This is a genomic window from Alteromonas sp. CNT1-28 (assembly GCF_022348345.1).
Taxonomy (GTDB): Bacteria; Pseudomonadota; Gammaproteobacteria; order Enterobacterales; family Alteromonadaceae; genus Alteromonas; species Alteromonas macleodii.
The window spans coordinates 1-54,843 of record NZ_JAKREZ010000033.1 but is presented as its reverse complement, the minus strand read 5'-3'; the positions used below and the strand labels follow the sequence as shown (position 1 = coordinate 54,843).

Annotated in this window: 44 protein-coding genes and 8 tRNA genes; 41 read left to right on the top strand and 11 right to left on the bottom strand. The window is 44.8% G+C overall.

Annotated features, from left to right (window positions below; all coding sequences use genetic code 11):
• Positions 1 to 146 precede the first annotated feature (146 nt).
• Positions 147 to 1,043, bottom strand: coding sequence for a LytTR family DNA-binding domain-containing protein (locus tag MHN02_RS21830; protein ID WP_239247516.1), 897 nt, complete (start codon positions 1,041 to 1,043; stop codon positions 147 to 149).
• Positions 1,044 to 1,152: 109 nt separating this feature from the next.
• On the opposite strand from MHN02_RS21830, the gene MHN02_RS17485 reads away from it, so the two are divergent.
• A complete protein-coding gene (locus MHN02_RS17485; RefSeq protein ID WP_239247514.1) occupies positions 1,153 to 2,466 on the top strand; it encodes an acyltransferase family protein in 1,314 nt (437 codons plus the stop codon).
• A 172-nt stretch (positions 2,467 to 2,638) separates the two neighbouring features.
• Here MHN02_RS17485 and suhB read toward each other — a convergent pair whose 3' ends face one another.
• Positions 2,639 to 3,415 (bottom strand): inositol-1-monophosphatase, encoded by a 777-nt coding sequence (suhB, locus tag MHN02_RS17480; protein WP_239247512.1) that lies wholly within the window; start codon positions 3,413 to 3,415, stop codon positions 2,639 to 2,641.
• Positions 3,416 to 3,670: 255 nt separating this feature from the next.
• Here suhB and trmJ point away from each other — a divergent pair, with 255 nt between their 5' ends.
• The 23 genes from trmJ to MHN02_RS17365 all read left to right on the top strand — a co-directional run bounded on the left by trmJ (position 3,671) and on the right by MHN02_RS17365 (position 27,460).
• The gene (gene trmJ, locus MHN02_RS17475; protein ID WP_239247510.1) at positions 3,671 to 4,426 is read left to right on the top strand and encodes a tRNA (cytosine(32)/uridine(32)-2'-O)-methyltransferase TrmJ; all 756 of its coding nucleotides are present in this window, start codon (positions 3,671 to 3,673) and stop codon (positions 4,424 to 4,426) included.
• A gap of 9 nt (positions 4,427 to 4,435) precedes the next feature.
• Positions 4,436 to 5,260: a serine O-acetyltransferase gene (gene cysE / locus MHN02_RS17470; RefSeq protein WP_239247508.1), complete on the top strand. Its 825-nt coding sequence runs from the start codon at positions 4,436 to 4,438 to the stop codon at positions 5,258 to 5,260.
• Between the two features lie 168 nt (positions 5,261 to 5,428).
• Positions 5,429 to 6,883, top strand: a complete 1,455-nt coding sequence (locus tag MHN02_RS17465; protein ID WP_239247506.1) for an NAD(P)/FAD-dependent oxidoreductase — start codon at positions 5,429 to 5,431, stop codon at positions 6,881 to 6,883.
• A gap of 49 nt (positions 6,884 to 6,932) precedes the next feature.
• Positions 6,933 to 7,844 carry an alpha/beta hydrolase gene (locus tag MHN02_RS17460; RefSeq protein WP_239247504.1) on the top strand — a complete coding sequence of 304 codons (912 nt, stop codon included), beginning with the start codon at positions 6,933 to 6,935 and terminating at the stop codon, positions 7,842 to 7,844.
• Between the two features lie 256 nt (positions 7,845 to 8,100).
• On the top strand, positions 8,101 to 8,586 hold the full coding sequence (iscR, locus tag MHN02_RS17455; protein WP_014950178.1) for a Fe-S cluster assembly transcriptional regulator IscR: 486 nt from the start codon (positions 8,101 to 8,103) through the stop codon (positions 8,584 to 8,586).
• A gap of 18 nt (positions 8,587 to 8,604) precedes the next feature.
• Positions 8,605 to 9,771: an IscS subfamily cysteine desulfurase gene (locus MHN02_RS17450; protein ID WP_014979833.1), complete on the top strand. Its 1,167-nt coding sequence runs from the start codon at positions 8,605 to 8,607 to the stop codon at positions 9,769 to 9,771.
• A 394-nt stretch (positions 9,772 to 10,165) separates the two neighbouring features.
• Positions 10,166 to 11,602, top strand: coding sequence for a Fe-S cluster assembly protein SufB (gene sufB / locus MHN02_RS17445; RefSeq protein ID WP_014979832.1), 1,437 nt, complete (start codon positions 10,166 to 10,168; stop codon positions 11,600 to 11,602).
• Between the two features lie 3 nt (positions 11,603 to 11,605).
• Positions 11,606 to 12,367, top strand: coding sequence for a Fe-S cluster assembly ATPase SufC (gene sufC / locus MHN02_RS17440; RefSeq protein WP_014979831.1), 762 nt, complete (start codon positions 11,606 to 11,608; stop codon positions 12,365 to 12,367).
• Positions 12,364 to 13,620 (top strand): Fe-S cluster assembly protein SufD, encoded by a 1,257-nt coding sequence (sufD, locus tag MHN02_RS17435; protein ID WP_239247502.1) that lies wholly within the window; start codon positions 12,364 to 12,366, stop codon positions 13,618 to 13,620. The genes sufC and sufD overlap by 4 nt, the downstream gene beginning before the upstream one ends.
• The gene (locus MHN02_RS17430; protein ID WP_239247500.1) at positions 13,617 to 14,834 is read left to right on the top strand and encodes a cysteine desulfurase; all 1,218 of its coding nucleotides are present in this window, start codon (positions 13,617 to 13,619) and stop codon (positions 14,832 to 14,834) included. The genes sufD and MHN02_RS17430 overlap by 4 nt, the downstream gene beginning before the upstream one ends.
• 9 nt (positions 14,835 to 14,843) lie before the next feature.
• Positions 14,844 to 15,200: an iron-sulfur cluster assembly accessory protein gene (locus MHN02_RS17425; RefSeq protein ID WP_014979828.1), complete on the top strand. Its 357-nt coding sequence runs from the start codon at positions 14,844 to 14,846 to the stop codon at positions 15,198 to 15,200.
• A gap of 50 nt (positions 15,201 to 15,250) precedes the next feature.
• A complete protein-coding gene (gene sufT / locus MHN02_RS17420) occupies positions 15,251 to 15,784 on the top strand; it encodes a putative Fe-S cluster assembly protein SufT (protein ID WP_239247498.1) in 534 nt (177 codons plus the stop codon).
• A gap of 59 nt (positions 15,785 to 15,843) precedes the next feature.
• The gene (locus MHN02_RS17415) at positions 15,844 to 16,254 is read left to right on the top strand and encodes a SufE family protein (protein ID WP_014950170.1); all 411 of its coding nucleotides are present in this window, start codon (positions 15,844 to 15,846) and stop codon (positions 16,252 to 16,254) included.
• Positions 16,255 to 16,525: 271 nt separating this feature from the next.
• Positions 16,526 to 16,957, top strand: a complete 432-nt coding sequence (gene ndk / locus MHN02_RS17410) for a nucleoside-diphosphate kinase (protein WP_012519000.1) — start codon at positions 16,526 to 16,528, stop codon at positions 16,955 to 16,957.
• Between the two features lie 422 nt (positions 16,958 to 17,379).
• Complete coding sequence (locus MHN02_RS17405; RefSeq protein ID WP_014977032.1) at positions 17,380 to 18,498, top strand: bifunctional tRNA (adenosine(37)-C2)-methyltransferase TrmG/ribosomal RNA large subunit methyltransferase RlmN; 1,119 nt, start codon at positions 17,380 to 17,382, stop codon at positions 18,496 to 18,498.
• Positions 18,499 to 18,522: 24 nt separating this feature from the next.
• Positions 18,523 to 19,713 carry a type IV pilus biogenesis/stability protein PilW gene (pilW, locus tag MHN02_RS17400; RefSeq protein WP_239247497.1) on the top strand — a complete coding sequence of 397 codons (1,191 nt, stop codon included), beginning with the start codon at positions 18,523 to 18,525 and terminating at the stop codon, positions 19,711 to 19,713.
• Between the two features lie 6 nt (positions 19,714 to 19,719).
• Complete coding sequence (locus tag MHN02_RS17395) at positions 19,720 to 20,757, top strand: RodZ domain-containing protein (RefSeq protein ID WP_239247496.1); 1,038 nt, start codon at positions 19,720 to 19,722, stop codon at positions 20,755 to 20,757.
• 8 nt (positions 20,758 to 20,765) lie between these two features.
• Positions 20,766 to 21,884: a flavodoxin-dependent (E)-4-hydroxy-3-methylbut-2-enyl-diphosphate synthase gene (gene ispG, locus MHN02_RS17390; RefSeq protein WP_014950167.1), complete on the top strand. Its 1,119-nt coding sequence runs from the start codon at positions 20,766 to 20,768 to the stop codon at positions 21,882 to 21,884.
• 82 nt (positions 21,885 to 21,966) lie between these two features.
• On the top strand, positions 21,967 to 23,250 hold the full coding sequence (gene hisS, locus MHN02_RS17385; RefSeq protein WP_014979825.1) for a histidine--tRNA ligase: 1,284 nt from the start codon (positions 21,967 to 21,969) through the stop codon (positions 23,248 to 23,250).
• 12 nt (positions 23,251 to 23,262) lie between these two features.
• Positions 23,263 to 23,883, top strand: coding sequence for a tetratricopeptide repeat protein (locus MHN02_RS17380; protein WP_014950165.1), 621 nt, complete (start codon positions 23,263 to 23,265; stop codon positions 23,881 to 23,883).
• 44 nt (positions 23,884 to 23,927) lie between these two features.
• On the top strand, positions 23,928 to 25,187 hold the full coding sequence (gene bamB, locus MHN02_RS17375) for an outer membrane protein assembly factor BamB (protein WP_239247495.1): 1,260 nt from the start codon (positions 23,928 to 23,930) through the stop codon (positions 25,185 to 25,187).
• A gap of 289 nt (positions 25,188 to 25,476) precedes the next feature.
• Complete coding sequence (gene der, locus MHN02_RS17370; RefSeq protein ID WP_014979823.1) at positions 25,477 to 26,922, top strand: ribosome biogenesis GTPase Der; 1,446 nt, start codon at positions 25,477 to 25,479, stop codon at positions 26,920 to 26,922.
• A 358-nt stretch (positions 26,923 to 27,280) separates the two neighbouring features.
• On the top strand, positions 27,281 to 27,460 hold the full coding sequence (locus tag MHN02_RS17365; protein ID WP_039218122.1) for a hypothetical protein: 180 nt from the start codon (positions 27,281 to 27,283) through the stop codon (positions 27,458 to 27,460).
• Here the strand turns inward: MHN02_RS17365 and MHN02_RS17360 are convergent.
• Both MHN02_RS17360 and xseA read right to left on the bottom strand, forming a co-directional pair.
• A complete protein-coding gene (locus MHN02_RS17360) occupies positions 27,457 to 28,614 on the bottom strand; it encodes a hypothetical protein (RefSeq protein WP_239247494.1) in 1,158 nt (385 codons plus the stop codon). The genes MHN02_RS17365 and MHN02_RS17360 overlap by 4 nt on opposite strands.
• A 15-nt stretch (positions 28,615 to 28,629) precedes the next feature.
• The gene (gene xseA, locus MHN02_RS17355) at positions 28,630 to 29,982 is read right to left on the bottom strand and encodes an exodeoxyribonuclease VII large subunit (RefSeq protein ID WP_014979819.1); all 1,353 of its coding nucleotides are present in this window, start codon (positions 29,980 to 29,982) and stop codon (positions 28,630 to 28,632) included.
• 100 nt (positions 29,983 to 30,082) lie between these two features.
• Here xseA and guaB point away from each other — a divergent pair, with 100 nt between their 5' ends.
• Positions 30,083 to 31,552, top strand: a complete 1,470-nt coding sequence (gene guaB / locus MHN02_RS17350) for an IMP dehydrogenase (RefSeq protein WP_014950158.1) — start codon at positions 30,083 to 30,085, stop codon at positions 31,550 to 31,552.
• A 70-nt stretch (positions 31,553 to 31,622) separates the two neighbouring features.
• Positions 31,623 to 33,200 carry a glutamine-hydrolyzing GMP synthase gene (gene guaA, locus MHN02_RS17345; protein ID WP_014950157.1) on the top strand — a complete coding sequence of 526 codons (1,578 nt, stop codon included), beginning with the start codon at positions 31,623 to 31,625 and terminating at the stop codon, positions 33,198 to 33,200.
• 311 nt (positions 33,201 to 33,511) lie between these two features.
• Here the strand turns inward: guaA and MHN02_RS17340 are convergent, their stop codons facing one another.
• Positions 33,512 to 35,527 carry an acyltransferase family protein gene (locus MHN02_RS17340; RefSeq protein ID WP_239247493.1) on the bottom strand — a complete coding sequence of 672 codons (2,016 nt, stop codon included), beginning with the start codon at positions 35,525 to 35,527 and terminating at the stop codon, positions 33,512 to 33,514.
• A 1,734-nt stretch (positions 35,528 to 37,261) separates the two neighbouring features.
• Between MHN02_RS17340 and MHN02_RS17335 the strand changes: the two genes are divergently transcribed.
• Positions 37,262 to 38,884, top strand: coding sequence for a methyl-accepting chemotaxis protein (locus MHN02_RS17335; protein ID WP_014950156.1), 1,623 nt, complete (start codon positions 37,262 to 37,264; stop codon positions 38,882 to 38,884).
• A 109-nt stretch (positions 38,885 to 38,993) separates the two neighbouring features.
• On the top strand, positions 38,994 to 39,896 hold the full coding sequence (locus MHN02_RS17330; RefSeq protein ID WP_061486174.1) for a histone deacetylase: 903 nt from the start codon (positions 38,994 to 38,996) through the stop codon (positions 39,894 to 39,896).
• 81 nt (positions 39,897 to 39,977) lie between these two features.
• Here MHN02_RS17330 and MHN02_RS17325 read toward each other — a convergent pair whose 3' ends face one another.
• From MHN02_RS17325 to folD, 6 genes are all read right to left on the bottom strand, one after another.
• On the bottom strand, positions 39,978 to 40,994 hold the full coding sequence (locus tag MHN02_RS17325) for a phospholipase A (protein ID WP_239247492.1): 1,017 nt from the start codon (positions 40,992 to 40,994) through the stop codon (positions 39,978 to 39,980).
• A 35-nt stretch (positions 40,995 to 41,029) separates the two neighbouring features.
• Complete coding sequence (locus MHN02_RS17320) at positions 41,030 to 41,872, bottom strand: MBL fold metallo-hydrolase (protein WP_014950153.1); 843 nt, start codon at positions 41,870 to 41,872, stop codon at positions 41,030 to 41,032.
• A gap of 37 nt (positions 41,873 to 41,909) precedes the next feature.
• Entirely contained in the window at positions 41,910 to 43,628 is a 1,719-nt protein-coding gene (locus MHN02_RS17315) for a proline--tRNA ligase (RefSeq protein ID WP_239247491.1), read from the bottom strand.
• Between the two features lie 182 nt (positions 43,629 to 43,810).
• Positions 43,811 to 44,530 carry a tRNA (N6-threonylcarbamoyladenosine(37)-N6)-methyltransferase TrmO gene (tsaA, locus tag MHN02_RS17310; RefSeq protein WP_239247490.1) on the bottom strand — a complete coding sequence of 240 codons (720 nt, stop codon included), beginning with the start codon at positions 44,528 to 44,530 and terminating at the stop codon, positions 43,811 to 43,813.
• A gap of 237 nt (positions 44,531 to 44,767) precedes the next feature.
• On the bottom strand, positions 44,768 to 45,346 hold the full coding sequence (locus MHN02_RS17305) for a DUF1415 domain-containing protein (protein WP_039231571.1): 579 nt from the start codon (positions 45,344 to 45,346) through the stop codon (positions 44,768 to 44,770).
• A gap of 105 nt (positions 45,347 to 45,451) precedes the next feature.
• On the bottom strand, positions 45,452 to 46,306 hold the full coding sequence (gene folD, locus MHN02_RS17300) for a bifunctional methylenetetrahydrofolate dehydrogenase/methenyltetrahydrofolate cyclohydrolase FolD (protein ID WP_061486168.1): 855 nt from the start codon (positions 46,304 to 46,306) through the stop codon (positions 45,452 to 45,454).
• A gap of 346 nt (positions 46,307 to 46,652) precedes the next feature.
• Between folD and MHN02_RS17295 the strand changes: the two genes are divergently transcribed.
• From MHN02_RS17295 to hupB, 13 genes are all read left to right on the top strand, one after another.
• Positions 46,653 to 46,729: transfer RNA gene (locus tag MHN02_RS17295), tRNA-Pro, on the top strand.
• Positions 46,730 to 46,753: 24 nt separating this feature from the next.
• Positions 46,754 to 46,830, top strand: a tRNA-Arg gene (locus tag MHN02_RS17290).
• Between the two features lie 88 nt (positions 46,831 to 46,918).
• A tRNA-His gene (locus tag MHN02_RS17285) sits at positions 46,919 to 46,994 on the top strand.
• Positions 46,995 to 47,001: 7 nt separating this feature from the next.
• A tRNA-Leu gene (locus MHN02_RS17280) sits at positions 47,002 to 47,086 on the top strand.
• Between the two features lie 42 nt (positions 47,087 to 47,128).
• A tRNA-Pro gene (locus MHN02_RS17275) sits at positions 47,129 to 47,205 on the top strand.
• Between the two features lie 169 nt (positions 47,206 to 47,374).
• Positions 47,375 to 47,450 (top strand) — tRNA-His (locus MHN02_RS17270).
• A 7-nt stretch (positions 47,451 to 47,457) separates the two neighbouring features.
• A tRNA-Leu gene (locus MHN02_RS17265) sits at positions 47,458 to 47,542 on the top strand.
• 42 nt (positions 47,543 to 47,584) lie between these two features.
• Positions 47,585 to 47,661 (top strand) — tRNA-Pro (locus tag MHN02_RS17260).
• 346 nt (positions 47,662 to 48,007) lie between these two features.
• Entirely contained in the window at positions 48,008 to 49,312 is a 1,305-nt protein-coding gene (gene tig, locus MHN02_RS17255) for a trigger factor (protein WP_014950148.1), read from the top strand.
• Positions 49,313 to 49,410: 98 nt separating this feature from the next.
• Positions 49,411 to 50,040 (top strand): ATP-dependent Clp endopeptidase proteolytic subunit ClpP, encoded by a 630-nt coding sequence (clpP, locus tag MHN02_RS17250; RefSeq protein WP_014950147.1) that lies wholly within the window; start codon positions 49,411 to 49,413, stop codon positions 50,038 to 50,040.
• A 74-nt stretch (positions 50,041 to 50,114) separates the two neighbouring features.
• On the top strand, positions 50,115 to 51,389 hold the full coding sequence (clpX, locus tag MHN02_RS17245) for an ATP-dependent protease ATP-binding subunit ClpX (protein ID WP_014950146.1): 1,275 nt from the start codon (positions 50,115 to 50,117) through the stop codon (positions 51,387 to 51,389).
• Positions 51,390 to 51,730: 341 nt separating this feature from the next.
• Positions 51,731 to 54,082 carry an endopeptidase La gene (gene lon, locus MHN02_RS17240; RefSeq protein ID WP_039228334.1) on the top strand — a complete coding sequence of 784 codons (2,352 nt, stop codon included), beginning with the start codon at positions 51,731 to 51,733 and terminating at the stop codon, positions 54,080 to 54,082.
• 322 nt (positions 54,083 to 54,404) lie between these two features.
• On the top strand, positions 54,405 to 54,677 hold the full coding sequence (gene hupB, locus MHN02_RS17235) for a nucleoid-associated protein HU-beta (protein ID WP_012518978.1): 273 nt from the start codon (positions 54,405 to 54,407) through the stop codon (positions 54,675 to 54,677).
• The last annotated feature ends 166 nt before the right edge of the window (positions 54,678 to 54,843 follow it).

Below are 54,843 nucleotides of genomic sequence, written 5' to 3'. Positions count from 1 at the left end.
GTGGGGACTTTGGGGTTAGCATGGTGAACACTCCGAATTTCACTATGCCTATTAGATCAAAGCCCCAGACTTTCGTCTAGGGCTTTTTCAACAGTCTGCCGCATCTACGATGCGGTTTTTTTATGCTTTATCAAAAGTGGAATTTACTACTGATTGGGGGCTAATGCTTGTTTCAGATCATCTTTATATCGCCTAGAAAGTGCTACTGATTGACCGTTATTGAGCATTATTGTTCCATCCCCTGTTTCTTCATAACTTATAGACACAATGGCAGGTATTCGCACTGCGTGCGACCGGTGCACTCGCATAAAGCCTTGATGCGCTCCTTCTTCACAAAACCGGCCAAGGGTATAACGCAAGGGGTAAACGCCCACGTGAGTATGAAGGTTAATGTAGTTTCCTGAGGCTTCTACTCGCTGTATGTCAGTGACTTGAACTAAAAACTCCTTATTGAGCTTTTTCACCAATAAATAGTCGGGTAAGGTGCTGGCCACGTTGTCATTCGATATCTGTGTTGTGTCGCGTGCAATAGGCGATGCTTCACCAATTAAGCGTTGATAGCCAAACCGTGCAATATAGTAAAAAGTAATCAGAGTAATATAGCCCCATACATCCTTTCGATATTCGTAGATGAACTCATTGAGCCATATCCCAAAGTCATAATTGCGTTCAGAGAATAAATAGACGAGCTTTCGAAACGCTACCATTAATGATACATGGGCTACAGAAAATACACTGGCGAAGGCAAAATGCCACCCAAGCCATGTCGCTCCCACTTTTACCTTCTGATCGAGTATACTTATAGCGATAATTAATGGGATGACGAGCAGAGCGGTGCTCAAAGCACTCGAGTATTCCCAAACGTACGGCTCCCAAATTGCTACGCTGTTATTGTCGCTTCGAGAAAATTCAGTCCAACTAGACGCAGCATTGATTGAATTGTTTATAAACAAATAGGCTGTAAGCAAAACAAATGCAGCGTATTTATGTTTTGATTCAGAATCCCTAAGAAACTGACTCCATTTTTCATCCCAGTTATTCACCGCTTAACCCTTTTTCCCTTAATTCTCGTCACTTAGGCGTTTGCTGTCGGACGTCTATCACATTAGATGCAACACGTTAGTTAAACACTATTGAATAGGAGTGAGTACATTGACGCAAGCATATGTTGGTCAGGAAGCAACGTTTGTTAATAGAACTTCAAAGGGGGAGGCGAGAGAAACGGCCGTGGTCGAGAGTCCTGTCACTCAGCGTTATTTCGAGTTGGATGCGCTGCGTGTCATCGCGTTTGGTGTACTCATTTTTTATCACATCGGAATGTATTACGTTTTAGAGTGGGGCTGGCATATAAAAAGCGACGTGCAATTTCCACTACTACAAGATGTGATGATATTGACCAACCAATGGCGTATGTCTTTATTATTTTTGATCTCTGCCATGGTATTTACTGTCGTGCTGCGCCGCGCTTATGACCGAACGACCTCTCGCTGGCGTGTATCCCTCTTTTTACTGGGGAAGAGGACGTTGCGGATATTAATTCCTCTTGTTTTCGGTATGTTCGTTATCGTCGCGCCACAAGTTTACATAGAGTGGACAGTAATCGGAGCACTAGCCATGCCGTTTAGCGAGTTCTACGTTGTTTACATCAATCCAAATACTGACTTGTTTATCGACAAACAATCGGTAATTGGCTTACTGACGTGGAATCACCTTTGGTTTTTACCTTACCTTTTTGTGTATAGCGCTTTCATATTGCTGTTTTTCCCGCTTATCAGATTTGTGGAAGTAAGGGCGTTGAGAGTACTCGATAGCATGGCGCTTTTTAGCGTGTTAGTGGTTACGATTATGACTGCCATATGGCTGGAGCTACGAGCAGCATATCCCACGTCTCACGACTTGCTTAATGATTGGTATAGTCATGCAAAGTACTTTTTTGTGATGCTGGTAGGTATTGTGGTTGTGCTTAGACCCGTATTGTATGCTGCAATTATGAGGTCCCGTCACGTAAGCTTAACCATTGCGATAGTGCTTTACAGCGTCATAATTTTAGACCGGCACGACTTGCTAGGCCCTACAGGGCAGTTAATGGAGTCGTCGCCTGGGTTTCGTGTTTTGGTTGGTGTAATCGTTGTACTTAATCACTGGGCATGGTTGGCAGCAATATTGGGGTTCGGTCGAAAATATTTGTCTAGCCCGAGTAAAGTGGTGAGCTATTTGAACAAAGGCGTGTTGCCTTACTATATGGTGCATCAAACGATAATTGTGGTGGCGGCATTCTTTTTGAGTTCCCGTGTATCGTCGACACCTGGAGAATTTATTTTAATAACGCTAATAACCGTTGTGGGGTGCGCACTGACATACGAAGTCGCCAAGCGCTTTTTAATACTTAGATTTTTGTTTGGCCTAAAGTTAAATACCCGTCCACATAGCTCATTACCCACTCAGCGAAATTTAAAATTTTCGTAATCGCGGCGTGTTACCGCAGGTATAACGAAACCAATAAGTGAGAAAAAGAAAAAGGCGCTATGTCACGTCATTCGTGTCATAGCGCCTTTACTGTTCAACTGTGCTTGGTTTATCGGCTCAGTTTATGTGCTTACGAGCGATTTATTTAAGCTGCTCTTACTTAAGATGCTTCTTATTTAAGGTGCTTAACTAGACCTTGAACAACCTTCACGCTACCAGCAACAATTTCGCCTTTGTGAAGCGGGTCGTTTCCGCCTTTAAAGTCTGTTACCAAACCGCCTGCTTCACGAACAATAAGCTCACCTGCTGCAATATCCCAAGATTTAATGCCTCGCTCCCAGTAACCGTCGTGGCGGCCAGCTGCGACGTAAGCAAGGTCTAGCGCTGCACTACCTGCGCGGCGAATGTCGCCCACTTCGTGGAAAATTTTGTTTAGGCTTAGTGCATACTCGCCAAACTGAGATTTGTTTTTGAAAGGCAGGCCAGTAGCAATAATGGTTTCAGTAAGATCACGTGGTTTAGAAGCACGAATACGATAACCGTTAAGCTGTGCGCCTTGACCACGGCTCGCGGTGAATAGTTCGCTGCGAATTGGGTCGAAAACAACTGCTTGATCTAAGCGACCTTTGTGAAGAAGTGCAATTGAAACGGCAAAGTGAGGAATGCCTTTTACAAAGTTAGTGGTGCCATCCAGTGGATCGATGATCCACTGATAATCAGTTTCTGTGCCCAAAACTTCACCCGATTCTTCACCTAGGAAGCAATGGTTCGGGTAAGACTGCTGAATTTTGGCAATAATTGCTTGTTCTGCTTCTTTATCAACTTGAGTAACGAAGTCGTTTAAGCCTTTTGACTCTGTTGCTACTTCATTATGTTTTTCAAAACCACGAACAATAACTGTTCCAGCCGCACGCGCAGCGCGCACCGCAATATTCAGCATAGGATGCATAGATAAACCACCAATTGTAAAAGACCAATGAAACAAACTAACTGTACAAAAAATAGCTAGTTGTTTTCGAAAACGGGCGGAGTCTACCAGAATCTATGCGCGATGCAAATGAAATCCCAGCACAATAGCGTGAATAGCCATCTATACTGCCACTGTGTTAAACTTCACGCTATTAAGGTCTGTAAGATAGTACGCCAATGACGCGTAATATCGAATTAAAGACGCTATCCAAATAAGTACGTAGGTATTACACGCATGCTCGAGAATATTCGCATTATTTTAGTTAACACGTCTCACACGGGAAACATCGGCTCGACAGCAAGAGCTATGAAAACCATGGGGCTGAGCAGCTTATATCTTGTCGACCCAGTAAATGAGCCAGACGGCCAAGCCAGTGCATTGGCGGCAGGGGCAGGTGATGTGCTTGCTAACGCGAAAATTGTAAGCACGCTGGAAGAGGCAGTTAAAGACTGTGGCTTGGTAGTAGGGACGTCTGCACGCTCTCGCACTCATTCATGGCCTATGTTAGGCCCGCGCGACTGCGGCGAGAAGCTGGTCCAAGAAGTAGAAAAGTATTCGGTAGCTTTGGTGTTTGGGCGTGAGAACAGTGGTTTAACTAATGAAGAGCTGCAGCAGTGTCACTTCCATATGTGTATTCCAGCCAACCCTGAATACAGCTCACTTAATTTAGCAGCAGCAGTGCAAACCCTTTGTTATGAAATTCGCATGGCCTATCTAAATCGCGAAACCTATCCAAGTGTTGAGGAAGAATATCCACTGAATGACGATTTAGAGCGTTTTTATACGCATTTGGAAACCACGCTGGAAGGTACGTCATTCATTCGCAAAAGTCACCCGGGTGTGGTTATGACTAAGCTGCGCCGCTTGTTTAACCGAGCACGCCCTGAGTCTCAAGAGCTTAATATATTGCGCGGTATATTGGCGTCTATCGATAAATCGGTGAAGAATGCTAACTCAGCCGACACACCTGAAAATAAAGACGAGAAATAGTAGGCCGTTATGTTTGCCCGTATAAAAGATGATATTCAAGGTGTTTTTCATCGCGACCCCGCGGCCAGAAACACCTTTGAAGTGCTAACTAACTATCCTGGCCTTCACGCTGTCTGGCTTCATCGCATCAGCCATAAATTATGGAAGGCTGAATGGAAATGGTTGGCACGCAGTTTATCAACCTTTAGCCGTTGGCTTACGGGGATTGAAATTCATCCTGGTGCCACGTTAGGACGACGGGTATTTATCGACCACGGTATGGGTGTGGTCATTGGTGAAACAGCAGAAATTGGCGATGATGTCACCCTTTACCATGGCGTTACTCTTGGAGGCACTAGCTGGAGAGCCGGTAAGCGCCACCCAACCCTTAAAAAAGGCGCTGTAGTTGGGGCTGGTGCCAAAGTGTTGGGGCCTATTATTATAGGTGAAAACGCTAAAGTAGGGTCTAACTCTGTGGTCGTAAAAGATATTCCTGATGGCGCTACGGCAGTGGGGATCCCGGGTCGTATCATTATCTCGAAGCAAAAAGAGATGAATGCGTCGGTAAACCCCGAGCGAGATAAAATTGCCCAGAAATATGGTTTTGATGCCTATGCTGTCGCGCCAGACAACCCTGACCCAGTGGCCAATGCTATGGGAATAATGCTAGAGCACATGCATCAAATGGATACGAAAGTGGAAGAGATGTGCAAGGTCATTCAGTCATTGGGTGGCGATGTGTGTACCGATAATTTACACAATATTAGCGCTGAAGATTTCGCAGATACGGGCTTTGATTTAGCAGAAACCCAAGAGCGAGAGAAGGCTCATTCTTCTTTCGATCCCGCTATTTAACTCTAATTCCGCATACTATTTTCGGGTGCTAAGGCCGAGAACCTTCACCCTTATATAGTAAAAATTCACAAAAGCTTGTTTTTACAAAACATTAACATGCACATTGACTCATGCATAACTCCAACATACATTGAGATGAAAGGTTGATCATCACTTTTCAGGGACGTTATGCAAGAAACAGCGCCATTACTCGACGTACTAATTGTTGGAGCCGGAATTTCGGGTATCGGCTGCGCCTACCACATTCAAAAAAAATGTCCTGACCTTTCATATTCTATTATAGAAGCCCGCAGTGATTTGGGCGGCACATGGGACTTATTCAAATACCCGGGAATACGCTCAGATTCTGATTTATTCACCTTTGGCTACGAATTCAAACCTTGGAAAGAGAAAAAGGCCATTGCTGATGGTCGTTCAATAAAGACTTACGTAGAAGAAACCGCGGCTGAAAACGGTATTAAAGAGCGCATACGTTTTTTAACTCGTGTGGTAGATATAGACTGGCAAAGCGATAAGAAATATTGGCGAGTAACGTTAAAATCAGAAGAAAGCGGACAGCATGAGCACATTGCCGCCAGATGGATATTTAACGCTTCGGGTTATTATCGATACGATAAAGGTTATGCACCACATTTCAAAGGGCAATCACAATTTAACGGTCAGATTGTACATCCACAGCATTGGCCTGAAGATCTGGAATACGAAAACAAACGCGTAGTGGTAATCGGAAGCGGTGCAACGGCGGTAACGCTGGTTCCCGCACTAGCGAAAAGCGCATCGCACGTGACTATGCTGCAAAGAACGCCATCCTACGTATTGCCTGTGCCCGTAGATGACCCAATCGCAAAACATTTACGCGCGTGGTTTAGCGAGGATACAGCGTTTAAAGCTGCGCGTTGGTTTAACATAGCGAAACAGCGTTGGGTGTACGCATTTTGTCAGCGCTTTCCGCATCGTGCGCGCAAAATAATACGCAGTCTTAATGCAAAAATGTTACCCGAAGGGTATCCAGTAGATATACACTTTAACCCACCTTACAATCCTTGGGAGCAGCGACTGTGTGCAGTTCCAGGTGGAGATTTATTTGAGTCAATTTCGAAAGGTAAGGCGTCGGTTGCAACAGATACTATAGATACGTTTACTGAAACGGGCATTAAACTTGATTCGGGCCAGCATATTGAAGCAGATATTATAGTAACAGCCACTGGATTAAACCTTCTGCCTTTAGGAGGGATAGTGCCAAAAATTGATGGTGAAGCTGTTTCGCTGCCAGAATGTGTTACGTATAAAGGTATGTTACTCAGTGGCGTGCCTAATTTTGCTATCGCGGTGGGTTATACAGCTTCATCGTGGACACTAAAAATTGGCCTTCTATGTGAACATTTCACGCGATTGCTCAATCATATGGAAGAGCACGGCTTTACACAGTGTACACCTGTAGCAGACCCAAATATGGAAACACAACCGTTGCTAAACTTTGGCGCTGGCTACATCCAACGCTCTTTAGAACAATTGCCACGTCAAGGGGGGCAGTTTCCTTGGTCTATGTCGTTCAATTATGCACAAGACGTGAAAATTTTTCGGAAAGGTCGTGTAGACGATCCAGCGCTTAAGTTTGAATAGAAATTTCAATAAATGCACACTTACTTTTATTAAATCACGAGAGCTTTAAATGAGTTTAGCCCAGCATCATGAGCAATACGTAACGCTTAAATGCGGTGATAGGTTTTGCTATGCCGAACATGGTGTCGGAAATACCGATACCATTGTACTTATTGTGGGTTTAGGTCTTCAGTTAATTTATTGGCCAAACGCGCTTATTGAGCGTTTAGTTGCCAATGGATTTCGCGTTATTTGCTTTGACAATCGTGATGCAGGAAGGTCAGTACGCAGCGACACGCCGCATCCCAGCCTATTACAGCAGTTAAGAGGAAGGTCGCCGAAAGGTGCATATGGACTTGAGCGGATGGCTGAAGATACTGCACAGTTGTTAGAGGCGCTAAATATAACAAGTGCACATATCGCAGGAATGTCTATGGGAGGGATGATTGCACAGACCCTTGCAAGTATGCATCCTGAAAAAGTGATATCTATGACGTCTATTTTCTCGACGACAGGAAATCGCCGCGTAGGGCAACCCTCTTATTCAACGCTATGGCGAATGGCAAGAGCTAAAGCGCCAATGAACGAAAAAGACGCAGTTAAAAACTACCAAGCAATGATGACGCATATTGGCGATGTAGCTGCAAACGGAGCGGTAAATCAATGGCATCAGTACGCGCGTTTGGCATGGAGGCGCAATGGTGGCAAAAGTGATGCAAAAGCGATGTTCCGGCAAATCGGTGCTATTATGAAATCCGGGGACCGAACGCCAATGCTTCAAAATGTCAAAGCTCCAACATTAGTGATACACGGAGATGTTGATCACATGGTGCATCCCAGTGGCGGTGTTGCAACAGCCAGAGCTATATCAGGTGCTAAACATCAAGTATTGCGCGGGTTGCGCCATCAAATAGACACCGTTCAATCACATCGGATAGCAGACAGTATTCTTGCTCATATCCACTTAAATGCGAACAAATAGCGCTTATAGTCGACGTTATCATTCATCTGCAGAATAAGCGATTTCTTAGCATATAGCGTAGTAGTAACCACGCAAATTTGGCACCTATTAGCGTCTATTAGTGCTTATTTGGATCGGGCTAAAATGAAACGAAAGTCTTGATGTACAAAAGCGATTACTCGAATCAATAATACCTGACTAATTTACTGGGTCTTATACTTGACCATTTTAGTCGGGTATGTGAAAATTCCCGTACTACAAACGGCGGGAGAATCCAATGAAACTCACTTCTAAAGGGCGCTATGCGGTTACCGCAATGCTTGATGTCGCTTTGCATTCAAAGCGTGGTCCAGTGCCTCTTGCCGACATTTCAGAACGACAAGAAATTTCTTTATCTTACCTTGAACAGCTTTTTTCTCGATTGCGTAAAGAGCAATTGGTAGACAGCGTCCGCGGGCCTGGCGGCGGCTATTTGTTAGGCCGTGAAGCAAGCAAAATTGCGATAGGCGAAGTCATTCGCGCCGTCGACGAGTCTATTGATGCGACACGCTGTCAAGGACAAGCAGACTGCCAAGGTGGTGATCGCTGTCTCACGCACAGCTTGTGGCAAGATTTAAGTGACCGTATTGCGGCGTTTCTAAATTCAATCACGCTTGGCGAATTAATGGCAAAGCGTGATGTGCAAGAAGTAGCCGACCGCCAAGATGGTAATGCATCACTTCGTCATATCACCAAAGATATCGAAGTTAGTATTCAACTTTAAATTGGTATTGAGTAACGCATGGCTTTATCAACACCCATTTATTTAGATTACGCAGCAACTACACCGGTAGACCCAAGTGTGGCCGAGGCAATGGCAAAATGCCTAACGCTGGATGGCAACTTTGGTAACCCAGCTTCTCGTAGCTATCGCTTCGGCTGGATGGCAGAAGAAGCGGTTGATGTTGCTAGAAATCAAATCAGCGACGCGCTTAATTGCGACCCTAGAGAAATTGTTTTTACTTCGGGGGCCACTGAATCGAACAACCTTGCAATAAAAGGCGTTGCCCAAGGTTATGCCGATAAAGGCAAACATATCATTACCGTTAATACCGAACACAAAGCGGTGTTAGATACCTGTGAGTACTTACAAAGCCAAGGCTTTGAGGTTACGTATCTTGAAGTACAGCCGAACGGGTTAATTGATTTATATGCGCTTGAAAATGCGTTGCGCGACGACACTATTTTGGTGTCGGTGATGCACGTTAACAATGAACTTGGGGTTATCCAAGACATTCAAGCTATTGGCCAGCTTTGTCGTGACAAAGGCATTCTTTTTCATGTGGATGGTGCGCAAAGTGTGGGCAAAATTGCCATTGATTTAGCTGAGCTTCCTATAGATTTGCTGTCTATATCGGCGCATAAGCTATACGGCCCGAAAGGTATGGGGGCACTATATGTGCGCCGCCGTCCCAGAATCAATCTGGTGGCACAAATTCATGGCGGTGGCCACGAGCGCGGCATGCGGTCGGGTACATTAGCCACCCACCAAATTGTTGGAATGGGTGAAGCCATCGCGCTAGCCTCCTCAAAAATGGAAGAGGACAGTGCGCGCATTTTAGCGTTGCGTGAATCGCTGTGGCAGGGCCTTCAACAGCTCGACGATGTCTATTTAAACGGCCACGCCACACAGCGAATCCCAGGCATTCTAAATGTGAGTTTTGCGGGTGTAGACGGTGAAAGCTTGATGATGGGCTTAAATGATATTGCCGTATCTTCAGGGTCGGCATGTACGTCAGCGAGTTTAGAGCCTTCGTATGTGTTAAAAGCGATTGGCCGCAGCAACGAATTGGCGCATGCGGGGATTAGATTCAGCGTAGGGCGTTTTACGACCCAAGAAGACATCGATTACGTAATACAAAAAGTAGTGGATGTAACCACAAGACTACGCCAAGCGGTTTCAGCATAAACGCCTATACCGTCGTTGAGCACGCGTTTTTGTAGTAGGCAAAGCGTAGTTAGTGTTAGCGCATTCTTTTTTATTTTAGTGAATGTGGAAGAAAATTAATGCGCGTTTGAAGGAAATTGACCTTTAAGCAGCGTTTAAAACGCGTAAGTGGCCATAAATTAATGGCTGAATATTTGAGTGAAATAGTCGGGTATTATATACTACGGCACCAAAATTTTAGGCTGTCCGCAATGTAACTGGCAGTTTCGACAATGCTGTTTGGGAATTACCCAAATAAATTAAGTTGTTGAAGTTGAAAGTCTATATAAATTACCAAGACCGTGGGGTGATTTATTTGCCAGTTAAGTAGAAAGGTTAGTGGCAGCAAATGCAGGCAAACAAGTGAGATCCCAACATGAGTGAACAGATCGAACAGGCGTTAGAAAGAAAGTACGATGCGGGTTTCTATTCAGAAATCGAATCGGAAACGTTTGAAAGCGGCCTGGACGAGTCGGTTATCCGCCGCATATCAGCAATGAAAAATGAGCCTGAATGGATGCTTGAATGGCGTTTGAAGTCTTATCATGCATGGCTGGAAATGGAAGAGCCAGATTGGGCGCATGTCGACTATCCGAAAATCGATTATCAGGCCATTTCTTATTATTCGGCACCAAAGAGTATGAAAGACAAGCCGAAGTCGCTAGATGAAGTTGACCCTGAACTACTTCGTACCTATGAGAAGCTAGGTATTCCTCTGCACGAGCAGGAAATGCTGGCGGGCGTTGCGGTAGATGCGGTATTTGACTCGGTATCGGTTGTTACTACGTTTCGCGATAAGCTTGAAGAAGCGGGCGTGATCTTTTGCCCAATTTCTGAAGCGCTTCAGAAGTATCCAGACCTTGTAAAGAAATACATTGGTTCGGTAGTGCCGCGCACAGATAACTACTTTGCTGCGCTTAACAGCGCTGTATTTACTGACGGTTCATTCGTTTATATTCCAAAAGGCACACGTTGCCCAATGGAGCTTTCTACTTATTTCCGTATTAACGAAATGAACACCGGTCAGTTCGAGCGTACCTTGATTGTTGCTGATGAAGGCAGCTATGTAAGCTACCTTGAAGGTTGTACCGCTCCACAGCGTGATGAAAACCAGCTGCATGCGGCAGTGGTTGAGCTAGTGGCAATGGATGACGCGCAAATCAAATACTCGACGGTACAAAACTGGTACCCGGGCGACGAGAACGGTAAAGGCGGTATCTACAACTTCGTGACAAAACGTGGTGTAGCGCATACCAATGCCAAAATCTCGTGGACGCAGGTTGAAACGGGCTCTGCGGTTACGTGGAAGTACCCAAGCTGCGTACTTAAAGGCGATAACAGTGTAGGTGAATTCTACTCAGTAGCGCTAACGCGCGGTCGTCAGCAGGCTGATACCGGTACTAAGATGATCCATGTGGGTAAAAACACCAAATCGACCATCATCTCTAAAGGTATCTCAGCGGGTAACAGTAATAACGCCTATCGCGGGCTGGTTCAAATGGGCCCTCGCGCAGACGGAGCACGTAACTTCACCGAGTGTGACTCGCTACTTATCGGTGACAAATGTGGCGCGCACACATTCCCGTATATCGAAAGCCGCAACCCTTCAGCGATTGTTGAGCACGAAGCAACAACGTCGAAGGTGAGCGACGAACAATTATTCCTGTGTCAGCAACGTGGCTTAGACACAGAAAAAGCCGTTTCTATGATTGTTAACGGTTTCTGTAAAGAAGTATTCAAAGAGCTGCCAATGGAATTTGCCGTAGAAGCCGGCAAGCTGCTCGAAATTAGTCTTGAAGGTTCAGTGGGGTAATCAATGCTTAGTATCAAGAATTTACATGCCAGCGTGGAAGAGAAAAACATCATTAAAGGTCTTAACCTTGAAGTTAAACCTGGTGAAGTACACGCTATCATGGGCCCCAACGGTGCCGGTAAAAGTACACTAGGCTACGTCCTATCTGGTCGTGATGGTTACGAAGTAAGCGAAGGCGAAGCCACGCTTAACGGTAAAGACCTATTAGAGCTTGAAGTAGAAGAGCGTGCCCGTGAAGGCCTTTTCCTTGCGTTCCAGTACCCAGTTGAAATTCCTGGCGTAAGCAATATGGAATTCATGAAAGAGTCAGTTAACGCTATGCGCGAACAGCGCGGCGAAGCGCCTTTAACGGCGGCTGAGTTTTTAAAGAAAGCAAAAGAAGCGTGCAAGCAGGTACAGCTTCCATTGGATTTCTTGAAGCGCGGTGTAAACGAAGGTTTCTCTGGTGGTGAGAAGAAGCGTAACGAAATCATGCAAATGATTTTGCTAGAGCCAAAACTTTGTATTCTTGATGAATCAGACTCTGGCCTTGACGTTGACGCACTTCAGGTTGTTGCCGATGGCGTTAACAGCCAGCGCGACGGTGAGCGTAGCTTCATTGTTGTTACCCACTACCAGCGCCTTCTAGACTACATCAAGCCTGACTTTGTTCACATTCTTGCCGATGGCAAAATCGTGAAAAGCGGTGACGCGTCACTTGCGCTAGAAGTAGAGAAGAGCGGATACGCATTCCTAGGTAAAGCGTACGAGGAGGCTGAAGCATGAGTCAATGGCTAGAACAGGTCATTGATGCGGCGCAAATCTCCGATTACCTAGCGCCCGTGCGTCAGCAGGCCTTAGAAAAGTTAAAAGCCGATGGTTGGCCAGCCCGTAGAAACGAAAGCTGGCGTTTTACGCCGCTAACACCCGTTGAAAAGCGTGAAGCTAAGCAAGCGGTTCAGGCAGACAGTTTACCGGTACCCGCTATCGATAACCTAAATGCTGTCGACCTTGTATTTGTAGACGGTGTCTTGGTCACGCAGGTTAACACGCTAGATGTGCCAGCGGGCATGAGCATCACGTCGCTTAATAATAATGATACTGCCACGCAGCAAGCGATCAGCAGTGTATACGGTCAAGTTAAGCCAACCCGTCATATGTTTGGCCTAGTTAACGATGCGCTGTGCCAACACGGTATATTTATTAATGTTGAAGCAGGCGCGAAAATCGGCACGCCAGTGCGCATCGTGAACATGGCGTCGCAAAATGTTGATGCTCATACGCGTGTGGTGGTGAAGGTCGCTGAAGGCGCAAGCGCTACGGTTATCGAGCAAGGTTTTGGCGATACTGAAAGTTTAACCACAGCGTTTGCTGAATATGACCTTGCTGATGATGCACATCTAGAACACTATCGTTTTGCTATGTTTACTGGCAAAGCTAAGCAATTAGGCGGCAGCCACTTCAAACTTCATAACCGCACCACGCTTAACAGCACCATGGTGGGCTATGGAAGTGAGCTTTCCCGTTTAGATGTAGACATCCATCACGCCGGCGAATTTGCCAATGCGAAAATGAATGCCATTTATCTTCTGGCGGAAGGCGAGTTATTTGACCTTCACTCCACCATTGAGCACGCGATGCCTAATGGCACAACAGAAGAAAACGCGCGTGGGATTGTAGGCGATAAAGCACGTGCTGTGTTTAATGGTCGCATTCATATTCATCGTGACGCGCAAAAGACATTGGCTGAACTTAATAACCGCAACTTGTTGCTATCTCGCCGTGGCGTTATCAACACCAAGCCTGAGCTTGAAATTTATGCTGATGACGTAAAATGTGCTCACGGTGCAACGGTTGCTGAAATTGAAGAAGAAGCCTTGTATTACATGCTTACTCGCGGCGTTTCTCGCAGTAAAGCACTGGTAATGCTCAACTTTGGCTTCATTCAAGAGCTTATAAATGACGTGCCTAATGCAGCAGTCCGTGAATGGCTAGCACCAATTTTAAGTGAGCGCTTCGCCCAAATGGAGGTGAAATGAGCTTAGACGTTGCAGCACTTCGTGCCCAGTTTCCTATTTTATCTAAAACGGTAGACGGCAAGCCGTTGGTCTACCTAGATAATGCGGCAACAACACAAAAACCTCAGGCCGTTATCGACGCCTTAGTAGATTTTTACACGGGGACGAATGCAAACGTGCACCGCGGTGCGCACCACTTATCAGATGAAGCCACGCGCCGTTACGAAAATGCACGTACCAGCGTTGCAAAGTTCATTAATGCGAAAGCGCGTGAAGAAGTTATTTGGACGTCGGGCACCACAGAAGCCATCAATATAGTCGCCAATGGTCTTGGACAGCTACTAAGCGAAGGTGACGAAGTGATGGTGACTGAGCTTGAGCACCACGCAAACTTGGTTACTTGGCAACAAGCGTGTCGCCGCTCTGGTGCAACGCTAAATGTGGTGCCTATTTTTGACAGCGGAGAGTTAGACGTAGACGCTTTCGATAGACTGCTGTCTGAAAACACTAAGCTAGTGGCGTTTCCTCACGTATCGAATGCACTAGGTACGGTGAACCCAATTAAACTGCTTACTGAAAAAGCGAAAGCGGTAGGCGCATGGGTGCTGGTTGATGGCGCACAAGGCATTGCTCATGGCGGTGTTGACGTACAAAAGATTGGCTGTGATTTTTATGCATTTTCAGGCCACAAGCTATTCGGTCCAACAGGCATTGGCTGTCTGTGGGGCAAAAAAGAGGTGCTAGAAACCTGGCCTGTTTGGCAGGTAGGCGGCGAGATGATCAAAGACGTGACCTACCATGAAGCCACATGGGGGGCGTTGCCAAATCGCTTAGAAGCTGGCACGCCAAACATCGCAGGTGCCATTGGTATGGGCGCTGCAGTAGATTGGTTTAGTGCCCTTGATGTCAATGCTTTGCATGAACATGAACAAAAGCTGCTTGCCTATGCTACCGAGCAGGCCGAAGCGTTTGACGGTATGCGGATAATCGGTACAGCACCTAACAAGGTAGGCGTGCTGAGCTTTCTACTGGAAGGTGCGCACCCGGCGGACGTGGGTTTCATTCTTGATAGACAAGGCGTTGCGATCCGTACCGGTGATAACTGTGCACAGCCGCTAATGAAGCGCTTTGGAATTCCGGGCACTGCCCGTGCGTCGTTCTCAATTTACAATACGCTTGAAGAAGTAGACAGCCTATTTGCTGCGCTTAAAAAAGCAAAAATGATGTTGGCCTAAGGAGGCATTATGAGTGTTGAAACTTTCGTACCTAGTACAAAACTCATTTCGCTAACTGACAGTGCCGTTAAGCATTTCGAAAGTAAGCTTAAAGACAAGCCTGGTCAGTTAATTCGTTTATCGACAAAAGTAAGCGGCTGTACAGGTTACGCCTATGTGCTTGATTTCGCAGATAGTGCGCAAGCCGACGACGAAATTGTTGAAATTTCGCCAGTACTTAACGTAGCCGTGGCTGCAGATGCCACCGACCTACTGCGTAATACCGAAATTGATTACGTTACAGAAGGTGTGAACGGCGTCATTAAATACAACAACCCGAACGTGGTTGATGAGTGCGGATGCGGTGAAAGCTTTAACGTTGGCTAAGTGCCACGTCAAAGGCCATCAGTGGTAGAACAAAGAGTACTAAGTAGTTTATGAAGCAAAAAATGGTGACCACCGAGCGCGACTGTAAAGCGCGCTTGGTTCCAGCGGGCAATCCTACCGTGATCCCTGAAGGCGAGTTTGTGAATATCACCCAAGAGCTCGGTGGTAACTATACGGTAACGTGGCGTGGCAACATGTACCGCATCGATGGTACTGATGCAGGTGCTATTGGCCGAAAAGCGATGACTCTGAGCTTTGACGCGCCAGAAGACGGAAACATAAGCGAACAGCAAGTGTGGGACGCGTTAGAAACTATCTTTGACCCTGAGATCCCTATCAATCTCGTATCTCTTGGTCTTATCTACAAAGTGGAAATTGATCAAGATACTAGCAGCGTCAATATTGATATGACCCTGACCGCACCAGGCTGCGGCATGGGCCCAGTATTGGTTGGCGACGTTGAATATCGCGTTGCCATGGTTCCCCATGTTAAAAACGTTAACGTAGAGCTTATATTCGACCCTGCATGGTCCCGTGATATGATGAGTGAAGAAGCACAGCTTGAAGCAGGTCTGTTCTTCTAATCATCCACACAGTGAAATTTAATCACACAATTTTTCAAACAAATTAAGCGGAAATAGCAATGCAACTACCTAGCAGTGACGAAATTATTGATGATTTAGCGTTCTTCGACGATTGGGAACAGCGTTATCAGTACATCATTGATTTAGGGAAATCTATTCCGGGCTTGCCTGAAGATGCTAAAACACCCGAGCGTTTGGTCAAAGGGTGTCAGAGCAGCGTTTGGCTGGTGGAGTCTTACGACGGCAATAAAATCAACTTTGACGTAGACAGCGATGCAGTTATCGTTCAAGGGCTGCTTGCGTTAGTACTTGCCGCTTATAATGACAAAACGCCAACAGATATTTTAGCGTTTGATATCGACGGCTATTTTGAAGCACTAGACCTAGAGCGTCATATAACGCCAACCCGCGGTAATGGCTTACGCGCCATCGTGGGTAAAATTCAAGAATTAGCAAAAGCCAACGCTTAATTTTTTAAGCGTTGGTTTCTTTAAGCCGTTTTAGGGTTTCATAGTAAAGGCAGTGGGGCAGGTGAGTCCTCGATAATTAGTTCTGTGCAAAATAATCTGTACGCTGTCATCATATTGTCATCGCCAACAGGCTAACCTTTCTCTACATTTGCGCATAAAAACAGTACTTTATATCTGATTTGATAAAGGCTCTGGTCAAGCTGCTATTTATTGCCTATAATTCGCGGCCAAAATTTTAAAGATACACACACTATTTGTTTGGAGAGAGAACATGGCTCTTGAGCGTACTTTTTCGATTATCAAGCCTGATGCGGTAGCTAAAAACGTAATCGGTGCAATTTACAACCGTTTCGAATCTGCAGGTCTTCGCATCGTGGCATCTAAGATGATCCACATGAGCAAAGAGCAAGCAGAAGGCTTCTATGCAGAACACAAAGAGCGTCCTTTCTTCGGCGCACTTGTAGACTTCATGACGTCTGGTCCTGTTATGGTTCAAGTACTAGAAGGCGAAAACGCAGTTCTAGCTAACCGTGAAATCATGGGCGCAACTAACCCAGCTGATGCAGCTGCAGGTACACTACGTTCAGACTACGCTGCGTCAATCGACGAAAACGCAGTTCACGGTTCTGACGCACCTGAGTCAGCAGCACGTGAAATTGCTTACTTCTTCTCTGAAGAAGAAATCTGCCCACGTACTCGCTAAGATTACATAGGTAGATAAACGGGGCTCTAAGGCCCCGTTTTTTGTTTCTAAGCCCTTCTGAGTGACTGAGCACGCTTTATGCTGCTTTGCTCGGCGCTCATTTAGGCGAGCTAAACCACGCTTCTCGCGCATTGCCTAAAGCGCGCTCAGTCACTCAGAAGAAAAATACACGCGTTATGCTGCTTTGCTCGGCGCTCATTTAGGCAAGCTATACCACGCTTCTCGCGCATTGCCAAACTTAACGTTTCTCTGCGTTAAATCGGCTTTTTCTCAAATCTCATCTGTGGTAAAATCCGCGCAAATTTTAATCAGCGATTTTCTTTTTCTTAAATGTCGTTCAAGACATAGTCGAATCGCTGGTTTTTACACCGTATTCAGCAGTAAGAGGGGCATCCCTCGAAGGTAAAAGGGTCATCTTATTCATGGCAAAAACTAACTTATTAAACTTAAATCGCGAAGGCTTGCGCAATTTCTTCAAAGAAATGGGCGAGAAACCGTTTCGTGCCGATCAGGTGATGAAATGGATTTACCAGCACGGTATCAGCGATTTCGAGGAAATGAGTAACCTCAATAAAAACCTTCGCGCGATGCTCATTGAAAATTGCGAAATTAAAGCGCCTGAAATTGCATACTTTCAAGAAGCGAGCGACGGCACTATTAAGTTTGCACTTACCCTTGAAGGTGGTCAGGAAGTTGAATCTGTTTGGATCCCAGAAACTGACCGTGCAACGCTTTGCGTGTCATCACAGGTAGGTTGCGCGCTAGAGTGTACTTTCTGTTCAACCGCGCAACAGGGGTTCAACCGTAACCTAAGCGTGAGTGAAATTATTGGTCAGGTATGGCGTGTAGCTACTTTCCTTGGTCTTTCAAAAGACTCAAGCAAACGCCCTATCACTAACGTAGTAATGATGGGCATGGGTGAGCCACTGCTTAACCTTAAAAACGTTGTACCAGCAATGGATATTATGCTGGATGATTTCGGTTTCGGCCTGTCTAAACGCCGCGTTACGCTAAGTACATCTGGCGTGGTTCCAGCGCTAGATATGTTGGGTGACCAAATAGACGTAGCGTTAGCTATTTCATTACACGCACCCACCGATGAGTTGCGCAACGAGATCGTGCCTATCAATAAGAAGTACAATATCGAAGCCTTCTTAGCAGGCGTACGTCGTTATCTGGCCAAATCTAAAGCGAACCAAGGCCGTGTGACGGTAGAATACGTTATGCTTTCAAACATCAATGACAGCACTGAACAAGCGCACCAGTTGGCAAAGGTATTGAAAGACACACCTAGTAAAATAAACTTAATACCATTTAACCCTTACCCGGGTTCGCCTTATACATGTTCAAGCAATTCGCGTATTGATAGATTCGCAAAAGTGCTTATGGAATATGGGTTTACAACCGTTGTGCGTAAAACGCGAGGTGATGATATCGACGCAGCATGCGGTCAATTAGTGGGTGATGTGGTAGACAGAACGAAAAGAATGTTAAAAAAACAGGTGAAGGGCGAAGCAATTTCAGTAAAAATGGCCCAATAATCATTAAGATATTAGGGTAAGACTATGGTTGCGGGATTGCGAACTTCACTTAAAATTGGCTTTTTAAGCGCGATTATTTTCACTTCTGGCTGTGTCAGTAATAGCCAGTCAGGGTTGTATGGCGGTAACTTCGATCACGAAGAAGCCGCCAAAACACGCATGTCTCTTGGTCTTACCTACCTTCAAAATAACAACTACACGCAGGCAAAAAAGAACCTCGACAAAGCGCTTGAGTTTAATCCACGCTCTGCAGACGTTCAGTTCGCTATGGCATATTACTATCAGCTGGTGGGCGATAACCTTCGAGCGGAAGAGTACTATGAAACTGCTATCGACCTAGCGCCTAACAATGGCGATATTGCCAACAGTTATGGCGCGTTTAAGTGCCAAAACGGCGAATACGAAAAAGCCAAAGCGTATTTCTTTGATGCTATAAATAACAGGCTTTACGCTAACGCAGCGCAAACCTACGAGAACTTGGCATTGTGCGCGCAAAGTCAAGGTAAGCTAGATGAAGCGATCGGCTATTTTCAAGACGCATTAAAACATCAGCCTGCCCGGGGCAAAAGTCTGTTCTTACTCAGTGAACTTTACACGGTTTCAGAACAATGGGAACTTGCTGAATCTACGTTACGAAAATACGAACGTGTTGCCAAAGTTACGCCTGATTCATTGTGGTTAGCTTATGAAATAGCCAAAGGGAAAGGGGACCTAGAGACTGCAAAGGGGTATGGCGAAATGATGATGTCATTGTTCCCTGAAAGTGAGCTTACTAAACGTTACTTAGTGCAACGTGAAAGTATGCAAAACAGAGTGGTTAAAACCGTCAAATCTACACAGCCAAACGATTCTGAAACACAAATAAGCGAAAACCAAACAAATACCGACGGGCTTACACAAACATCATCAAACGATAAAGAAAATGAAAAGAGCGTCGCCCAAGACAACGACGCTCAGCGTCAATCTCAGAGCAATAACTCCGACAACGCTCCTACAGCCACAGCTAACACACCGGAAAAAGTACAAAATACTGAATTATCTGTGCAAAGTGATAAATTCCATGTAGTAAAAGAAGGTGAAAACTTATATCGTATTTCTTTATTGCACAATATCAAAATGGCAACACTGCAAGAGTGGAATAACCTTGAAAAAACTGGCGCTATTATTGCTGGTCAGACGCTTTGGTTAGTACCACCGAGTATGCAGGAGGAATAAGGTTTAATGGTGTCGGAAGAAAAAGCGAATCAAGAAGTTACTTCGCAACAACAAGAAAACACGCCAAGTCCAGGGGCAATGCTAAAAGCGCGCCGTGAAACGCTAGGTTTGTCTCAACAAGATATTGCTGATAAATTATTTTTGAAAGCTAAACAAATCAATGATTTAGAAAATGATGTCATTGATGAAAAGTCTTCGGTGACTTTTACAAAAGGATACGTGAGAAATTATGCCAAGCAATTAGGCATGAATTCTCAAGAAGTTATAGAGGCGTTCGAACGCTTCCACAATCAAACATCTGTACCGTCTTCCGAGAAATTACAGAGCTTTTCAAAGCGTGTCGCAAAACAGACACACGATGACAGGTGGATGATGGTAACTTATGTTATTTTACTTCTTATCATTGCCGCCGTTGTCGTGTGGTGGTATCAACAGCCTAGTGACGACACGGTAGCTGAACTGCCACTTAGTGAGGCTGTTAAGCGAGAAGCCGCTAATACGCCTGTCCCATCTGCGGGCACAGATACCGACAATGTAACTTCTGACGCCTCGTCGTCGCAGGGTGATACGGCTGGAAACAATCAGCTAGACACGGGCGTGAGCAATAGTTCAAACTCAGAAACCAGCGGTGCGTTCAGCGACCAAGATAGCGGTTTTAACCAAGACGGTAGCTTGAATGATGGTGCAATCTCAGCACCCGATACAGAGGTGAATGATAGCAATAACCTAACCGCTCTGGTTGATTCTGCGAATAGTAACGAACCCCAACCCAACCTTAATGTGAATAGTCAGTCTGATGCAGCGCCAATTGCTATGGTTTTCACTTTCGACGATGACTGTTGGGTTAATATTAAAGACGCGTCTGGAGAAGCTATTGCCTATGGGGTAAAGCTAAAAGGACGAGTTATGGAAATTCAAGGCGTTCCTCCTGTTGAAGTTACGCTCGGTGCACCGGATAATGTGCGCATATCAGTTAACGGCGAGTCTGTTGATATTTCTTCATACCAAAACGGTAAAACAGCTCGCTTCGCACTTCCTTTATAGGTAATTAGATGTTTGCAGAAAGCCCTATTAAGCGCAGAAAGTCTACGCGTATTAATGTAGGTAACGTCCCTATTGGTGATGGCGCTCCCATTGCTGTTCAATCTATGACGAATACGCGGACCACAGATGTGGCAGCGACCGTCGATCAAATAAACCGTATTGTTGCAGTGGGTGGCGAGATCGTTCGAGTATCTGTGCCCACGATGGAAGCGGCTGAAGCATTCAAAGAAATTAAAAAGCAGGTGAGTGTGCCACTCGTTGCAGACATTCATTTTGACTACCGTATCGCACTTAAGGTTGCTGAATACGGCGTAGATTGTCTGCGCATTAACCCAGGTAACATAGGTAATATGGAGCGTGTGCGCTCTGTGGTCGATTGTGCAAAAGACAAAAATATTCCTATCCGCATTGGTGTGAACGGTGGCTCGTTAGAAAAAGACTTACAAGAGAAGTACGGTGAGCCAACGCCAGAAGCGCTGGTTGAATCTGCAATGCGTCATGTGGATATTCTCGACAAACTTAACTTTGATCAATTCAAAGTCAGCGTTAAAGCGTCAGATGTTTTCTTAGCTGTTGGCGCCTATCGTTTATTGGCACAAAAAATAGACCAGCCGCTTCACTTAGGTATTACCGAAGCCGGTGGTCAGCGCGCCGGCGCTGTGAAGAGTGCAGTTGGCTTAGGTATGCTATTGGCTGAAGGTATTGGTGATACGTTGCGCGTATCGTTAGCCGCTGACCCGGTGGAAGAAATTAAGGTCGGCTTTGATATTCTAAAGTCACTGCGAATTCGTTCGCGCGGTATAAACTTTATTGCTTGCCCGAGTTGTTCACGACAAGAGTTCGATGTAATCGGCACAGTGAATGCTCTTGAGCAGCGATTGGAAGATATTCTTACGCCAATGGATGTCTCTATCATCGGTTGCGTGGTTAACGGCCCAGGTGAAGCAGAAGTATCTGATTTGGGCCTTACTGGCGCACGTAACATGAGCGGCCTTTACGAAGACGGTAAGCGCGTTAAAGAACGTCTTCCTAACGACGATCTTGTGGATAAGCTTGAAGCTAAGATTCGCGCCAAAGCATCGCGTATGAGTGAACAAAATAAAATTCAGGTCTCGGTTAAAGACTGAGACATTTTTTGTTCATTGTTGTTTATTCCCAAAGCCCCTATAATGCGGGGCTTTTCACTATTTAGCAGTATGAGAATTTCACGTGGCTAAGACTATTCAGGCAATTCGAGGCATGAATGACTGCCTACCGGAGATTTCCGGTACATGGCAGAAGGTAGAATCTGTACTTCGTCAGGTTGTGGCGAGTTATGGTTACCAAGAAATACGTACTCCCATCGTTGAAAGCACCGACTTGTTCAAGCGCTCTATCGGTGAAGTTACCGATATCGTTGAAAAAGAAATGTATACCTTCGAAGATAGAAATGGCGACAGCTTAACGCTGCGTCCAGAAGGTACGGCAAGTTGCGTGCGCGCAGGAAACGAGCACGGCTTATTATACAACCAGCAGCAACGCCTGTGGTACATGGGGCCGATGTTCCGTCATGAACGTCCACAAAAAGGGCGTTATCGCCAGTTCCATCAGTTCGGTGTAGAGACCTACGGTATGGACGGTCCTGACATCGACTTAGAAGTGATTCTTCTTAGTGCACGCTTTTGGAAAGCTTTTGGTATTGAGCAACACGTCAAACTTCAAATAAATACGTTAGGTTCAAATGAAGCGCGTGCTGCATATCGCGATACGCTGGTTGATTTCCTAAAACAGCGTGCAGACCAACTCGACGAAGATTCACTGCGACGACTTGAAACGAATCCACTTCGTGTACTCGATTCAAAGAACCCTGATGTTCAAGCTGCGATTGCCGATGCGCCAGCGCTAATCGATCATCTTGATGAAGAATCTAAAGTACATTTTGAAACCTTGTGTTCGCGCTTAACGCAAGCAGGTATTGAGTTTGAAATTAATCCTCGTCTAGTGCGCGGATTAGATTACTACAACCGTACCGTGTTTGAGTGGGTAACAGACAGCCTGGGAGCCCAGGGTACAGTGTGTGCCGGTGGTCGATACGATGGTTTGGTAGAGCAACTCGGGGGCAAAGCAACGCCTGCGGTTGGTTTTGCTATGGGCATTGAACGTTTGGTACTGTTGCTAACCACGTTAACCGAAGAAGGTCAGGACTCAAGTTTCGCAGACGTTTACGTAACGGCGATGGGCGAAGAGGCACAGTCATACGCTATTGAGGTAGCAGAACATCTTCGAAATACGCTTCCTAATACACGCATAATGATGCACTGTGGCGGCGGCAACTTTAAAAAACAACTAAAGCGTGCAGATAAAACAGGTGCACGTTTAGCGCTGCTTTTAGGTAATGACGAAATGCAGTCTCGCGAAGTAGGTGTTAAACCACTACGCGATGGTCAAGAACAAGTTACAGTCAGCTTCGATACCTTATCTGATAAGGTTGCAGAGATGCTGAGCGCAAAATAAAAAGAGGACATCATGGAACAGTTCGCAACAGAAGAACAACAAGTAGAAGCGATTAAACGTTTTTGGAAAGAGCACGGTACTGCAATTATTGTGGGTGCAGCGCTTGGTCTAGGTGGCCTTTGGGGCTGGAGAGCGTATTCAGAAGCGCAAATTGAAACTAAAGAAGCGGCATCGGTTGCCTATCAAAATGCCGTAGAAACATTCGGTACAGAAGGCAGCGACGCAAAAGTTAAAGCTTTTATCGAAGAGAACAAAGACAGTGGTTATGCGAGCATTGCCAGCCTTCTTGCTGCTAAGCAAGCGGTAGATGCCGGTGATTTAGACGCTGCAGCTTCTCACCTAAATAGCGTAGTAACCTTTGCCGAAAATGATGAATTGAAAGTGCTTGCCTCACTTCGTTTGTCGCGTGTGCAAATTGAAATGAACCAGCTGGACGCGGCGTTGTCTACGCTTAGCAATGTAACAAACGACGCATTTGCAGCAGAAGTTTCTGAATTAAAAGGCGATGTGTATCAAAAACAAGGCAAGTTTGATGATGCTCGCTTAGCTTATTCAAATGCGTTAGAAAAAAATGCCAACAATCCGCTTTTACAAATGAAGTTAGATAACCTATCGGTATCTGCTGCGCAATAAGCGAAAGCCTTAGGGCTGGTATAAATAATAAAGAGGTACGCAATTTGTTTCACAACACGTGTGGCCGTAAAGGTCGATTTGCTCGCACGATAGGTATGGCACTCGCGGTGTCTATCACAATGTCTGGCTGCTCAACTATTTCAGACTGGTTTGCAGATGACGAAGAATTAGAGATTCGTCGTTTAAAGCCTATTGAGGCTAAATTCACACCTAAATTAGTGTGGGATCGCGATATTGGTGATGGCGTTAATCATTACTTCTCTCGTCTTCGCCCTGTTTATGCCTATGACAAGCTTTATGCTGCCGATCGCCATGGCGCCGTTGTCGCGATGGCCCCTGAGTCGGGTAAGGTGTTGTGGGAGAAAGATTTCGCACAGTTTCGCTCTGAGGGCATGCTAAGCTCAGTCACTAATTTGTGGCGTAGCGGTGAGACTGCACGTATTGGTGGTATCGCCGTAGCAGACAGACACGTATTCATTGGTACAGAAAACGGCTATGTAGCTGCAATGGATGCAGAAACCGGAGAGTTGGTTTGGGATGCGTCTGTTCCCGGTGAGATTTTAGCGGCTCCGGCAGCTGATGAAGGTATCTTAGTGGTTAACACGGGTGCTGGTAGCTTATTTGGTTTTAATACCCGCACTGGTGAACAGTTGTGGAGACACGAAGGTGATACTCCTCCGCTAACATTACGTGGTATTTCTGGCCCAATCGCATCTAACGGTGGTGCTATCATCGGCACACCTACAGGTAAGATTCAGGTTAATCTTATCGAAACAGGTGTACTTGCGTGGGAAACGGTAATTGCAACGCCTTCTGGTGCAACAGAGTTAGAGCGTATTGTTGATATCGACACAACGCCTGTTTTATTTGGCGGCACGGTTTACACGGTTTCTTACAATGGAACATTAGCTGCTGTAGAGTTACGTTCAGGTCGTGTAATTTGGAAACGTGAATATGCATCGTTTCGCAATTTGAATATCGACGGCAATAAAATTTTTGTTGTAGACAACAACTCTAACGTTTATGCCCTTGATAGACGAAACGGCGTAGAGCTTTGGTCTCAAGGTTCACTCAAGCATCGCTCATTAACGGCTGCTACTCCAGTAGGCGATCATGTGGTTGTTGGTGACAACTGGGGCTTTCTACACTGGATTGAACAAGAAACAGGTGAAGTTGTTGCACGCCTAGATGTTGGCGGCGATGACGAAGATGATTCAATCTATGCTGCGCCGTTGAAGGTTGATGATAAGATTATAGCGGTAACACGTAATGGCGTAATAGCGTCGGTGCAAGTTCCAAAGTAACAGGAACGTTTCGCTAATATTTAAACAGAAAAGGTGCTTAAAGCGCCTTTTTTTATACCCCGCGGTTTTTCGGGCCTAAACTTGGCAATTATCAATGGGTAGACGGTTTCTCTTCGTGTTATTGAACGCCATTGGTATTAGGTAGTGAACAAGGTATAATGCGCCCATTCTCAAAAGCCTCATAGTAATTCACCTCTCGTTAGAGAATACAGCTCCCGAACGTTAGTTGTAATAGATGGTGTATGCGGCTTGTGCTTTTTTAGCTTTCATGACCCCTAGGATCTGATAAATGTTACCCGTTGTTGCTTTGGTTGGCCGCCCTAATGTTGGTAAGTCAACCTTGTTTAATCGCCTTACAAATACCCGTGATGCACTAGTTGCTGACTATCCGGGGCTAACTCGCGACCGTAAATACGGCCAAGCGAAATTTGAAAAGCGCCAGTTCATAGTAGTGGATACCGGCGGTATTACGGGCGATGAAGAGGGCATTGATGCTGAAATGGCACAACAGTCTTTGTTAGCTATAGAAGAGGCTGATGTCGTATTGTTTTTGGTTGACGCCAGAGCAGGTATGCTGCCAGCCGACCAAGGTATTGCTGATCATCTTCGACGCATAAACAAAAAAGTGTTTGTTGTGGCGAACAAGGTTGATGGAATTGACGGCGATAGCGAAAGTGCGGAATTTTACTCCTTAGGCTTAGGTGATATTAAGCAAATTGCTGCGGCGCACGGTCGCGGTGTTAGCCAATTGCTGCAGGACGCCTTAAAGCCACTTGAATCTGATTTCCCGGACATGGAAATTGTCGATGAGGAGCCTGAAGAAGAAGAGGATGCTGAAACGCAGCGTCAACGCCTTCAAGAGTTACCTATCAAACTTGCTATCGTAGGTAAGCCCAACGTGGGTAAGTCGACACTGACAAACCGCATTTTAGGTGAAGAGCGCGTGGTGGTATTTGACATGCCAGGCACCACCCGTGACAGCGTGTACATTCCAATGGAAAGGGATGAGCGTGAATATATCCTAATCGATACCGCGGGCGTGAGAAAGCGCAAGAAAATTAGTGAAGCCGTAGAGAAGTTCTCTATTGTTAAAACTCTTCAGGCAATTGAAGAAGCTAACGTAGTGCTATTGGTTATTGATGCCAGAGAAGGTATTACCGACCAAGATCTTAGCCTATTAGGCTTTGTGCTTAATTCAGGTCGTTCATTAGTAGTTGCCGTGAACAAATGGGACGGATTAAGTACTGACGTGAAAGACGACATAAAGCGCGAGATGGACCGTCGTTTAGGCTTTATCGACTTCGCTCGAATTCATTTTATTTCTGCGCTTCATGGTTCGGGTGTTGGTAATTTATTTGAGTCTGTACAAGAAGCGTATATGAGCGCGACCAAGCGTATTAATACCGCGCTGCTTACACAAATTATGGAAATGGCTCAGGATGACCATCAACCTCCGCTGGTGCGTGGTCGCCGAGTTAAAATGAAGTATGCTCACGCAGGTGGTTACAACCCACCGGTTATTGTTATTCACGGTAATCAAGTGGATGACTTACCAAGCTCTTATAAGCGTTTCTTGATGAACTATTTCAGAAAAGCGCTAGAAATTATGGGTACGCCTATCAAGATAGAATTCAGAGAAGGCAACAACCCGTTTGAAGGTAAAAAGGCTAATTTGACCTTGGCGCAGCAGCGCAAGCGCCGTCGTATGATGTCTTATTACAAAGATAAAAAGTAGCCTTTTTAAGGATTGGGCGCTATTTCTGACCAAGTGGCGATAGCGTCCATGCTTTTACATTACTCAATTTCCCCACTATTGTGGCATGATGAAATCCCCAATTAGACTCGCTTTAGCGTGAATTGCATTTTGCCAGTCGTATTCAACTCTACGGTTTTCTTGATTTAATCTGCTAGGTCATTATTACACTTAGATTGTATTCTTTTCCTGCTATTCCCACTTTCTCTTTGTTCACACATTCAGTCATTTATAGGTACGTACCTTTGAATTCGGGAGGTTACCACGAATGTGAAATTTGGAGCTGTTTTTGCAGACACTACCTGTTTAGCAGACAGCCAGCAGCGTTTTGGGAGATAAAGTGTCAGTAGAAAAATTGGTTAAAGTCGCCTCACCACTTCAAAAAAATCAAATGTATAACTGGTTTGATAGGTATAAACCAAAAGAGCAGCAAAAAGTATATATTCTCACCGCCAAAACAGAAGAAAAGCCAACGTTGAGTTTGCCGCTAGTTAAACGACGTTCTGCGAAAAAAGCTTAACGCGCGCTTTCCAAAAGCAGAGAGCGAACCTTTTTCATCATTTCAGACTCTTGCGGAACTTCTATGTTAACAATCAACTGATTGACAATATTGTCTGAAAAGTCAGGAGGAAAAGTCGTAGACACTTTTACGATTTTATCTTGTAGCTTAAAGACATAGGTTGTCGCGTAAATTGTTGGTGATGTTTCGGATGCCGCGCTCAGCCCCAATCTCCATCCTCTTAATGCGCTGTTAACCTTATAGCGTGAGGCTGGACTGATTTGAGACAAAGTTAACTGCTGTAAATCGGCTGTAGCACTAGCTCTTTGCAGATCACTTTCTAGTTGCTTAGGAAGTAGCTCGTTTTCATCTAAAGAAAGCTGATCTAAAAAAGGGTATACGGTGACATCAACGAGCGCATCTTCAAACTCAGGGTGTACATAGCGAGTAATTGCACCGTTAAACGGGTCTGGGTACAACTGAGTATCTAATTTAGTGAAGTCGCCAATGGCGCTTGGTACCTGTAATCCACCTTTATAGTCGCTGGCTTCTAGCGCGTCGAACAAAAACTGGCTGGTAAATAATCCAGTATGTTTGGCATGTTGAATCCAGCGGGCAATCAACGATTGCGCTTCTTCTTCGGCTAAAGCGGTTTCCGTTTTCACATCTTTGTTCTCAACGGCACTTGCATCAAATGAAGATGAATCAATTTCTATCCCTCGCCATTGTAGTGTGAATTCTGCAAATTGTTTTGCGTGCTGTCGATGCATGCCAGGCGCTGCGCCAACGTTAGCAATCAATAGTTCGTAGTCGTTTCCTTCGCCATAAGGGAACAAATGACTGAATTCTCCTGATTCGCTTAGAAGTTTAATAAAGCTGTCGGGCGAAATAGCATCTTCAAAACACAAGTTAGTGGATTGTGAAGCATTAGCTTCGCTTAATGCTCGCTGGGCTCCACAAGCCCTGAGTAACGTCTCGCTTGGGTAGGTAGAAAAAACAGAGACAGGTTGATTGACCATAGAAGCAAAGGTGAAGTCAGGCACTAATAACAGAACAAAAACGCACAAAGGTGTTAAAATTTTTGGTACAGCGAACCGCAGTGACTTTAGGCTCCAAAATGCACAGGCCCGCTGGTAAATACTGGAAAAGGAAAACGCGTTTACTTGAACGGGCATAATACTAAAGGCTACCTATTGCCGCTGAATGTTTGTCACTGTACTGGTTATTTCACCGTCAGTCACCCGAGATTTTATCTCATCACCTACATTTACTTTATTCACGCTATTAATGGCTGTTTTGTCGGACAAAGTAATGCTGTAACCACGGGCGAGCGTTGAAAGAGGACTTACGGATTGTAAGAGGCTAACTTTACCACCAAGTTCATTTTTTTTGCTTCTAATGAGTGTATTCATGCTTGATAAGAGCTTAGTGCTAGCATAGTTTAATTTGTCTTTTGCACGCGCCACGTTTGCTGATGGCGATTGTTTGTTTAGCCTGTAATCAAGACCTTGTAATTGCTTCTCTGCTTTTGCCAAGTCGTTTTGCATCTTATGCGCTAAGCGAAGTTGTAATCTGTCTAACGTTTGCCACTGCGATTGAATGCGGCTTTGTGGATGCAACGCATTTAACCGTTGTTTCTTTAAAACAAGCTGTTGTTTACTCGTTTGAAGGTACTGATGTATTGCCCTTGCTAAGCGTTGCTTTTGCTGACTTAGCGTTTGGTAAAGAGCGGCAGAATCCTGACTTAAGATTTCGGCAGCAGCAGATGGGGTAGGGGCGCGAACATCAGCGACGAAGTCACTAATGGTGAAGTCTACCTCATGGCCTACGGCGCTAACTATGGGCAAAGCACTTGCAGCGACTTCTCTTGCCAAGATTTCATCATTAAAACACCACAAGTCTTCTAATGAACCTCCGCCTCGCGTAAGTAACAGCACATCCACTTCTGCGCGGCGGTTGGCCGTTCTTAACGCATTAATTAACTGTAAAGGTGCGGTTTCACCCTGAACCATCGACGGATAAACAATGATTTCGGTTTGTGGGCTGCGTCGTTTTAATACACTTAATACATCGTGAAGCGCTGCACCGCTTGATGAAGTTATTACGCCGATGCGATTGATACGCTCAGGTAGCGCACGCTTGTTAGCAGTATCGAACAAGCCTTCATTGTTGAGTTTGAACTTTAAGGCTTCGAACGCTTGCTTAAGCGCACCTTCGCCATCGCTTTCCATGTGTTCGACAACCAGTTGATAGTCGCCGCGTGTTTCGTAAAGGCCTACCGACGCTCGCACTAAAATTTTGTCGCCTTCTTTAGGGCGAATGCGAACATTGCGGTTTGATCCCTTGAACATGGCCGCGCGAACTTGGGCTTTGTTGTCTTTCAGCGTGAAATACCAATGCCCTGATGCGGCTGCCACAAAGTTGGATATTTCGGCAGATAGCCAAATAAGGCCAATTTCGCCTTCCAGTACGGTTCTGGCTAAGCGATTTAGCTTGGTAACTGTTAAAATTTGTCGAGACGTAGATGGCGAATTTGTAAACATAAAAAAAATCACTGGGTTTAATACATTTAGAGTTTACCTGAAAACTAAAAAACACTACAATTGCGCCGCAATTAACCCTCAACTGAATAGGTGTTGTTGCATGCTACGTATCATCCAAGAAGCCCTGACGTTCGACGATGTGTTGCTGGTTCCCGGCCACTCGACCGTCCTCCCTCACACAGCCAACTTACAAACACGCCTTACGCGTGGCGTAACGTTAAATATTCCAATGGTGTCTGCTGCCATGGACACGGTTTCTGAAGCCCGTCTAGCTATTGCGCTAGCCCAAGAGGGTGGTATTGGTTTCATTCATAAAAACATGAAGCCCGAAGAGCAAGCCAAACACGTACGTGAAGTTAAGAAATACGAAAGTGGTGTGGTATCTGACCCGGTAACGGTTGAAGAGAATGCGACCATTGGTGAAGTTATCGCGCTTTCTAAGCGTCTTGGTTACTCTGGCTTCCCGGTGACTGACAAAGATAATAACCTAATTGGTATTGTGACAGGCCGCGATCTTCGCTTTGAAAAGCGTTTGAATTTGCCTATTAGAAACGTAATGACCGGTAAGGATGATCTGGTTACCGTTAAAGAAGGTGCAAGCTCTGATGTGGTGTTAGACCTTATGCACGAACACCGCATTGAGAAAATTCTTGTCGTCGACGACGCGTTTAAGCTAACAGGCCTGATCACTGTTAAAGACTTCCAGAAAGCAGAAAACAAGCCTAACGCATGTAAAGACTCGCTTGGTCGCCTACGTGTTGGTGCTGCGGTAAGCGTTGGCCCAGGTACTGACGAACGTATTGCACTACTTGTAGATGCAGGCGTTGACGTTCTACTTATCGATACCTCTCACGGTCACTCGCAAGGTGTTATTGACCGCGTGAAAAAGGTACGTGCAGACTATCCAGATGTACAAATTATTGCTGGTAACGTTGCGACGGGCGATGGCGCGAAAGCACTTGCCGATGCCGGCGTAGATGCTGTTAAAGTGGGTATTGGCCCTGGTTCAATTTGTACTACCCGTATCGTAACCGGTTGCGGTGTGCCTCAAATTACTGCGGTATCAGATGCAGTAGAAGCGCTTAAAGATACTGACATTCCAGTAATCGCTGACGGCGGTATTCGTTTTTCGGGTGACATTGCTAAGGCGTTGGCGGCTGGCGCAAGCTGCGTAATGGTTGGCAGCATGCTAGCAGGTACTGAAGAAGCGCCAGGCGAAGTAGAACTTTTCCAAGGCCGTTATTACAAGTCATATCGCGGTATGGGTTCACTAGGCGCTATGGATCAAAGCCACGGTTCGTCAGACCGTTACTTCCAAGATTCTGATAACGCTGAGAAACTTGTACCAGAAGGTATTGAAGGTCGTGTAGCGTACAAAGGTCCAATTGCTAATATTATCCATCAGCAAATGGGCGGCTTGCGCTCAGCCATGGGCTTAACGGGCTGCGCAACGATTGAAGAGCTCAATACCAAGGCACAATTTGTGCGCGTAACTTCAGCCGGAATGGGCGAGAGCCACGTGCACGATGTAAGCATTACCAAAGAAGCGCCAAATTACCGTTTAGGTTAAGGCGACCGACGACTGCGAGGCTGGTACTACACCAGCCTTTGTTCTTTTATTTAACGGGTAAAAATAAAACATGACCACAAATATCCACGACCAACGCATACTTATTTTGGATTTTGGCTCGCAATACACGCAGTTGATAGCACGTCGTGTTCGCGAAATAGGCGTTTACTGTGAGCTTTGGGCTTGGGATGTGACCGAAGAGCAAATCCGCGAATTTAATCCTCAAGGGATTATTCTGTCAGGTGGCCCAGAGTCAGTAACCGAAGAAGGCTCACCACGCGCGCCCGAGTACGTATTTGAAGCCGGCGTGCCAGTGCTAGGCGTGTGCTATGGCATGCAAACCATGGCACAACAGCTAGGTGGTGGCGTACTGGGTTCAGACAAGCGTGAATTTGGTTATGCGCAAGTAGAAGTGATTAAGCCAAGCCCGCTGCTGGATAAAATTGAAGATGCGATAGGCGATAACGGCGCGGCGCTGCTTGATGTATGGATGAGCCACGGCGATAAAGTGGCAGCTATTCCCGAAGGGTTTGAAACCATCGCGCAAACCGCTTCATGCCCACATGCTGCAATGTATAACGCAGAGAAGCAATTCTATGGCGTGCAGTTCCATCCTGAAGTGACTCACACTCGCCAAGGCATGCGTTTATTAACTCATTTTGTGATGGACATCTGTAAGTGTGAAAAGCTCTGGACAGCTGGCGCAATTATAGACGATGCCATTGAGCGTATAAAAGAGAAGGTGGGCGATGAAGAAGTTATTCTTGGCCTTTCAGGCGGCGTAGATTCTTCAGTAACAGCCATGCTGCTTCACCGCGCGATAGGTGACAAACTTACTTGTGTGTTTGTAGACAATGGCCTGCTTCGCTTAAATGAAGCTGATCAGGTAATGGAAATGTTTGGTGACCATTTCGGCCTTAACATTATCCGTGTAGACGCTGAAGAGCGTTTCCTTGATCGCCTAAAAGGCATTGAAGATCCTGAGCTTAAACGTAAAGCTATTGGTAATGAGTTCGTTCGTGTATTTGACGAAGAAGCGGGTAAGCGTGAAAACGCGAAGTGGTTAGCGCAAGGTACTATTTACCCAGACGTTATTGAATCAGCGGGTTCTGCAACGGGTAAAGCGCACGTAATCAAATCGCACCACAACGTGGGTGGTCTTCCAGAAGATATGGAGCTAGGTCTTGTTGAGCCACTGCGTGAACTCTTTAAAGACGAAGTACGCAAAATCGGCCTTGAGCTAGGTTTACCGTACGACATGCTTTACCGTCACCCGTTCCCTGGTCCGGGTCTAGGTGTTCGTGTACTTGGTGAAATTAAGAAAGAATATTGCGACTTACTACGTCGTGCAGACGCTATCTTTATTGAAGAGCTATATGCAGCTGACCTATACCAAAAAGTAAGCCAAGCGTTTACCGTATTCCTTCCAGTGCGCTCAGTTGGCGTAATGGGTGATGCGCGTAAATACGACTGGGTAGTAAGCCTTCGTGCAGTAGAAACCATCGATTTCATGACAGCTCACTGGGCACATTTACCCTACGACTTCCTAGGTAAAGTGTCGAATCGTATTATCAATGAAATCGACGGCATTAGCCGCGTAGTTTACGATATTTCTGGTAAGCCACCTGCTACAATTGAGTGGGAATAAAAAAAACTCTTTTAATTCAGTGATTGGTAGGGGTATTTTAGGGGGCTGGAATGGCCTTGTGCATATGCGCAAGGCCTTGATTAACTCTGGTTCTGGCTTTTAACTGCGTTGCAACGTTATAAACAATTGTTGCTATTGCAGACGATAAAAGCCATGCCTCAATTCCACGCTAAAAAGCAAACATCAGTTTCAAAAAGCCTCAAGCGCAGCGATAGGAAAAGCAACCGTAAATCCAATCCAACCTATATCAACGAACGCCATAAGGTCTTAGAAGGTGAAGCCATTGTGCGAACTTGGCTAGGTGCAAATATTTAACGTTTTTTGCTGATTAATTTTAATTCGCCATCAAATATATGTGAAATGCTGATAGCGTAGTGAGGCATTATATGATTTGTGTCTCGATATATGGGAGAACCATTCCAATCTAACACCGAACAAAAATTTTCGTCACATATTTCTAGTTGTGGATTGACGAAATTGACCGAAAACTCAGCACCTACATTATTAAAAAGTTCATTTACATACAAGTTTCGTTTTTTGTAGTCGACTAATGAAGGTCGCATGTCGACGCTGTAATTAAACATTAACAATTTAAAGTAAGCATCTGGTACATTGTACTCAACCTCAGGAACTTGTCTAACTACAGTAATATCTAAACCGATCTCATTTAGTTTAGAAAACGTACGCCTGACTGACCTAGCAAATACTGCCTTATTTTCTGCTAGGGAAAAGTCTTTTGACAATTCATCCTTTATTAAAACAGTATGCCCATACTCTCTTAAAAACCTCTCGCCTTCGGCATATATTGACCACCTTGAAATCATGATAACTTTGTCAATGTTTTTATTTTGAGAGAGGTATTCAAAGGCCATTTTATTTTGTTTTAGACAATTTTCATAAAATTGAGGTAGCACCTGTGCCGCTCCTAACAGCGGAAGACAGCCCCCACGTTGAATGAATATTCCTTGAACCTGATTTCGTAAAGCTGACTTGTGGATAGCAGGTAGCATTGACTTTGCGTGAGAATCGCCCCAGACTACAAATGAACTTTCCTTTAAATCCTGATTACCTACAACAAAGTATTTGAGACTTCCATAATCCGTTTCGTATTGTTTTTGAGTTATCGGTTCTTTCCATTTTTGAGATTGGTTGCGGCTATGAGCATCGTAATAGGTCTTAAACTCAGAGTTGAACCTATTGGCTAGGCCATTATTAAAAATAACGAAAAGGCCAAAAGCTAGAAAGCTCATAGTACCGATGAGGCTTAGAGCGAAAATTTTACCTCTAGAGATTTTGGCCTTATTTCTAAATGGCGCTTCTATGAACTTCCATGAGAACGCAGCTAAAAGCAGCGACAAAACTGACAGTATGAAAAAGGTCGATTTGGATGGATGTATTAAAGCGATATGCTTTGCATAAGCGAAAAGTGGCTGGTGCCAAAGGTAAGCGCTGTAACTTATGAGACCAATTCCAACGAGTGGTTTAGAACCCAACAATTTTCCAACTAATGTATCTTTGCTAGCAAACAAAATGATGAGAGCTGTTCCAACTGTTGGAACTAATGCATAAGCGCTAGGAAATGGGGTATTTCCATCAAATTCGAATATCGAAAATAAAATCAAGCCCATCCCAACGATGGCCATAGTGTTGTCAATTGTCTTGTTAGAAATTAAAGATGCGATAGTATTAGGACGGTATAAAAAATAGAATGCTATCAATGAACCAATTGCGAGCTCCCAACCTCTTGTGGGGAGTAAGAAAAAGTTTGCTGTAGTGTTTTCTGACGAAAGATATTGAGATAGAAAAAAGCTAGTTAAAGCAATGATTAAAAATGATGAAAAAATCCAGCGTTTTCGAAATTTCCACATTAACATCAGAAAAAGCGGAAATAGAACGTAATACTGTTCCTCAACTGCCAGGCTCCATGTGTGAAGCAAAGGCTTTAATTCATTTTCGACACCCCAATATCCTGTTTCTTGCCAGAATAAAATATTTGAAGAAAATAATGAAATTGCGACTAGACTCTGGGAGAAGTCCTTCATATGAGACGGAGAAAGGATAAAAAGTGCTGCTAGAGAAGAAACAAACATTACGAAAAACAGTGCTGGCAGAATTCTTCGAGCACGTCTCTCATAGAAAGTTACTAAGCTGAACTTTCCCTGTTCCATTTCAGATAGCAGTATTGTGGTGATTAAATATCCACTGATAACGAAAAATACGTCTACACCAACATATCCGCCGCTGAATAATGAAAAGCCAGCGTGAAAAAATATTACTGGTAACACTGCAAGCGATCTTAAGCCGTCTATCTCCGGTCTATACTTCATGTGATTCCTGAGTCTTTTTTTATACGAAGTTAACACCCAAAGTGCTTATGTCAACGAAAGTTATGAAAATTAGTTATATGGGGCAGCAGTAAAATCCATCTCGGCGGCTGCATGCAAATACATATTCTCTGCGTGCGCGACTGAAGTACCGGGAACACAAGGTATGTCCTGATGCTTGGCGCAAGCTCGTACTCTCTCGGTAATAGCATAGTGTCGCAAAGAGTACTACGTTAAGTTATCGTCTTTATACTGGGGCAACCCCATCAACAGCATTAACTCTCGCCAACACAGATACATTTGACGCTGAGTCAGCATTACACTGTCAACATAAAACACGAAGTCACCGCCGATGAATTTTCGGAACGGAACGTAATTTCGTCAAACAATCAACCAGCGTTTCTGATTATGTTGCGTGTTATACGCACCTTAGATGTGCCTGCCAACACCGTGATATTTATCAACGAATGCTGCACTCCAAATACAGTCAGTGCGAGTGAAAGAGTCGCTTACAGACTACCTACTGAACCTGTCTGAGTTCACCAAACCGCATCATAGTTTCATAACTTACTAATATTAACAGCCTGACCATTTACCTAAGCAGCTTCATTTCTGGAGAAATGTTCTATTACAGAATACACTCATACATTATGCCTTTAAATTTTTGAATATGATCCAGCTCTTCGACATAGCAATGCTTGAAGAAAGCGTTGATAGTGGTGTGCTCGTTGTTGATAGTAGCGTATCTTGATACCCGCTTTTTTCACCGCGCTTTACAAATGCATAGTCTTGCAAACTGCGTCTATTATCTAATTCGTTGACACGAGTAGCTGAACCAAGTTACCGACTAGATGCTTTAAGCGACATAAAATAATGTAATGCCGTCCTTTGCTGACTAAGGCAAGTTTAACATGCCGACTTTGATGGTCGAGGTAAATCTGCACCATTTTAGAGACAGTGATACTGAACACTTTTTTACCTGAGTTAACCATGGCTGTGATATCAGCCCACTAGTTCTTAGCTCTGGCAATAGCAGTTTGGAGATGCTTAGTGTGTAACGATTCACCGTAGCAGGCACCTTCTCCTCGAACATGCATACGGATTGGCCAGATGCTTTTACTTTGCTTGGTACGAAGAACATTAACTTCACCATCTAAGATGTCATAACGCTCGGTGATGTAGATTGGATTTACATGATTTACTTTTTGAACTGGTTTTGGATTGAGGCTTGTTATTATAGTCTGCAGTAGCAACACTTGTTTGAAACTTTGCAGTCGAGCAAAAAGCCAGATCCCAAGTTAATCAAAGCCTTGCATAATTGTAAGGCTATTCCAGTGATTTAGAATAGCTTTTTTAGAGCAGTTGTTTAAAAGAAAGCCTTTAACTATCTGATTGCTAGAGAAATCGTAAATGCCAGATTTGATTGTTTTTTGTATAGGTGCCTTATTTGTGTACAAGGTCTTAGCCTAAGCCCATGATATGGCAGACTTTAAAATTACTGTTATTATGGAGTGGGCATAGGTCGAAGTTTACTGCCTATTTTTAGCTAGCTATTCTTAACTACTATGTTGAAAGAGTCTCCGGACTCTTTTTTATTGCCTGTAAAAAGCTGAGTGATATTTAGTATAGAGACAAATATAAAGGAATTTTTTGTTATGCCTAATGTGTCACTTAAATGTCATAAAAATATCATTTAATGGCGACGTCCTTCTTTAAATTTATACTAAAGGTTAAGCCGTGTTCAATTACACAAGCATCAGCCGTTTGGTGATGACGCCTGTTCTCGCCAGCTTTTTAATTCTTGTACTATTAAACGGTGCCTCAATTCTAAAGTCTTTCTCGTTACTTAATTCATTCGATGAGTTAGAAAACACCCTTGTCCAGTCAGAGCGAGACGTTAATACCACGCTAAGTACTTTTAAAACTCAAGTGCAAGAGTGGAAGAACGTATTGTTGCGTGGCCACAAAAAAGACGACCGAGAAAAATACTGGGAGCGATTCAAGCAGAGAGAGGCTGACATCACTCGCCAGTTTGATCTGATGCTATCAAGTAGTGTGATAAGTGAAAGCGTGAAGTCAGATATCAGGCAATTTCAAAAAGCCCATGCAGTCATGGCCGAGAAATACCGTGAAGGATACGACGCATTTATTAACTCTGGGTTTGATCCAAAGGTTGGAGATAGCTTTGTTCGAGGTATTGATAGAGAGCCTGCTAAGCTCCTCTCAGGTATCGCGGCGGAAATTGCAGCCGATTCAGCGAATGCGATTGCTGAACTTAAAGCCAATACGCGCACTATGCTCTGGATAATTCTACTGGCAGCAATTGCGCTTTCTGTGCTTTCTGTTGCTTATGTGATTGCTCGTTTGCGCTCTCAGGTTATTAAACCAACAAAGCAGGTTGCGGCGTGTATATCCAACTTGGCTCATAGCCGTTACGACTACGCGTTAACGTATTCCAGCGACCATGAATTGGGCATGTTGGCAGAATCTGCCAGGGCATTACAAAACAAATTAAAAGATTCGGTTGCGCAGCTTCAGCAAGCGGAAACCGAAATGGAAAAGGCGTTTGGCACCCTCGGTAACGTCAGCCAATCCATTATGGAAGGCGCCAATGGGCAACGGGATGCGTCGCGCTCGCTTGATAGCAGTACGGATAAACTTAAAGAGATTGTGCAAAATTTAGTGGCAATCACCGACCAAGTTGCTGTGGCGACAAATAACTCAGAAAAGAACGTGGCAAGTTGTTATGCCACGTTTGAAAGCGCCAATGCAGGCTTTAAGCAACTAGCAAAAACGGTAACCGAATCTAGTAATATCGTGTCAGAACTGCAAAGCCGCAGTACCAATATTCTAAAAGTGGTAAATGTTATTAACGAAATTGCCGATCAGACTAACCTGCTGGCTCTAAACGCAGCAATTGAAGCTGCTAGGGCAGGTGAGCATGGCCGTGGTTTTGCTGTGGTAGCCGACGAGGTTCGAGCGCTTGCAGCTAAAACACAGCAGTCGACCAAGGAAATTAACGACATTTTAAGTAGTTTTGAAGCTGAAGCAAAAGGGGCCGTTGCGGCGATGTCGTCAGGCAAGCAGCTGTCAGACACAAACGCAGCAGAAGCAGCGACAGCGCTTGAAACACTCAATAACGTGGTGAGGGATATTCAAGAAACGGCCAGCGTAGTTGTGGCGCTTAACGAAGCCGCAGATGAGCAAGAGGCTGTACTTCAGCAGGTGGAAACAATTATCAGTAATGTGGTCACATCATCTGAAAAATATCATCAACTTGCTCAGCGTGATGACATGTCACGCTCAATGAAAAGTATGTCAGAAAATGTTGAAAAGGTGGTGAACAGTTTGACCCGCTAACTGTGCTTTGTCAGTATAAACACGTTAAAAGGGAGTGTTTGAACAATGTTCACGCTCCTTTTCTTTTATCTATTATAGATGCGCACGTCCTAAACCAGTATTGATAATAATGACAACACCACTCGTATTTCATCCTATTTATAGCCAGTTAGATCTTCCTGAGCGACACCGATTTCCCATCGAGAAGTACGTAGGTATTCGCGATGAATTGTTAAATCGTGGTGTGGAAGCATCGCGTTTTGTTACTCCATCACCGGTTGATCTTTCTTTTCTCACTGCCTATTACGATCCGGACTATGTTGATGCATTAAGTACTGGCGCATTAGATAAGAAAGCCATGCGCCGCATAGGCTTTCCCTGGTCGCAGCAGCTGATTGAGCGTACCCGTACTGCCGTTGCTGGAACTTGTTTAACAGCCAAGCTAGCTCTAGAGCATGGAAAAGCATTGAATTTAACAGGCGGGTATCATCACGCGTTTGCTGATTTTGGTTCAGGTTTTTGCTTGTTCAACGATTTATATTTGGCAGCGAAAACTATGCAGCAAACCCCGTCCGTTGAAAATGTGCTTATTGTCGATTTAGATGTGCATCAAGGCGATGGCACAGCAAAACTTGCCGAAAACGACCGTGATATTTTTACCTTATCTATTCATGGTGAAAAGAACTTCCCTCACAGAAAGCAGCGTTCCGATATTGATATAGGACTCGATAAGGGCACCGAAGACGATGAGTATCTAACTACGCTAGAACAAGCGCTAACGATGGTAATGAGGCAATTTCAGCCCGATGCCATCTTCTATGACGCAGGCGTTGATGTGCATGTAAACGACGACCTTGGTCATTTACATATTTCTACGCAAGGCGTGTACGAGAGAGATACGCAAGTCTTTGCGTTAGCCGAGCGTTTAGGCGTTCCGATTGCTGCGGTAATTGGTGGAGGCTACCAAAGAGATATTGCAGCGCTGGTAGAGGTGCATATTCAGCTTTATCGCGCGGCAGGCGTGATTGATTAGCAAACAGTGATGTCGAAATGAGAAGAGCACGCCATGCAAAAGCGGTTTGGCGTGCCCATCCTGTGTCTACGTGGTTATTTATTACAAAAAGTGCAGCTGAAAACCGATACCAATACGTTCTTGTGAGCGGTTATAGTCGATAAGCGAATCGCCATAGCCATTGAAGTATTGAAGCAAGACTTCATAGCGGTCAGAGATAGGGTAGGTGAAGTCTAGCTGGATGCTGCCTCGGTTCTCATCTACGTCGAGGTTATTTCGTAAAAGCGCCAGTACTTTAAACGCGCCAATTTTCCTTCCATAACCAAGTTCCATTCTACCGTAATAGTCTTGTATATCAGGGTTATCGTCGCCGGTAGGATCAAGCGGGTCTGTTTTCTCGTCTTCAGGAATACGGTACCACGTCTTTAGGTAGTAGATATCGTCATCGTCGCTAAAGACAATAGAGGCAAATATACGGTTCCAGCTTCGAGAGCGCAGCCCGCTTTGACCGTTAGACATATGATTGAAACCAACTTGAAAAGTATTAAATTTGTAGCCAAGCACGGAATAATCGGCTGTTTCTTGCCAAAAGACTTCTGGTTCGTAATTGGTCTCGCGAAACGGCTTCGACGCTTCGCTGTTATAAAGCTGCCAGAAAGAGGTTAGCGTAAAGCCAAAGTAAACACCGTCGAACCCTGTATCTTCCAAATAAAGCGGCAGCTTTGCGCTTACCTGAAATTTTGCTTCTTTATTGTCTATGTTCTCGTTTGTGAGTTCTTCACTTGCCACAGAGCTTGGGTTGGAAACGTAAGTAATTGGAAGTAGATAGTTTTGTCTATGCTGAGTGATAGCAAACACATTATCCAGTGCTTCTTTATCGCCTTCTAATCGGTTATCCAGTGCACTTTCCGTGATGGTGTCACGTTTGATGATATCGATAACTTCAATACCGCTTTCATCCCGTGACGATTGATTTTCTTCATTTTCAACAGTGCGCTCTTGTTCACTATTTTCTGAAGATGACGCTTGTTCGCTTACCACTTCTTGTGATTGTTGAGCGCAAACAGGCGTGCAAGCAGCAAATGCTGCCAAAAATACAAAAGGCTTTAACACAGACACCTTTAATTCTCCGTAACGTGGGGTTGTTGTTATGCTTAACTGAAGTCCAGTGCTTGGCCTTCTGAAGATGCAAATACTTGTAGATTAGACTCTGCCACTGTGACGTATACATTACAATGGTTTACAACATCATCTATATCGTCATCAGTCCGTTCTGGATCATGACTATATAAAGCTAATTTTTTTGCGTTACATGCCATTGCTAGTTTCACCGCTTCTTCCGCGACCGAATGACCCCATCCGTTCTTCGCTGGCATGTCAGACAACATATACTGTGCATCGTGTATTAGCAGATCGGCATTTTGTGCAAATTTTGCGAAATCGATAAAGTCTGTTTCTTTTTTGTAGGGGGGGTAAAGCTCATTATCTGTTATGTAAGCCACCTTTGCGTCATCGGCTTCAATACAATAGGCACTGCCACGACCGGGGTGGTTCATGGCTAAGCGAGTTATGGTTGCGCTTCCTACTGAAAATCGGCTTGTAGACTTGGGAATATCGACAATAGAAATGTTAGCTTTCAACGCACTTCTGGGGACTGGAAATAACGACCCTTCCATTTGCTTTAAAATTTGATCAGGTTCATCAAGGAGGGTTTGACCCGGGTATATGTTGATTTCGCGTGAAGCCTGATAGATAGGCGCAAAAAAAGGGAAGCCTTGAATATGATCCCAATGGTTGTGGCTCAACAGCAGATTAATGGGGGTATCTTTTTGAATAAGGCGCTCGCCAAGCACGCGAATCCCTGTTCCAGAGTCGAGGATGATATCGGTACCATCCTCAAGCTCAATGTGAACGCATGCAGTATTACCACCATAGCGGACGTAAGCTGCTCCCGGGGTAGGGATTGACCCTCTTACGCCATAAAATGTTAACCGCATACGTCCTCTTTTCTAATCTAATCGGCGAGATCAGGCGCTAGAGTGCGGCTACAAAGTCCTTTGCTGCGCTAATATCTAACAACTGCTTTTCACCAGTACGTCTATTCTTATACTCAACCTGTTGATTATCTAGGTTTCTTTCACCAATAACAATGCTGTGAGGTATGCCAATTAATTCCATATCATTGAACATGACACCCGGACGCTCTTTTCTGTCGTCAAACAACACTTCTACGCCAAGGGCAACAAGCTCTTCATAAAGCGCTTCCGCTGCTTCTTTAATGCGATGAGACTTATGCATATTCATTGGTATTAATGCAATTTTAAACGGTGCAATAGGATCTGGCCACTTTATGCCAAATTTATCGTGGTTTTGCTCAATAGCTGCCGCTACAATTCGAGATACGCCTATACCGTAACAACCCATAGTTAAGGTTTGGTGCTTACCTGATTCGCTTAGTACGCCGCAGTTCATGGCCTCTGAATACTTGCTGCCAAGCTGGAAGATATGACCCACTTCGATGCCGCGTTTAATATCTAGCGTGCCTTTCCCGTCAGGAGATGCATCGCCTGCTACAACGTTGCGAATATCAACGCCAGTAATATCTTCAGACCAGTTTACGTTAATATTTACCTTACCGCCTGCGCCTGCGCCTGTAGTGAAGTCAGCAAGGGCAGCTGCACTGGCGTCAATAAAAGCGGGTACAGGCAGGTTGGTTGCATCAGCAAACAATGGTGACACGCCAAGAATATCTTTTGCTTGTTCAAATGATACTTCAACAAGCGGGCTTGCAACGCCGTCTAACTTCTCTGCTTTTACATCATTAAGCTCATGATCAGCACGAAGTACAAGGGCTACCCATTTATCAGAAACTACTTCTTCGCCTTTACTGTCTACTTCATTAGCGGCTTTCACTACTACGACTTTAACCGCGTTTGTCACTTCGGCTTCTACGCTTTTTAAGATGGCATTGAAATCTTTGCCTTTGGCATCTTTAGTCTCAACTGCAGCGCCCGATGCGACAGCTTTTTCAGGCGCAACAGCTTCAGCCATTTCAACATTGGCTGCGTAATCACTGTCGCTTGAGAAAGCGATATCGTCTTCACCTGATGCGGCAAGTACGTGGAATTCGTGAGAGTGATTACCACCAATAGAGCCAGAGTCGGCAATGACTGCTCTGAAGTCTAAGCCCATACGCGAGAATATATTGCAGTAAGCGTCGTACATTTTTTGATACGTTTCTTCTAAACAGCTGTCTTCTAGGTGGAAGCTGTACGCATCTTTCATGGTAAATTCACGACCACGCATAATGCCGAAACGGGGGCGCACTTCGTCGCGGAATTTAGTCTGAATCTGGTATAGATTGAGCGGAAGCTGCTTATAGCTGCTAATTTCATTACGCACAAGCGCGGTAATAACTTCTTCGTGCGTTGGACCTAATACGAAATCACGCTGGTGGCGGTCTTTAATACGAAGTAACTCTGGACCGTACTCTTCCCATCGTCCAGATTCTTCCCACAAATCTGCGGGCTGAACAACGGGCATTAGCACTTCAATCGCGCCTGCTTTGTTCATTTCTTCACGAACAATATTGGCTACTTTATTAAGTACACGAAGACCAGATGGCAACCATGTGTATAGACCCGAGGCAAGCTTTCTGATCATACCAGCTCTTAGCATAAGCTGGTGGCTGATAACCTCTGCATCTGCAGGTGTTTCTTTCTGCGTGGCAAGCAAATATTGACTAGTGCGCATGTAAAGCAGGTATCCTGTTATAAATGTATTTATGACGGTTAGTGTGATGCTCTTTCGCAAACGGCAATTCGCAAAACAAAACATTGCGAAATGCTTGAACCGAGATAAGGTGTCACACGTTTGGGCGTATTCTAATTAACTGTGAGCTATTTCGCCACAGACTGTTAACACTAATAGTGTAATTATCCTAAATGAACCAGTTCGGTCACCTTAACGGCGGCATCTCTTATTTCAAACCCTACATCAATATCGTATAGCGTCACGCGGTAGGTTTTCTCATCATTTTCAATATGCTGTTTATAGGCTGGGCGAGGGTCTTGGGACAGTACCGCAGTCACCAAGGCAGAAAAACCACGGTGCTTTTTCTCTATTTCAGCAAGTATGGGCTGGATTGTATCGGCGAATGATACGTCGCGATTGGGTATGGGGTTAATGTCATCAAGATTATCGCTGGCGCTAGGAACACTATCAGCGTACGCGATATAGGGCTTGATATCGACAAGTGGTGTACCGTCGACTAAATCTACCCCTTCAACCACTAACTGTGTCTGTCCATTACTGCTAACCACACCTTTGTTTTTCACCACAGACATGCCAATCCCATTAGGTCGGTGGGTACTGCGACTTGCCAATACGCCCATAGTTGCATTACCACCTAGACGAGGGGCTTTTACCGTATTTTTCCAACCGCGTTCAATATTCTGGTGAAAGATAAAAAGCAGCCATAGGTGACTGTAATTCTCTATCCCTTTGAGCATATTGATATCGTTAAAGCCTTCTTTGAAGGTGATAACACCTTGGGCGTTAGCCAAGTTGGGCTGTCTTGGAATAGCAAACTTTTGCTTGAAAGGCGTAGCGACGGTCGCTATCGCCTCGAGAGAAAATGAATTGTGGGTATTCACGTTTTAGCCCTAACGAAGTCAAAATGTGTAACATTGTCATATTACTCACATAATTTGCAGGTAAAGTGACGTTTCAAGTGAAAGCTTGAGCCAAATAAACATCCTGCTTGTTATAAGGCGCTGCTTATTTGGGTTCCCTGGAGTAATCCAATACTTTGGGCCTGCTCGCATCACGAGCTTATTCTCTTTTTAGTGCGTGTTTTTTACATTGTACAAAAAAGGTAAGCTTCCCGTGTTTTATCGAGCGGGCTTATCTTTTTTAAGCGTGTCTAACACACCCTCAAAATAAGGGCACCCAAGCGTCCGTGCTTTTGCAATGTTATGGCTGAATATCTTTTCGGCATCTTCTTCTTTCTTCATGTAGCGTGTGATATCAGCTTCACGAATCAAATGCAAAAGCGGGTAGGGTGAACGATTGGTATAGTTTTCAGCATCGTCTACGTCGCTACCGTCGAATACATAATTGGGGTGGAAGCTGGCAAGTTGGTAAGTGCCGCTGTATCCCCAGTCGTGCAGCATATTATCGCTAATAGCCAATACATCGAGATATTCGTTGAAATCAGCAAGGGTTGAATGCGTGAGTGCAATTAGTGTTGTAGCGGTGGTGTCGTTATCTTCTAAATGCCGCAACTCATCGTATAGCGATTGAACGACATTTCCCGCATCGCCCTCAATTACCACACACCGAATTTGATGAGGTGTTCTTACATAGCGCGCAAAGGGACAAAAGTTATGCTTTATCACAATGTCGTCAACCCATTTAAGCGTTGCATCAATTACGTGCTGTTCCCATAAAGGAGATGTTGGTTCTGCCATAAAAGGTGTAGGTCAGTTTGAGTCTGTGTTCAACTTGAGGGGAGTATAAAACAAAAAGGCAGAAATTTGATTTCTGCCTAACATCTAGGTTGAACTAGTTGTACTTTAAGAATGATATTTTACGTAAGCTTCCAGCGTATTCTCTATCAAACTGGCTACTGTCATCGGCCCAACTCCGCCTGGAACGGGGGTTATCCAGCCTGCGCGCTCTTTCGCTTTTTCGAAATCAACATCGCCAACAAGTGAACCATCATTAATGCGATTAATACCTACATCAATGACAATTGCGCCCTGTTTTACCCAGTCACCAGGAATAAAGTTCGGTTTACCTACTGCGACTACCAGAAGGTCTGCACGTTGAACGTGACTTTTTAGGTCTTGAGTAAACTTGTGACAGGTAGTAACGGTGCAGCCTGCTAAAAGCAGTTCCAGGCTCATAGGGCGCCCCACAATATTCGACGCACCTACAATGACCGCGTCCAAGCCTTTTACAGGGCGCTTGGTTGACTCTATCATGGTCATGATGCCTTTCGGCGTGCAGGGACGTAGTGCAGGAATACGCTGTGCAAGGCGGCCAATATTGTATGGATGAAATCCGTCGACATCTTTATGAGGGTGAATACGTTCAAGTACCTTTTCTGCATTTAACCCTGCAGGTAAAGGAAGCTGTACCAGAATCCCGTCTATCTCTTTATCTTCGTTTAGCTCGTCCACTAAATTTAGCAAGGTCTCTTCTGTGGTATCAGAAGGAAGGTCGAAAGAGCGAGAAACGAACCCGACTTCTTCGCACGCTTTACGTTTATTGGAAACATAAACTTGAGAAGCTGCATCACTGCCAACAAGGACAACGGCGAGGCCTGGTTGTCTTTTACCTGCTTGCGTAAGCGATTCAACATAGGAGGTTACGTGTTGGCGAACTTGTTTGGCAATTAGTTTGCCGTCAATAAGATGGGCGGTCATAGTCTTGTACGATTCTTATATGGTTGGGTGGTCAACAAGTGCCCTATATTGTTTCATAAAATAGGACTAATACTCTAGTAGTTATTACTCTGCAATTATTCACCACAAATGTTCAGCGTAAACGACCGTTAATAGAAAGCCTGATGCTTACCCTTTAAAAGAAGCGCAAACCTAGGCTAAAGACAGGCAAATACAAGGGTAATTGTTCAAAAAAACGTGAGAATGGATGCTTTGTGAGCGGTTGATGATTTTATTTAAAAAAGTGTTTGACGAGGTGGGGGGATGTCAGTAATATTCGCACCCCGTAACGGCACAGAGGCTAACGCTTCAAGGTCGGTACGACAGTCGGTGAGTGGCGCAGCTTGGTAGCGCACTTGTTTTGGGTACAAGGGGTCGCAGGTTCAAATCCTGTCTCACCGACCACTTTTTGCAGCGAAGATTCGCCAAGCGCCCGTAGCTCAGCTGGATAGAGCAACGGCCTTCTAAGCCGTGGGTCGCAGGTTCGAATCCTGCCGGGCGCGCCATGCGAGTCAGGTAGGTCCTGATAGCAAGGCTGAATTTTCGTATTTACACTGCTAAAATAAAGCGTGTAAATTGCAAACACACCCTATGGTGGGCGTAGCTCAGTTGGTAGAGCCCCGGATTGTGATTCCGGTTGTCGTGGGTTCAAGTCCCATCGTCCACCCCACTTTTTTGCGGAAGTGGTGGAATTGGTAGACACGCTGGATTTAGGTTCCAGTGCTTCACGGCGTGAGAGTTCAAGTCTCTCCTTCCGCACCATATTTTCAAGCTTTATCAAAAGCTTAATGTAAGCATTCCAGTCGGTGAGTGGCGCAGCTTGGTAGCGCACTTGTTTTGGGTACAAGGGGTCGCAGGTTCAAATCCTGTCTCACCGACCATTTATGCTTTCTTCGATTCAGTAAATACTTTTAGCCGAGAGTGATAAATCATCTGTGGGCTAGGGTATGAGTCGACTTTAACTATCGAGTAGCTATGTAAGATCCTGACAGCTCGGTAGGCGCTTATGTGTTTATCAATTCACACATAAGACTGAACAGGATTACTGTGGTGGGCGTAGCTCAGTTGGTAGAGCCCCGGATTGTGATTCCGGTTGTCGTGGGTTCAAGTCCCATCGTCCACCCCACTTTTTCGCGGAAGTGGTGGAATTGGTAGACACGCTGGATTTAGGTTCCAGTGCTTCACGGCGTGAGAGTTCAAGTCTCTCCTTCCGCACCATATTTAAAGCTCTCGCAGGGCTTTTCAAAAAGATATATCTGTCGGTGAGTGGCGCAGCTTGGTAGCGCACTTGTTTTGGGTACAAGGGGTCGCAGGTTCAAATCCTGTCTCACCGACCATTATCTTTCTCTCCTCTTTATTCATTGCTCAATAAATTCGCATAAATTCCGTCTTTTTCGCTATTTAGGCTATTAGTTTCGCTATTTGGTCAAAATGCGTTCAAATGGTTGTTACAAACTTGTGTTTGCCTCTCGACTCTTGTGGTATGCGGCTGTATACTACCGCGTCTTTTTTTAACCAGTACGTTTGTTTCAGGTTGGCTTTTTGACACAATTTCGTGTCCTAACTTTGATTTTATAAACGTCGAATAACGACCTCTACCCCGGAGTGATATGCAACTCTTGCATGACGGGAGAGGGGATTGAGAACAAAACGCCTGTAAAGGCGTATAGTTGAGGTAACATAATGCAAGTTTCAGTCGAGACGACCCAGGGTTTAGAACGCCGTCTTACTATCACCGTTCCAGCTGACACGGTTGATTCAGCAGTTAAGTCACGTCTACAGCAATTGGCGAAAACACAACGCATCAACGGCTTCCGTCCAGGTAAAGTTCCTGTAAACGTAATCAAAAAGCGTTTCGGCCAAGCTGTTCGCCAAGAAGTTGCTGGCGATGTTATGCAGCAAAACTTCTACCAAGCAGTGATTCAAGAAAAAATTCAGCCTGCTGGTATGCCGAAGTTTGAACTGACTAAAGACGAAGACGGTCAGGACCTAGAATTCACAGCATCTTTCGAAGTTTACCCAGAAGTAGAAGTGAAAGGTGTTAGCGATATCGAAATCGAAAAACCAGTAGTAGAAATTACTGACGAAGATCTAGATAACATGATGGAAACACTTCAGAAGCAGCACGCAACTTGGAAAGAAGTTAAGCGTAAAGCGAAGAAAGACGACAAAGTTATCATCGACTTCGTTGGTTCTATCGACGGTGAAGAGTTTGAAGGTGGTAAAGCAGAAGACTTCGCTCTTGAGCTAGGTAAAGATCGCATGATCCCTGGTTTCGAAAAGCCACTTGTTGGCGCGAAAGCGGGTGAAGAAGTGACTATCGAAGTAACTTTCCCTGAAGACTACCACGCAGAAAACCTAAAAGGTAAAGATGCAGTTTTCCAAACTACCGTTAAGAAAGTAGAAGGCCTAAACCTTCCAAAAGTTGACGAAGAGTTTGCTAAACTATTCGGTGTTGAAGAAGGCGGTGTTGACGCACTTAAAGCAGAAGTTCGTAAGAACATGCAGCGTGAACTAAACCAGACGCTAAAAGCGCAAGTTAAAGAAGACGTTATTGCTAAGCTAGTTGAAGCTAACGAGATTGATATTCCTCAAGCGCTTATCGATCAAGAAGTGAATGCACTTCGCGAGCAAGCTAAGCAACGTTTCAGCCAGCAAGGCGGTGGTCAGAACCTTCCAGACCTACCAGCTGAATTGTTTACTGACAACGCTAAACGTCGCGTATCTATTGGTCTTCTTCTAGGTGAAGTGATCAAGCAGAACGAACTTAAAGCAGACGAAGCTAAAGTTAACGAGATGATCGAAACTGCTGCTTCAGCGTATGAAGATCCGCAAGAAGTTGTTGATTACTACAACAACAACCAAGAGCTTATGCAACAAATGCAGAACGTTGCACTAGAAGAACAAGCTATTGAGTGGGTTCTTGAGCAAGCAAAAGTTACCGAAGTAACTAAAGCTTTTGACGAGGTTATGAACAAACAGGCGTAATTTTTTACTGTCTGATTGACATTACTTGTCAGCAACTGCTTAAATGCTCGGAGCCTTCCGAGCATTTTTGTTTTTAACGCTAGATAATCAAGGTAGCTATGACTAATACCCCGTTTGACCCAATGAATGCACTTGTTCCTATGGTTGTTGAGCAAACCTCTAAAGGTGAGCGCTCATACGACATTTATTCTCGCCTATTGAAAGAAAACGTAATTTTCTTGGTAGGACAAGTTGAAGATCACATGGCCAACCTCATCGTTGCTCAAATGTTGTTCTTAGAAGCTGAAAACCCAGAGAAAGATATTTTCTTATACATTAACTCACCAGGCGGTTCGGTAACTGCTGGCATGGCAATTTACGATACGATGAAGTTTATCAAGCCAGACGTGAGTACAGTATGTATGGGCCAAGCTGCAAGCATGGGCGCATTTCTACTATCTGCAGGAGCAAAAGGTAAGCGCTACTGTCTACCTAACTCGCGCGTAATGATTCACCAACCGCTTGGTGGCTTCCAAGGTCAGGCATCTGATTTTGAAATACACGCGAAAGAGATTCTGTCTATTAAAGAGAAATTGAATCGCCTTATGGCGGACCATACTGGTCAAGACTATGAAAAAGTCGCGCGTGACACAGACCGTGATAACTTCTTGAGTGCAACTGAGGCAAAAGAATATGGCCTTGTTGACCAAGTTTTAGCAAATCGATCTGACGTAGCCGCAACTAAGTAGTATAGTTATAGTAGACCTGAGCCAGTGCATAGCACGTTTTGGTTTTCGGCTCAGGCAAGGCAGAGGCAAAAGTAATGAGTGATAAGCAAAGCGGTGACGGTGATAATAAGCTACTGTACTGTTCGTTTTGTGGCAAAAGCCAACACGAAGTAAGAAAGTTAATAGCAGGCCCGTCGGTATTCATTTGCGACGAGTGTGTTGAGTTATGTAACGATATCATTCGCGAAGAAATTAAGGAAATCGCGCCTAAGCAAAAGCAGGACGCTTTACCTAAACCAAGTGAAATTCATGCTCACCTAGACGATTACGTTATCGGGCAAGAACATGCAAAGAAGGTATTATCAGTAGCGGTATATAACCACTACAAGCGCTTGCGCAATGGCGACGTTCACGAAGGCGTAGAACTTGGCAAAAGTAATATTTTGCTAATAGGACCTACCGGTAGTGGTAAAACGCTGCTAGCGGAAACCCTAGCGCGCCTGCTTGATGTTCCGTTCACCATGGCTGACGCAACCACGCTAACTGAAGCTGGCTACGTGGGCGAAGACGTTGAGAACATCATCCAGAAGTTACTGCAGAAGTGCGACTACGACGTAGAGAAAGCGCAGCGCGGAATTGTTTACATCGATGAAATTGATAAGATTTCTCGTAAGTCAGACAACCCATCTATCACTCGTGACGTTTCGGGTGAAGGTGTACAGCAGGCGCTTCTAAAGCTGATTGAGGGTACGGTTGCGTCTGTTCCTCCGCAAGGTGGACGTAAGCACCCACAGCAGGAATTCCTGCAGGTTGATACCTCTAAGATATTGTTCATCTGTGGTGGTGCGTTTGCTGGTCTTGATAAAGTTATTGAGCAACGCGCACAAAAAGACACGGGTATTGGATTTGGTGCGACGGTTAAGTCGAAAGACAACAGCAAACAAATCAGCGAACTGTTTAAGCAAGTTGAGCCTGAAGACTTAGTGAAATATGGGTTGATTCCAGAGTTCATTGGACGTCTACCGGTAGTAACAAGCCTTGAAGAGTTGAATGAAGAAGCACTAATTCAAATTCTACGCGAGCCTAAGAATGCAATCACCAAGCAATATGGTGCATTGTTCTCGATGGAAGATGTAGAACTTGAGTTCCGTGACGATGCACTTAATGCTATTGCTAAAAAGGCAATGGATCGTAAGACAGGCGCACGTGGTCTTCGCTCAATCGTTGAAGCGGTTTTGCTTGATACTATGTACGACCTTCCTTCAATGGAAGACGTGAGCAAAGTTGTTATTGATGAAACCGTTATTCGCGGCGAATCAAAGCCTATTTTGATTTACGACAGCAACGAAAAGAAAGCCGCCTCTGAATAGATGCTGGTTTTGTGAAAAAAGGCCCTTTAGGGCCTTTTTTTGTTTTTAACAGCCAAAGTTTCAGATCTCGCTGGCTAATCTGATCTACGTTTAACCAAAGGGTATACCTTGAAAGTGGGTGATATTTGAGCGGTTAAAACAAATCTCGCTATCCTTTCTACTAGATTTTTGAGTTTAGTATTGCCATTCGAGGCAAAATCGATAATGGTTATACTAAGGTCAACAGGCCCTAGAGCAGGGAAGGTAAGGTTAAGGAATTAACGCACTTTAATAAGTTTCGATTGAACTTTGCTCTTGCATCCCCATATAAAAATGACATTTCAAACTAATTGAGAACAAGTATGACAGTTGAGCGTGAAAATCGCATTGAAATTCCTGTGCTTGCCTTGCGGGACGTGGTTGTTTACCCGCATATGGTCATACCCCTATTTGTTGGGCGTGAGAAATCAATTCGTTGTCTAGAAGCGGCAATGGATAATGACAAACAAATTTTTCTAGTAGCACAAAAAGACGCAGGCGTAGATGAGCCTGAAGCGGACGACATCTATACCGTCGGTACTATTGCTACTATCCTACAACTTCTAAAACTACCCGACGGTACGGTTAAAGTGCTGGTAGAAGGTAGTGTACGCGGTGAAATTGAAAGCTATAAGCAATCAGAGCCGTTCTTTGTTGCTAATGTAGACAAACTAACTGATGAAGAGATTGATGAGAGCGAACAAGAAGTGCTTATTCGCTCTGCGGTTTCTCAGTTTGAAGGCTACGTAAAGCTAAACAAAAAAATTCCACCAGAAGTACTGACATCACTAAATGGCATTGAAGATGCGCCTCGTTTAGCCGACACCATGGCTGCACATATGCCTCTTAAGCTTACTGAAAAGCAAAAAGTGTTAGAGATGCAGGGCGTCAATGAGCGTCTTGAATATCTGATGGCGCTGATGGAAGGCGAAATTGATTTGCTGCAGGTCGAAAAGAAAATTCGTACCCGCGTTAAAAAGCAAATGGAAAAGAGCCAGCGCGAGTACTACTTGAATGAGCAGATGAAGGCTATTCAGAAAGAGTTGGGTGAACTGGATGACGCACCTGACGAATTTGAAGCGTTATCTAAAAAGATAGCCGACGCTAAAATGCCTAAAGAAGCGGAAGATAAAGCGAAAGCTGAACTTCAAAAGCTCAAGATGATGTCACCAATGTCTGCAGAAGCTACCGTGCTTCGAAGCTACATTGAATGGCTGACTAACGTGCCGTGGAACAAGCGCTCGCCGGTTAAGAAAGATCTTTCCCGCGCAGAAGGTGTGCTTAACGAAGACCACTACGGCCTTGAGAAAGTGAAAGAGCGCATTCTTGAGTATTTAGCCGTTCAGCAGCGTGTTAAGAAGCTAAAAGGCCCAATTCTGTGTCTTGTTGGCCCTCCAGGTGTAGGTAAAACTTCACTAGGCCAGTCGATTGCTAAAGCAACAGGTCGCAAATATGTGCGTATGGCACTAGGTGGCGTGCGTGACGAAGCTGAAATCCGTGGTCACCGTCGTACTTACATTGGTTCATTGCCAGGTAAGCTAGTTCAAAAAATGGCGAAAGTAGGGGTTAAAAACCCGCTCTTCCTACTTGATGAAATCGATAAGATGTCATCAGATATGCGAGGCGACCCTGCGTCAGCGCTGCTTGAAGTACTAGATCCAGAGCAAAACAATAGCTTTAGTGATCATTATCTGGAAGTCGACTACGACCTGTCAGACGTTATGTTCGTAGCCACCTCTAACAGCATGAATATTCCAGGTCCATTACTTGACCGTATGGAAGTGATTCGTCTATCTGGCTACACAGAAGATGAAAAACTCAACATTGCAAAGAACCATTTAATTGGTAAGCAAATGGAACGCAATGGGCTTAAAGCGAAGGAGTTGGAAATTACCGATTCTGCCGTTATCGGTATGATTCGATACTATACCCGTGAAGCCGGGGTTCGTAGCTTAGAGCGCGAAGTATCGAAAGTATGCCGTAAAGCCGTGAAAGATATTTTGCTTAAGAAAAGCAAAGACAAAGTAGTCGTAACACAGGATAACCTTAAGGACTATCTTGGCGTTCAACGCTTTGACTACGGTAAAGCGGACAAAGACAATCAAATTGGCCAAGTTACAGGACTTGCTTGGACGCAGGTAGGTGGTGACTTACTGACCATTGAAACAACGTCGGTTCCGGGCAAAGGCAAAATGACATCAACGGGTTCGTTAGGTGATGTCATGCAAGAGTCTATTAAGGCTGCTATGACGGTGGTAAGAAGTCGTGCAGAAAAGCTTCGCATAAACGATGATTTCTACGAGAAACGTGATATTCACGTGCACGTACCTGAAGGTGCTACGCCGAAAGATGGCCCTAGCGCAGGTATTGCTATGTGTACTGCACTTGTCTCGTCACTTACGGGTAACCCTGTGAAGTGCGATGTAGCTATGACCGGTGAAATCACTCTACGTGGTGAGGTGCTTGCTATTGGTGGACTTAAAGAAAAACTATTAGCTGCGCATCGAGGCGGCATTAAAACTGTCGTTATTCCAAAAGATAACGAGCGTGATTTGGAAGAAATTCCAGACAACGTGAAGAAAGATTTATCAATCCATCCGGTTAAGTGGATTGATGAAGTTCTTGATATTGCACTGCAGGAACCTGTAGAAAGCGTCAAGGTGGTTAAAAAATAACTTAATCGACTGGCTACAATCCTTTGTTTTTAAAGGCGTATAGCCGTTTTTTTGCTATAAAATTGCAATAATTGAACAAAAAATGTGCATTGAGCGAAAGAAAACCTGATTTTTTTAAAATTAGGGCTTTCAAGTCGCAAAAGTTGTGTTACCTTTAAGTGGTATTCGCTTGAAGCCTTGCCACAAAAGGGATTGCAGCGATTCATTAATAAAGTTAATTATTTGTGACTGAAGCTTGATGTTAACAATCAAGCTTGCTATAACGTTCAAGCAAAATCGTTTTGGACAAACAGTATAATAACAATCGAAGGGGATCATAATTGTGAACAAGTCTCAACTTATCGACCAAATCGCTGCTGGTGCAGACATTTCTAAAGCAGCTGCTGGCCGCGCTCTTGACGCATTCACTGACTCAGTAACTGCGGCGCTTAAAGACGGCGACCAAGTTGCACTAGTAGGCTTTGGTACTTTCTCAGTTCGCGAACGTTCAGCTCGCAGTGGCCGCAACCCACAAACTGGTGAGACTATTCAGATTTCAGCAGCGAAAGTTCCATCTTTCAAAGCTGGTAAAGCACTGAAAGACGCTTGTAACTAAGCACAAAAATTATAGAAAAAGGCGATGGCTAGTCCATCGCCTTTTTTATTTCTAAAACAAAGAATTCAATATTGGGGTCAGAGTCTGAGGGATCCCCACGAATTTAATTCCATGTGCCTGCGGTCCAGGCCCCGTCGACTATGGAGCTGTACCATTTGAGTGCAGT

What these genes read in the sequence shown, in the direction of transcription:
- clpP (WP_014950147.1), top strand. Translation starts at nt 49,411, where the DNA reads ATGACTAATACCCCGTTTGACCCAATGAATGCACTTGTTCCTATGGTT.
- xseA (WP_014979819.1), bottom strand. Translation starts at nt 29,982, where the DNA reads ATGTTTACAAATTCGCCATCTACGTCTCGACAAATTTTAACAGTTACC.
- clpX (WP_014950146.1), top strand. Translation starts at nt 50,115, where the DNA reads ATGAGTGATAAGCAAAGCGGTGACGGTGATAATAAGCTACTGTACTGT.
- folD (WP_061486168.1), bottom strand. Translation starts at nt 46,306, where the DNA reads ATGACCGCCCATCTTATTGACGGCAAACTAATTGCCAAACAAGTTCGC.
- MHN02_RS17425 (WP_014979828.1), top strand. Translation starts at nt 14,844, where the DNA reads ATGAGTGTTGAAACTTTCGTACCTAGTACAAAACTCATTTCGCTAACT.
- cysE (WP_239247508.1), top strand. Translation starts at nt 4,436, where the DNA reads ATGTTTGCCCGTATAAAAGATGATATTCAAGGTGTTTTTCATCGCGAC.
- sufB (WP_014979832.1), top strand. Translation starts at nt 10,166, where the DNA reads ATGAGTGAACAGATCGAACAGGCGTTAGAAAGAAAGTACGATGCGGGT.
- MHN02_RS17340 (WP_239247493.1), bottom strand. Translation starts at nt 35,527, where the DNA reads ATGAAGTATAGACCGGAGATAGACGGCTTAAGATCGCTTGCAGTGTTA.
- MHN02_RS17360 (WP_239247494.1), bottom strand. Translation starts at nt 28,614, where the DNA reads ATGCCCGTTCAAGTAAACGCGTTTTCCTTTTCCAGTATTTACCAGCGG.
- MHN02_RS17415 (WP_014950170.1), top strand. Translation starts at nt 15,844, where the DNA reads ATGCAACTACCTAGCAGTGACGAAATTATTGATGATTTAGCGTTCTTC.
- guaB (WP_014950158.1), top strand. Translation starts at nt 30,083, where the DNA reads ATGCTACGTATCATCCAAGAAGCCCTGACGTTCGACGATGTGTTGCTG.
- MHN02_RS17330 (WP_061486174.1), top strand. Translation starts at nt 38,994, where the DNA reads ATGACAACACCACTCGTATTTCATCCTATTTATAGCCAGTTAGATCTT.
- tig (WP_014950148.1), top strand. Translation starts at nt 48,008, where the DNA reads ATGCAAGTTTCAGTCGAGACGACCCAGGGTTTAGAACGCCGTCTTACT.
- ispG (WP_014950167.1), top strand. Translation starts at nt 20,766, where the DNA reads ATGTTTGCAGAAAGCCCTATTAAGCGCAGAAAGTCTACGCGTATTAAT.
- MHN02_RS17460 (WP_239247504.1), top strand. Translation starts at nt 6,933, where the DNA reads ATGAGTTTAGCCCAGCATCATGAGCAATACGTAACGCTTAAATGCGGT.
- MHN02_RS17395 (WP_239247496.1), top strand. Translation starts at nt 19,720, where the DNA reads ATGGTGTCGGAAGAAAAAGCGAATCAAGAAGTTACTTCGCAACAACAA.
- MHN02_RS17320 (WP_014950153.1), bottom strand. Translation starts at nt 41,872, where the DNA reads ATGCGGTTAACATTTTATGGCGTAAGAGGGTCAATCCCTACCCCGGGA.
- MHN02_RS17380 (WP_014950165.1), top strand. Translation starts at nt 23,263, where the DNA reads ATGGAACAGTTCGCAACAGAAGAACAACAAGTAGAAGCGATTAAACGT.
- sufT (WP_239247498.1), top strand. Translation starts at nt 15,251, where the DNA reads ATGAAGCAAAAAATGGTGACCACCGAGCGCGACTGTAAAGCGCGCTTG.
- MHN02_RS17315 (WP_239247491.1), bottom strand. Translation starts at nt 43,628, where the DNA reads ATGCGCACTAGTCAATATTTGCTTGCCACGCAGAAAGAAACACCTGCA.
- ndk (WP_012519000.1), top strand. Translation starts at nt 16,526, where the DNA reads ATGGCTCTTGAGCGTACTTTTTCGATTATCAAGCCTGATGCGGTAGCT.
- lon (WP_039228334.1), top strand. Translation starts at nt 51,731, where the DNA reads ATGACAGTTGAGCGTGAAAATCGCATTGAAATTCCTGTGCTTGCCTTG.
- pilW (WP_239247497.1), top strand. Translation starts at nt 18,523, where the DNA reads ATGGTTGCGGGATTGCGAACTTCACTTAAAATTGGCTTTTTAAGCGCG.
- MHN02_RS17465 (WP_239247506.1), top strand. Translation starts at nt 5,429, where the DNA reads ATGCAAGAAACAGCGCCATTACTCGACGTACTAATTGTTGGAGCCGGA.
- MHN02_RS17450 (WP_014979833.1), top strand. Translation starts at nt 8,605, where the DNA reads ATGGCTTTATCAACACCCATTTATTTAGATTACGCAGCAACTACACCG.
- trmJ (WP_239247510.1), top strand. Translation starts at nt 3,671, where the DNA reads ATGCTCGAGAATATTCGCATTATTTTAGTTAACACGTCTCACACGGGA.
- sufD (WP_239247502.1), top strand. Translation starts at nt 12,364, where the DNA reads ATGAGTCAATGGCTAGAACAGGTCATTGATGCGGCGCAAATCTCCGAT.
- suhB (WP_239247512.1), bottom strand. Translation starts at nt 3,415, where the DNA reads ATGCATCCTATGCTGAATATTGCGGTGCGCGCTGCGCGTGCGGCTGGA.
- iscR (WP_014950178.1), top strand. Translation starts at nt 8,101, where the DNA reads ATGAAACTCACTTCTAAAGGGCGCTATGCGGTTACCGCAATGCTTGAT.
- der (WP_014979823.1), top strand. Translation starts at nt 25,477, where the DNA reads ATGTTACCCGTTGTTGCTTTGGTTGGCCGCCCTAATGTTGGTAAGTCA.
- guaA (WP_014950157.1), top strand. Translation starts at nt 31,623, where the DNA reads ATGACCACAAATATCCACGACCAACGCATACTTATTTTGGATTTTGGC.
- MHN02_RS17430 (WP_239247500.1), top strand. Translation starts at nt 13,617, where the DNA reads ATGAGCTTAGACGTTGCAGCACTTCGTGCCCAGTTTCCTATTTTATCT.
- sufC (WP_014979831.1), top strand. Translation starts at nt 11,606, where the DNA reads ATGCTTAGTATCAAGAATTTACATGCCAGCGTGGAAGAGAAAAACATC.
- MHN02_RS17405 (WP_014977032.1), top strand. Translation starts at nt 17,380, where the DNA reads ATGGCAAAAACTAACTTATTAAACTTAAATCGCGAAGGCTTGCGCAAT.
- MHN02_RS17305 (WP_039231571.1), bottom strand. Translation starts at nt 45,346, where the DNA reads ATGGCAGAACCAACATCTCCTTTATGGGAACAGCACGTAATTGATGCA.